Raw genomic sequence first — 57,671 nt, 5'->3', positions numbered from 1 at the left:
TCATCGCTAACGATTGCGCACGACAAAAAAGCGATCCGAAGATCGCTTTTGCTCAGGTTGAATTATTTCTGCGCTGTATTTTTGCTATAGCTTTGAATTAGGTTTTTATAGTCTGGAATATGCGCTGCAAAGAGTGAACCGAGGCCTTCAATATCATTACGCCAGTCGCGGTGTAATTCGCAAGCTGCACCAAACCATGACATTAGCTGTGCGCCTGCCTGAGACATGCGATCCCATGCTGCATCACGGGTGATGGGGTTAAAGGTTCCCGATGCATCGGTAATCACAAAGACATCAAACTCTTCTTCTAGTGCTGATAGTGCAGGGAAGGCCACACAGACTTCAGTTACTACACCCGCAATAATCAATTGTTTTTTACCTGTGGCTTTTACGGCTTGAACAAAGTCTTCATTTTCCCATGCATTGATTTGCCCTGGGCGTGCAATATAGGGTGCATCGGGGAACATTTCGACCAATTCAGGGACCAAAGGACCGTTTGGACCCTCTTCAAAACTGGTGGTCAGAATGGTGGGAAGATTAAAATATTTCGCGGCAGCAGCCAGTGCGAGTACGTTATTTTTAAATTTGTCAGGGTCAATGTCACGGACCAGTGAAAGGAGACCCGCTTGGTGGTCAACCAAAAGAACCGCTGCATTATCTTTATCTAAACGAATATAGGACTTACGCAGTATTATTTATAGATTCTCTGTGGTAGCAGATGATTTTTATCGAGAATAAAGTCATCAATGAAGTTTTTGATCATTGGTCTAAATAACTTCTTCTGCCAACGATATACATTTTCAAAGATCCGCTCAAACTGGTTCTTTTGTATCTCAACGTAGGCCATCAAGGCTGAAAAAATATGATTCGAAATCAGTTTAGATCGTCTTACTTGAAACTTTTCAATATGACAAACCTGTTTAATCACTCGGTGATATTGTTCTATTTTCCAATGACTTGAATGTAATTCATGAAAACCCTCAAAGGACAATAAATCATCTTCATCTTGATGCACAATATAAAACCTCTGCTGTTCTTTTAACTGAGTCTTAAATAATTGTACAAAGCCAAAATCTTTGAGCCAGACCACTTGACCCTGATGGAAATTCGGCAATAAACGCAGTTGAAACCATTGTCCTTTTTCTGGGGAAACCTTACGGTTACAGTCGATACCAAACATAAATCGAATACCATATTTTCTTATGGTTTTTAGATTTGCAGTCGATGAATACCAACTATCACCTGTAATAAATTGAATCTTTGCACCCCAACTGAGTACTTCACTTAACATATCCATAAAGTAATCATTCTTGGTTTTACTTTCAGATTTGTCATAAATTCGGAAATTAATTGGAATATTTTGACCATTTTGATCTGTCGCATACAAGGTAATGAGATTAATACCCTTGACGGATCGGTGGTGTTTGCCTGACCAAAAATAGCTAACCAAGTCCATATGCTGACTATACGGTTTATCTAAAACAGTATCATCAATACTGACTATAAGTTTATTATTATCAATATGTTGAATTGCTTCTTGATATAGGTCGTGAGGTGTGTAGTCTTCACGCTCTAGAAAGCGATTTACACTATCATGCGAGATGTTATAAGTCTCGGCAAGTTGTGTGCAGCTAATAGAGTTCGGTTCTGTCATGAGAAAGCCCATATAAATGGGTAGTGTACAAGTTGCTGTAGAAGCATTTTTAATTCGTCTGATCACAGATACTTTATAAAGTATTTTAATACTTTTTTGAATCCGTCAATGCGTAAGTCCTAGAATATAAGGTTTCGCCATTTTTCTGTCCTCGTTGTGATTATCAGTCGAGTCTCAAGGCAATCAGTAAGAAGGTTACGGCCTTGAGCTTGAACATCATCATAGGTAGGAAAATGAGACAATAAAATAAGCCAAACGAGATGCTTAATCTTAAAAATAGGAAAATTTGAGCAAAAATATGTCATAAAAATAAAGAATGGCTTTGTTTTTAAATTGGTTTTTATGTAGGTGAGATAATTTTAACGAGATTGTCCTATTCGTGTGATTGTGTGTACTAGCACAGTGCTATAAGACGGCTGAGGAAAGGGGTAGTATAGATTGCATATTCATCCTATCGATATAGGAGTTCCAAGATGAAAAAAGTAATCGGTGTTTATCGTAATCAAGACATGCATTGGGTGGGTGATGGTTTTCCTGTCAAAAACCTCTTTTTATATGACCGCTTAGGACAAGCGATTAGTCCGTTTCTACTTTTGGACTATGCTGCACCTTACAAATTTGATCCAACCACATCGCAACGTGGTGTGGGTTCACACCCGCATCGTGGCTTTGAAACAGTCACCATCGCCTATAGCGGTGAAGTGACACACAAAGACTCTAGCGGCGGCGGTGGTACCATTAATACTGGTGATGTACAGTGGATGACTGCGGGTTCTGGTGTGGTGCATGAAGAGTTTCATTCTCCAGCCTTTGCTGAGCATGGTGGCCTGTTTGAAATGGTACAACTTTGGGTGAATTTGCCAGCCAAAGACAAAATGACCACACCGCGTTATCAAGCCTTGACCGTGGCAGATATCCCGCGCATCGAAATGGATGATAATGTTGGACATATACGCGTGATTGCGGGTGAGTTTGGTGGTCATCATGGCCCTGCTCAAACGTATAGTCCCGTCAATGTTTGGGATGGTGAATTAAAAGCAGAGTATGAAACTTTTATCCATGTGCCCGTCACGCATAACACGATTGTGGTGGTGCTCAGTGGTGAAGTGCTGATTAATTGCACGCAAAAAGTGGTGGATAGTTCCATTGTGATGTTTGCTCAAGATGGCAAAGCTGCAATTCAACTACAAGCGCTGCAAGACACTAAATTCTTGGTGTTGACCGGTGAACCACTTAGTGAGCCAATTCAAGGTTATGGTCCATTTGTGATGAATAGCAAAGCGGAAATTGTGCAAGCTTTTGATGATTTTAATCGTGGCAAGTTTGGTGAAATCCCTGTTGCTGTGGTGGACTAAAATCTTGTCGCTAAAAAGAAGAAATCCCTACTCGGTCAAGGGTAGGGATTTTTTAGGCGCTGTAGTCTTCTTATTTTGCATAGTTGGTCATGAATTATTATGTGATGTAATTATCTTTTTTATGCGAGGCGCATATTAGCGCTTTTTCGCTGGTTTGTAAAACAGATGTTATAAAAATAGTTAATTTATATACTTTGTTTTTAAAGGGTTTATATTTTTTTTTAAAATAAAATGCATAAAAAACCTGTGTTTATTTAAGTGGCTTTTTAGTGTAATGAAATGTAATTTAAGCAAATATCGTTCTACCAGTGCGGCACATGAAAAAATGTGATTCTGGTATTTTTTAATAGCCCTATTTTTTCGACATTGGGTCATAATTTCAGTCAATATAAGTCAGACTGACGGATCATAATTTTGGATATTGCAGTTATTGGTAGCGGCATGGCCGGTCTTGCTACCGCAAGAATTCTAAAGGATGCTGGGCATAATATTACTATTTTCGAAGCACTGACTGGGCGAGGGATGGATAGCCACAGTACAGAGTTTGAAGGTGGTCTGATTGATGCTCCGTTACGTGTCATGAACCCACACTTATGGAAAAACACCTTAAGTCTTGCGACTTATTTAGGCATCAAAACGTATCCAGTACGCACCTACATGGCATGTAGTTGGTTGTTTGAAGACCGTACAGAAACATGGCTAACCACTACCCGTAGTCGCATTGGCAATTTCCCAATTATCAATAACCGTAAAGGCCTGCAGCAGTATGGATGGCGCTTGGTTAAAGGTATGTTGCAGCTTAAAACCGCGATTGCTAAATTCTTCAAATCTAAAGATCAAGACATTACCTTGGCTGAATTTATCAACCAGCATGACATTGAAGAAGTGTTTTGGCATGGCGCAGTGATGCCTGTGCTCTACACCATCTGTACCTGTAATCCAAAAACCATTGGCGAATGGCCAGCGAAACCGCTGTTGATCTTTTTACGTCAGTTGACGGATGGCGATGCTTTATTGCGTATACAAGGGGGAACACCTGCCTTGGTCGATAAATTGATTGAAAACATCAATATCCAAAGCGGATCGGCTATTAGCAAAGTCACTGAACAAGGTGACAAGGTTTTGGTTGAAAATAATAAGGGCGAACAGCAACTGTTTGACCGTGTGGTGGTGGCAACGCCAACCACAAAAATTGAAGAGTTTTTAGATCCTGTTCAGTTTGCAGATGATATTGCGCTGTTAAAGCAGTTCCGTTTTGAGCAAGGTCAGCTGGTGATCCATACTGATCCTTCCGTGATGCCGCCTAAGCGTAAAGACTGGTCGGTGCTGAGCTATATGATGGACCGTAAGTTTACCCGTCAACAGTTCACGGTTTGGCTCAATTCAGTCGAACCGAGTCTGGTTGGTAAAAATGCCGTGTTCCAAACGTGGCAGCCTGTGACCGAGATTGACCCGAAAAAAGTAATTTCAACTGTAACTTTGACCCGTGCGGTGGTGGACTCGCAAACGGTGGCTTTGAATAAAGAGTTACAACAACACCATAAGAGTGCAAACCGAAAAGTCTTCTTCTGTGGTTCATGGTCGTGCGATGGTCTGCCTATTTTAGAGTCTGCCGTCACTTCAGCAATGCATATTGCAGAAATTTTCGATGCACCATTGCCGTTTGTTGGATTAAAACCTAAAGTTGAGGTTGCCCCACAACTCGGCTACTAAAGCATGAAATGGCTCCAAACCTTACAGCGACATCTGTCCAAACATAAATATGCAATTGATGCAAAACAATTGGGAGATCACGCTGTATTGGCTTGGAGCAATCTTGGCTATTGGGATGATGCAAGGTTATCCTATCCTGAGGCTTGCCAAACACTGGCAACGCATCTTGCTGATCGATTACAGCTAAAATCAAATGACCGTGTTTTAGACTTGGGCTGTGGACAGGGCGCGAGTCTATTGCTGTGGCAGCAGCATTACCATGTTCAGCAACTTTGTGCGGTTGAGTTACAAGCCGAATGTGTTCAGCGTATACAACACACTTTAAATTCAAAGATACACATCATTCAAACGTCATTTTTAAATTTAAATTCAAAGCTATTTTCAGCACCTTTTGATGTGGTGTTTTGCCTCGATGCCGCTTATCACAGTGATTTAAATTCATTTCTAAGATCAACCCATTCTGTTTTAAATTCAAAAGGGCGGATTGGTTTTCACTATCTGATGTTGAGTGATGCATTTTTGAATTTAAACCGTTTTGAGAAGCTTCAACTGAAAATGCTGTTAAAAGCAGCCGATGTGAATTTGGAACATCTTCAGTTAGAAGCGAATTTGCAGCATTCGATAGAAGCACAAGGCTATCAGCAGGTTGCTATTGAAGATTTATCAGGTGCAGTTTTGGCGGGTTTTTCTCGTTATTATCATGTACATTTAGTCCAACAGGCCGCTCAAAATTTGGATCATTTCAAAATTAAAATGACCGCTAAGCTCTGCCAGAAATTATTTGAACAGGGCATCGTGCGCTATGTTCAAATTACGGCAATGAAAGACACTTAAAATGAAATAAAAAACTAAACGGCCAGAAACAACAAAGCCTCACTAAAAAGCGAGGCTAAGTATAAAATGGTGCCGGCACACGGATTCGAACTGTGGACCTACTGATTACAAGTCAGTTGCTCTACCAACTGAGCTATGCCGGCAACGTGGTGAGAATAATAGCGGATTTTCTTGAAAACGCAAGCCAAAAAGTGAGCGATTGAAATGCGCAAGATTTTTTGTGCAAACTTCACCCACCAAGGGGTGGGTGAAAGCTAAGAATAAAATTTGGGTGGCTGTGATGAAACTGTTTTTAAATAGGGTTAAGTGAAAACATGGAACTTATTTGCTCCTTAAAATTTGATCGAGGTCTTGGGCACATTCTTCCAATGTAAAAGCCATGTCGAGTTGCATTTGAGGTTTGAGTTCATTGGCCAGCGTTCTCCATTGTTCAATCAGACGAATTGCTTTTTGAATTTTATGTTTGTTGACATCCTTTGCAAGGGTTGGGGTATAACCGCCTCGTTTAGCGTTTTTAATTTGTTTGACATAATTGGTGCTGTTATTCATTCTGACTCCCGAATAGCAGTTTTATTGGTCAATTTTGTGTTTCGCTAGTTATATACCGCAAATGAATTGTGCTTCATAAACATTGCATCTAGATGATCATTGATGATTTATTTTAACCTCCCTTAGAAATTGTTTTAGCTCAAGTTTGAATCAGGTTCAAGCGTTTATTTTTGAATAAATATTTCACTTTGTGGTGCAAATTATCCTATTGGGTGAAGAGTCATTTTTATAAAGCAGACTTTGTACCAAGTCTAAATAAGAATGTTCAGTATAAAAAAAGACCTTAATCTTTCGATTAAGGTCTTTAAAATTTTGGCGGTGAGAGAGGGATTCGAACCCTCGATACGCGCAAACGTATACACACTTTCCAGGCGTGCTCCTTCAGCCACTCGGACACCTCACCATGGCGGAGGATAATATCGAAAAACATAGCCATCGACAAGGTGAAACAATTGATTTAGAGAAAAACTTTTAGCGTGATGATATGATTCGCAAAAATACTGTCTAAATTGAAGACACCCTATGCAAAGTACTGCAAAAAAAGCCGCATTGCCCGCAATCACCTTAGCCGCCCTTGGGGTCGTGTTTGGAGATATTGGAACCAGTCCACTTTATGCACTGCGCCAATGTTTTTTAACAGCCCATCTAGCGATATCAGAAGCGTCAGTTTTAGGCATTTTGTCCCTCATTTTTTGGTGCATGATGCTAACGGTGAGTTTTAAATACGTTACGATTATTATGCGAGCAGACAATAACGGTGAGGGCGGAATTATGTCCTTACTGGCACTAAATCTGCGAACCACCTTAATTAGTGATAACAAGAAAATTTATCTTATTGCTCTGGGGTTTATTGGTGCATCACTGTTTTTTGGTGATGGAATTATTACTCCTGCAATTTCGGTTCTTTCTGCAATAGAAGGTCTCAGTATTGCTACGCCTATTTTTAATCAGTGGTTAGAGCCCTTATCCATAGGAATTATCACTGGCTTATTTTTGGTACAGCGCCATGGGACAGGGACAATGGGGAAATTCTTTGGGCCATTAACCCTGCTGTGGTTCTTAGCGATCGGTGCTTTAGGGCTGTGGAGTATTTTTCAGACCCCTCATGTATTATTGATGGTTAATCCCTACTGGGCATTGAGTTTTGTCTTTAATCAACCCTATGTGGCTTTTCTGACTATGGGTGCCGTGATTTTGACTATGACGGGCGGTGAAGCACTTTACGCCGATATGGGACATTTTGGTCGTCTTCCGATTCGTTTAGCTTGGTTTATTATTGTATTACCATGTTTGTTATTGAATTATGCAGGGCAAGGAGCATTGTTATTGCGTGACGCGGATGCACTCGCGAATCCTTTTTATATGCTTATTCCAGAATGGGCACTATTTCCAATGATTGGTTTGGCGACAGCAGCAGCAGTTATCGCATCTCAGGCGGTTATTACGGGCGTATTTTCTATGGTTAATCAAGCCATTCAATTACGTTATTTACCTCGTTTGGCAGTGCGACATACTTCAGAGGTAGAGCGCGGTCAGATTTATTTGCCATTTATTAATTGGGCGCTGTATATCTCTGTACTGATCTTAATTTTATTGTTTGAGAATAGTGAGAATTTGGCTAGTGCTTATGGGGTTGCTGTCACCATGACTATGTTGTGTGGCACTATTTTAATCTCTATTTTGGCCTATGGGTTGTGGCGTTGGCCAATGTGGAAAGTTGCATTATTCGCCGTGCCATTTTTGTTACTTGATACAGTTTTTGTTGCCTCGACTTCGCTTAAAATTTTATCAGGTGGATGGGTTCCAATTTTAATTGGTGCAGTGCTGTATACTATTTTAATGACATGGAAAGATGGTCGTGCATTAGTGTTGAAGCGTCTTGAAAAGGATTCATTGCCAATAGACCTATTTATTAAAAGCATTAGTATGGGTAGTGAAACTAAGTTCGTTCCAGGTGATGCAGTCTTTTTAACTGGTACACCAAATATTGTGCCACACGCAATGCTTCACAATATTAAGCACAACAAAGTCCTGCATGAACGCAACATCATGGTAACGGTTATTACACGCGATATTCCTTTTGTTTCGTCACAAGAACGCAGTAGTGTTGAAAAACTGGATGTCCGTTTTTATCGTATTACTTTGTATTATGGTTTTAAAGATCAGCCAAATATTCCGCAAGCATTGGAAATGGCCTATGCTGAACTTGGTTTTGAATATGATCTAATGCAAATTAGTTTTTTCATCTCGCGTGAACGGATTATCAGTACTGTAGGGGATGGTATGGCGCCGTGGCGTGAAAAGCTCTTTATCTCAATGCAACGGAATACCAGTCCTGTGAGTGATTTTTATCAAATTCCAACCAATCGCGTGGTTGAGCTGGGTAGTCAGATCCAGATTTAAACTTCAATAAAAAACCAGCATATATGCTGGTTTTTTGGAGGATAAATCAGTTGAAGTCTTAGTTCATTGGATCATTTGCAGGTGCTTCAGGCATCGCTTGAGCAGGGGCATCTGGTGATGGCAGTGAATCAGGCTTAACCGCATTGACAGGTGCCTCTGCTGATGAATCTAATGGCGGTGCAGCAGCTGGGGCAGCATTCATGTCTGTATTTACCGTGGGTGCGACAGCATCATTTAATGCCGCTTCAGCTTGTTGTGCTGAGAGTTCTGCATTCGGTGCCAGTGGATGTTGCTCTGTTGGAGTCGCAGCGACTTGTTGTTGCACTGTGGTATCAGGTGCGGCCTGTTGAACAGGTGCTTCACTCTGTGGTGCGGTTGGCATCACTGCTTGGTCATTGGGTGCACCTCGGTCCGCTGGACTGATAGGTGCAGCATTTGGATCAAGTAATTTAATTTGCCCTGAGCTTACGAGTTCTTGAATAGAACCTGGTTGACCATTAACAGTAGTCGTGACTTTGGCTTGAGAGAGACTTTCTAAGGTGTCACCTGGCTGGATAGGTGGCTCGGCGAAGGCTGAAGCACTTATCACTGTGCCGATTAAACCAAGAGAAGCTAAAATCTTAGAATGCATAAGAACTCCGTAAATTGCATGTATTATTTCGTTCGATTCATTTTTACCTTGGCATATTTTTTGAAGCGACAGCAATCAAAGATACGCAATCGCATCACGTTGCCGTAGAAAAACTCTACAAAAAAGACATTTTGTTACATGCAAAATCATCTAAATATGGCGTTTTGTTTAATTGTTATGCGAATAGAACTCGAGCGATATACTTCGTATACGCTGATTGTTAAGCTCGTGAAAAACCGATCTTTATTGTAGTTGTTATGGCGAAGAAGAAAAGCAGTTCAGGTAAGTCAGTCTTTAACATGTTTAATCAAAATGGCCTGAGAGTGATTTTAGGATTGGTGGCAACGGGAAGTTTTGCGATAGCCTTTGGTCAAGAAAAAATTCAGCAATACGTGTCTTTAAGCCCAAGCTCAAATTCCGCCTGTTTAGAACAATTTTATCGGGAAATTCCGCCTTATTTACTCAAAGAAAGTTTAAGTAAACACAGCTATGCACTGTGCTTTAACGGTTTTAATGTGATGTATTCGGGCGTTTCGAAAACACCTCTCTGGGTTGCAGAGGCCCTGACTCCAAAGCGCCTGAGCCAAAAAATTCCACGTGAAGATAGTTTTCACGAAGAAAATAATGTTGCAAGCGAACATCGAGCGACATTGTCGGACTACCGTGGTTCAGGCTATGACCGTGGACATATGGCGCCGAATGCGGATATGCCCAACAAAGCCGCACAATTCGACAGTTTTTCTTTGGCCAACATGGTGCCACAGGCCCCTAAAAATAATCAGCAAGTGTGGCGTGAATTGGAAGAAGCCACACGGGCGCTTGTGACCAAGCAAAAGCTGGATGTTTTTGTGGTGACTGGGCCAGTATTTCAGGGCAAAAAACTCAAGACCATTGGTCAGGGAGTGATTGTTCCGAGTGCGGTTTACAAAGCGGTCTATATGCCAAAAACGGGTGCAATAGGCGCTTATTACGCACCGAATGATAATTCACAGCAGGTAAGAATTGTCAGTGTCTGCTATTTGGAAGAGCAGTTGGGTGTGAATTTATTTCCGCAACTGACAGAAGAGCAAAAACGTAATACCTATAAACTACCGTTGACAGCAACGGCGGTAAAAGCCAATACTGCAATTCAGTATTCACATTGGGATGCGGAAAGTCAGTGTGCAGAAGAGGTTTCATCCGAGCAGCTCAAAGCCTTACAAAAAAACTTTAAATCGGGCTCTACTCAGTCGAGTAGTGGTAGCACCGTCACAAAGGGCACGGGTATTGATGCGGCGGATCAAGATGTGATTGTGAAACAATTAGTCGACGCCTTATTGCAATATATTTTGCAGCTGTTACGTTAAAGTTCTAGGCAGTTGTATGTATAGACATTCGACTGCAGTGCCCAATGCCTGAAAAATAAATACGAGTAAAAATAAAATGTTTAAACCTTTTGTACAAGGCAACGAGTCTCATTCCATTCATGATTTGACCCTTGAAAATGACACAGACTGCGTCAGTATTTATGGCAATTTACAACTCACCAAAGACCAAGCTGGCCTAGCTGCGGCCAAAGCATTGCAGGCGTATCTGAATGCCATTGTGCAACAGCTTGAAAGTGAAGCTCAGCTTCCTGAGAAAATTGAACGTCCGCAGTCGGATGAAATTGACAATCCATTTTTATAACATAAGTCTATCTATGTTCCATGTGGAACAATAACAAACCCTACAGATTGTAGGCTTTGTTATTAATGGGGAGAAAAAAAATTAATCCTCGCCAGAGATATGTCTAAGTGCAAAAGGCACCCGTTAAAACGGTTAAACCAAAGGCAAGTGCAACGCCAAGAAAGCCGATGCGCAACTCGGGAAAAGCTGCTGCAAAAATGGCACTGCCACAGCCTCCGAAGACCAACCAAAACGTTCCGATGAATTCAGCAAGATATTTATTCATAATGCGCTTTTTGTAGTTATTGATGTTTTATTCGCATAGAACTTTATATCTAACGAGAAAATACTCGTTTTTCAATCAATTTAACAAAAAAAGCATGACATCCTGATAACGTGGATTAAACAGGTCAGATTTTAGTGAAAATGCTGAATACGCCACTGCTGAGGTGTGACTTGGGTCCAGTGTTTAAAGGCACGTTGAAAAGCACTTTGTTCAGAGTAACTTAGCAACAGTGCAATTTCCTGTAAGCTGAGGTGTGGATCTCTTAAGTATTGCTCCGCCAAGATGCGTCGGACTTCTTGCATCCGTTGTTGGTAGGTCGTGGCTTGTTGTTGTAAGTAACGTTGCAGCTGTCGGACTGAAAAATTTAGTTGCCGAGCAATATGTTCAATTTGATATTGGTTTTTTTGTAGTCCCGTTAAAATCGCATGCTGTAAGCGCTGGTCGATGTGAGTAGAGTTGGGAAGTTTTTCCAGTAAGGCTTCAGCTTGCTGTAAGAGCAATTTTTGCAGGGTTTGATCACCTTGCTGAAAGGGCATGGATAATTCGCTGAGAGGAATCATCATCATCGGGCGGCTTTGGGAAAAGCGGACTTTACAATTAAAGTACTGCTCATACAGTGCCGTATTTTTCGGTGCAGGATGAGTAAAATGAACCTCGCTGAGCTGGATGTCATCATGGGCGACAAAGTGTTTCATAAACTGAATGATCAGCGCCATTGCCACTTCATTGCTGAGTTGTGTAGTGAGTTCAATCGGCATCTCCACCCAACCAAAGCATAGATTTTCACCTTCAATTGCAACATATAGTGAACTGCCATCATAAATGAGGCGGTGAAAGTCATGATAACGGGTGAGCGCTTCGCCTAAATTTTCGCAGGACAGTGCAATATAGCCCAAAATGCCTAAATGTTTGGGCTGTACATACTTTGCAATCTCGAGTCCGAGCGCAGGGATGTGCAGATGGCTGTCAAGATCATTCAGTAACTCTAACCACAGGGCATAATCAAAACGTTCTAAGTTCTGTGCTTTTTCAAGCTGTTCAGAAATTGGGTAACCCACGGCTTGGCAATAGGCATAGAGTAAATGCCCCAGTCCACCGTAGACAGAACCTGTGTAGTCTTTGAAATGTTGCATTTATTGGCTCTATTGTTCTTGTCGTGATTTGTCAATGAATTTGAATACTAGGGTCAATATTTAGCATAGTTTCCATACTATATTCAATCTGAATATAGGAGGAATTTGCCATGTGGAAGGGTTTTGTCGCAGGACTGGTGGTTGCCAATGCGTTTGAGTGGGTTGCACATAAATATATCTTGCATGGAACACACCGTGCTGGAAAGCCACGCTATAGCCCCGTGCCTGACAGTATGAAATCGCATTGGGAGCATCACCGAGAAGTGCGGAAAACCACATTTCATGATCATGGTTATGTTGAAGGTTGGAGCAACTGGCGTACCAAAAATGAAATCGTGTCACTTGCTGTCGTGGCGGGTGTTTTTGGGACATTATTTTATCCTGTCTCCAAAGGCATGACGTTGTCTGTGTTGTACAGTGCAGGAAATTATTACTACATCCACCGCCGTGCGCACTTAGAGCCAGACTGGGCAATGCGTAAGATTCCTTGGCATTATGATCATCATATGAACTCTAATCAGGATGCCAACTGGTGTGTGACCAAGCCATGGTTTGATTATATTTTAGGAACGCGGGTCATTTCCTCGCTGGATTTGCAAGAGCAAAATCCGTTGGGTATTGCTTTACCTCAAGTGGTGTCGAAAAAGCTCACCCAGTGGGTCAATCAGGTCTTCCCTGCAAAATGGGTTAAGGCGCCTGAAGCAATTCCACTGAACTCAGCGCAGACGACTGAAACGGTTGCAGGATAACGGAATAGGTATTTTTGTCGTGATTTGTCAATAATATTGGTATGTATTGTCAATATTTCGTCATTTGAACATTCTATAGTAAAGCTGTTGATGAGGTGAAATCATCTCATGAGCACTAGTACGTCATTTTTCATTTTCCAGTTTAACAAGACAATGTTGTAGTTATTCTAGGTTTATAGGGAGTCGCAAGACTCCCTTTTTTTATCTCAAAAATTGTGAGCGTAAGTGCGATCAAGATCCAGCGAGCATTCTAAGCTTTAACATCTACTGCATAATAGAGGCACTGGCTGTGCCTGAGTACAGCATAATTGAGCCATTTAATTCGCCTGCTTTTTAAAGCCCGTTAAAATATAGCGATCCATTTCATCGGTATAGTCAGGGGAAAACTGAAAGCAAACATGCTCGTTGATGTTTAAGGTTTTGAGATCAGGGAAGCTTTGTCTGGCACGCGGACTATTGCTAAATAAAAAAGCTTGTCGATCACTCTGAAAGTAAAACACTTTTTCAGTACTGATGTTGTGCCGTCGATAATGAGTGACCTCTGACCATTGTGTAAAAATACCACAAGCCCGAATTTGATCAGGTGCAATCAGCGCTTTTTCATAATAGTGTTTAAACTGATATTTGCAGAAGCTGATATAGCTAAACAGGCATAAACCAAGCAGTAACAGTACAGCCAGCATACTGAAAGGGCGGTCAGCATATTTCTTCATCAAAAGGATGAAAACAAAACAGATCAATAGACCACAAATAAATAAGATTAGTTCTAAGTGATACATTTTTTCTCATCTTTAAAATGATAAAAAGAGTACTCGAAAGCACTCTTTTCATAGGTTTTACGGTTATGGTCTGTTTATAGACGCATTTCGATGCCTTGATCTGCAAGGTATTTCTTCGCTTCAGGAATGGTGTGTTGTCCAAAGTGGAAAATAGAAGCAGCCAGTACAGCGTCTGCGCCACCTTTTAAAATACCATCGGCCAAGTGTTGTAAGTTACCGACACCGCCCGAAGCAATGGTTGGAATTGTCACGCGGTCATTGATTTGACGCATCAGCTCAAGGTCATAACCTGCTTTAGTACCATCGGCATCCATCGAGGTAATCAGCAGTTCGCCTGCACCAAAGTCGGCCATCTTCACTGACCATTCAATTGCATCAATACCTGTTGGTTTACGGCCGCCATGGGTAAAAATTTCCCATTTGTTCTCACCTGTTTTTTTTGCATCAATGGCAACCACAATACACTGTGCGCCAAAGCGTTGCGATGCTTCTTGTACAAATTCTGGGTTAAACACCGCTGCTGAGTTAATGCTGACTTTGTCCGCGCCAGCATTGAGTAAGAGGCGAATGTCTTCAACTTTGCGAACGCCACCACCGACCGTTAAGGGAACAAAAACTGTTTCAGCCATACGTTCAACCGTACGATAAGTCGTGTCGCGACCATTCGAAGTTGCGGTAATGTCTAAGAAGGTAATTTCATCAGCACCTTGTTCGTTATATCGACGTGCTACTTCTACTGGGTCACCTGCATCACGAATATCAAGGAATTGAACACCTTTCACTACACGACCGTTGTCTACGTCGAGGCAAGGAATAATACGTTTAGCTAGCATAATTTTTTCCAAAAATAACAGCCGATTATGAAACTTCGCGACTTAGATGCTACACCTTAATAGTCGGAGCGGGTATTCTATCAAACTTATGTAAGTTTTTTTGCAGGTTTTATATGTCGGTTTATACCACTTTGACTTTACAGGAAGTTCAGGCGTTTGCAGCACCTTATGGACTTGAGGTAATCGATCTGATCCCAATTCAAGGCGGTATTCAAAATACGAACTATTTTATTGTATGTGAAAATGCTGTGCAGTATGTATTGACTGTATTTGAAGAAATGGATGAGCAGGGCGCAGGCGAGTTGGTTCCTGTACTTGAGCATTTAGGTCAGGCTGGTTTAGCGGTTCCTGTACCTTTAAGTCACTCAGGCAAAGCCATTCATAGTTTAAAAGATAAACCTGCCCAAATTGCCCCACGGATGATGGGCAAACATCCCATGCCTGCGACCCTTGAACAAGCCGAGGCGATTGCGGTTGCACAAGCGCAAATGCACGTGGCACTGCAAGACTTTCCACTGGAGCGTGCAGAATACCGTGACCATGACTACTGGCTCGCTGTAGCGTTACAGATGAAACCAACTTTAAGTGAGGCGGATCAGGCACTGCTCAGTAAGTTGTTGGGTTTATATGATGCATTATCGGCGGTTTATCCGAATCGTCCTAAGGGCTTTATCCACTCGGATTTATTCCGTGACAACACTTTGTTTGAGGGCAATCAGCTCAAAGGCATTTTAGACTTTTATGAACTGAATAAAGATGAGTTTTTGTTTGATATTGCGATTACCCTGAATGACTTCTGTACCGAATATCCAAGTGTGCATTTAAATGAAGACAAGGCCATCACATTTTTAAACGCCTATGAAAGCATTCGTCCTTTGACGACTGATGAAAAATCTTGCCTAGAGTTGTATCTGGCGATGGCTGCTGCGCGTTTTTGGATGATGCGTTTACAAGTGGCACAAAAAAATGCTGAACAAGGCCGTACGGGGGATGACATTTTGCAGAAAAATCCTGCCGAAATGCGTAATATGGTGATTGACCGCCTAAAATTTGTAACTGCTTAAATAGGAAAGAAAAATGCGTGACCAAGGACGACTCGTTGAATGGTTTGATGAAAAAGGCTATGGTTTTATTCAGCCCAACGATGACAGCAAAGATCGCGTGTTTTTACATATCAAGGACTTTGCTCGGCAAGGTCCTCGTCCTATTTTAGGCTGTGCGTTGGAATACAACGTGCTTGTGGATGCGCAAGGGCGTTATCGTGCACAGCAAGTTAGTTATTTAAAAGCATCACAAACCCAAAAGAGTCGTACCCAAAAAGCCTCCCCGAAAAAGACCGAACCACAACGCTGGAGTCCAATGCAAATTGCGTCGGTGGCATACATCGTGTTTTTGGCACTATTGGTATTGCTGGGGCGTTTGAGTGGATTGGTGCTGCTGTTGATTAGTGTGATGAATGCGGCCAGTTATTGGTTCTATGCACAAGACAAAGAAGCTGCGCAAAATGGACAGCGCCGTGTACCTGAAAATACACTACATCTCCTTTCATTTTTGGGCGGTTGGCCTGCAGCATGGTTAGCGCAGCAAAAGCTACGACATAAAACACAAAAACAACCCTTTAGAAAGATTTACTTTTGTACAATTCTATTCAATATACTTTTAATTTTATGGCTTATTTCTCCTTTCAATAGTTTGCCTATTTAAAGTTCAAGCCCACTTTATGAGGGACAATATGAATTATTCAGTCGATCAAGATCCGAATCGTAGTCTGACTTTTATTCTTTATATTTTGTATATCGTTGCGATTTTTTCCGCAGGGATTTTAGCCATCATTGCTTTAGTGATTAATTATGTGAAGCGTGGCTCTGTGCGAGGTTCCATTTTTGAGAGCCATTTTACTTGGCAGATTCGCACCTTTTGGTGGTATTTGATTTGGAACGTGATTGCCTTTGTGCCATTTATTTTCTTATTCTTTACGGGTGAAAATGCCACCGCTTTCGCAGGTGTCGCACTCGGTGCTTCAACCTTCTGCGTGTCTGTGATTGGGTTGTCGTGGGTGTGGATTGTGTATCGTGCCATTAAAGGCATTATTCGTTTAAACGACAATCAACCGATGTATCAATAAAAATAGGTTAACCCGAATTCAACATCAAAACATTCCTTTTGGTCGTGCACTGGCGCCGTTGGTAATTCCAATAGCCAAAAGCATGTATGGAATCGGAGCAATGATTAATCCGGGCAAGATGGTGTCATTCTAACCGCCTGACGATACTGCTGAATCCGTGGCCATTGATCACTCGATTCAGCCGTTTTTGCGTTTCGGAGATAGGCTAAAGCTGTTCGACGTTCTTTTTCGATTTCAACAGTTTCGGTTTCCATTCACTGATCATAATGCCAAACACCACCAAAAGCCCACCCAACAAAGCCAGTGGTGCTAAGCGTTCTCCTGCAAGGCGTCCAAATAGTGCTGCCCATACAGGCTCTCCTGCATAAATAATTGCCGCTTGAGATGGATTGACTGAGCGCTGTGCCCAATTCATTACATATTGAATCACGGCACTGGCAAGACCCAAGCCGAGTGCGATACTCAGTAAAGGCCATGAAAAGTCTGGAATGCGGTGTTCACCTGCCAATGGCATGGCTGCAAAGGCGAGCACAGAGGCAACCGCCAGTTGAATCACCGTCACTCGACCAATATCGACTGTTGGGGCAAAATAACCAATCAGGATAATTTCAATCGCTATAGCGATTGCACCGAGTAGGGTTAAGGTCTGGCCAAAATTCAGTGAAATTGAATTCAGACTATTGCCTGTGAGTAAGACTAAGCCAATAAACGCACAGAGCGCACCGATCCAAATCATAAAATGGGGCACTTTACGAAAGATCAGCCACAATAGTACGGGTACTAGGGGTACATACAATGCAGTTAAAAAGGCAGATTCACTGCTACTGACCGTTTGTAGTCCGACTGTTTGTGTGCCATAGCCAATAGTGACCATACAGCCAATGAGTGCACCTGCCCACAGGTCTTGTCGGGTAATGTGTTTTAAATGTTGATAGGAAAATAAGCCAATAATTGTCGCGGCGCAGGCGAAACGACAGCCCACAAAGAACATGGGGGAGCTGAAATTTAAGGCATATTTCACGGCCAAGAAGGTACCGCCCCAAATAAAGGTAATTAGAATCAGTGCAATGACAGGCGCTTTAGAACCGAGCTGAGTATTCAACATAAAAGAACTGGTGTGCAATATATTGCACATAGCTTGTCATGCTTTGTTTTTGTGTGCAATATATTGCTCAATGTTTTTTTTGATTGAACTTTATGAAGTCTCCTGCGGTACTACAACACGTCAGTCAAAATGTGCGTCATTATCGAAGCTTAAAAGGCTTGAGCCAGCAACAACTGGCGGATTTGGCTGGTTTAAGCCGTCGTATGGTGGCTGGAGTTGAATCAGGGCAGGACAATATTAGTTTGGCAAAACTCAGTTTGATTGCCGATGTGCTTGAGGTCGATTTTGTACAGATTATTGCCGCGCCTGAACAGCAAGGGCAAGCGGTGGTCAATGTTTTGGCTTGGCAGGGCACACAAGCCCACAGTGAAGCAAAATTAATGGCCTCGGCGGCAGCAACACAAAAAGTTGAATTGTGGACATGGGTACTTGCCCCAAATGAACACTATAGTGCAGAACCTGACCCAGAAGGTTGGCGTGAGATGCTCTATGTGATGGAGGGGGAGTTAACTTTGGATTTGGCGGGTGACATGAAAGTCTTGGGTGTAGGAGAGTCGATTGTTTTTTCCAGTGCCATCGAATACCAATATATCAACCGTGGAACTGTACCGTTAAAGTTTATTCGTAATGCGATTTATTAAATAAGATGCAGATCTTACACACTGATATTTAGCGCATAAAAAAGAGGTCAAAAGACCTCTTTTTTAACTTCTACAATTAGAGCGATTGTTCGTCTAACAGCAATTGTGCTTCACGTAGGTTTAAACTGCCTTCATAAATCGCACGACCAGTAATTGCACCTAAAATACCGGGTTGACCTTTGAGGTTACGTACGTCATCAAGGTTGGTCACACCACCTGATGCAATCACAGGTAGGCCAGAGTATTGTGCCAGTTGAACAGTTTGCTCAACGTTCACCCCTTGCATCATCCCGTCACGTGCAATGTCGGTATAGACAATGCTTGATACGCCCGCATCGGCAAAACGTTTGGCCAAATCGGTTGCTTTCACATCGGTCACATTGGCCCAACCATCGGTGGCCACCATGCCATTCATGGCATCGATGCCTACAATGATATGACCTGCAAATTTCTTACATGCTTCTTCAACAAATTCAGGATCTTGAACTGCTTTGGTGCCAATAATGACAAAAGACACACCCGCTTCTAAGTAGTGTTCAATGGTTTCTAGTGAGCGAATACCGCCGCCAATTTGAATTGGCAGTTCAGGTTGTGCTCGAGCAATGGCTTCAACCACAGGTTTATGAATTGGCGTACCAGCAAAAGCACCATTTAAATCGACCAAATGTAAGCGACGCGCGCCTTCATTTACCCAGTGCTGTGCAGTTGCAACAGGATCATCAGAAAAAACCGTATCGTCTTCCATACGACCTTGTTTTAAACGAACACATTTGCCATCTTTCAGGTCAATTGCAGGGATGATCAGCATGCTTTCGCTCCTAGCCAAATCTTAAATAAAATCAATGTCCGTCATCTTAGCAAAGTATTGGCAATTTTCTAAGCACCTGTTACAGCTTTTCATGACGAGGAGGTTTTATGATATTTTCCAGTTTTTGCAAAATATCTTTTGGGAGTCGCTCTAAACGCCGCAATTCTTCAAAAACCAACAGCGCCGCATAGGCATCCGCAGCGGCATAGTCAACTTGTTCAGGCGTGAGTATTTTCCTCGCCCAATTTGAAGTGCTGACTTTTTTGCTTTTGGGGAAGTTGAGTTGAAACAGCAGGGCGATGGCATTTTTAATGCCGACAGGGTTGGTCAAACCAAAGCTGGCAAAGCATTTTGACAGCTCAACCACACCCTTGAGTTCAAACCCCTTTTTGCGGAATAGATGGGCATCATTTTTTAAACCAAAGCCCACTTTGAGCTGGTCTGGATTCGCCAAAAATGGTGCAAGGAAGCTCCAAATGGGTGGACTCATTTGAAACAAATAAGCCTGCTCGACGCTGGCCAGTTGAATGAGATGCGGACCCGTGGAGACTTCTCCCACTTGAAAGGTCGGTTTGGACTCGCTGTCAAAACCGAAGATGGAAACCTGTTCTAGTTCAGCGCGGATTGCTTCACACTGTTCTAAGTTTTGAATGACATGAATTGCTTGTTTTGGCAAATTTTGAAAACGAGGAAATTTTTGAATTTCGACTTTGCTGGGAAGGATGTGTTGAAAAGAAGAATCCATCATGCTTTGACTATGCCACTGTTGCTTAAGCCTAAAGCTTTTGCGTTGATTTAGCAAAACAGCCGACCTAGGCAGGCTGTTTTGCACAGGTGATTTTAGGACATAAAACCAGCCGCAATACCGCCGATAATCGCTAAAACGAAAATCACGATGTAAATCCATGCCAAAACGGCTTCCCAGCCTGAGGTTGGGCGTGGTGAGCCATAGCTGTTGCTACGATCATCGCCTGGTGCGAAAATCAGGTAAAGCATTAGGATCACGTTGGCAAGAGGCACCAACATCAACAGTGATAACCATCCCGTATGGTTGCGGTCATGTAGGCGACGAATAGTAAATACAAACGTGAAGTACATCAGCGCAACATAGATCAGGATGATAAAAATCATGCCGCCACCGAAGTTGCCTGTTTCCAAGTTCACGAATGTATTAGGAAAGATGGCGAAGAAAATACCAAGAATAATTGACGCTACAATGGCAAGTAGACAGTTCCATGCTAGGTATGAAAAACGTCCGAAACGACCTGCGGCATTCAGCGCAGATTCTTGTGCATATTGAGTCATAGTGACTTACCTTATCGTTGTAAATTAAGTTTTTTATAAATAAAAATGTCTAAAAAGCAGGCAAAGCATAATCAAATTTGGTGACAATGAAAAGGTATTGTAATTATTTGGTGTGTAGTAGTGTACTGTAAAACAAAAACTTTCTATTAATATAGGACTTACGCATTGACGGATTCAAAAAAGTATTAAAATACTTTATAAAGTATCTGTGATCAGACGAATTAAACATGCTTCTACAGCAACTTGTACATTACCCATTTATATGGGCTTTCTCATGACAGAACCGAACTCTATTAGCTGCACACAACTTGCCGAGACTTATAACATCTCGCATGATAGTGTAAATCGCTTTCTAGAACGTGAAGACTACACACCTCACGACCTATATCAAGAAGCAATTCAACATATTGATAATAATAAACTTATAGTCAGTATTGATGATACTGTTTTAGATAAACCCTATAGTCAACATATGGACTTGGTTAGCTATTTTTGGTCAGGCAAACACCACCGATCCGTCAAGGGTATTAATCTCATTACCTTGTATGCGACAGATCAGAATGGTCAAAATATTCCAATTAATTTCCGAATTTATGACAAATCTGAAAGTAAAACCAAGAATGATTACTTTATGGATATGTTAAGTGAAGTACTCAGTTGGGGTGCAAAGATTCAATTTATTACAGGTGATAGTTGGTATTCATCGACTGGAAATCTAAAAACCATAAGAAAATATGGTATTCGATTTATGTTTGGTATCGACTGTAACCGTAAGGTTTCCCCAGAAAAAGGACAATGGTTTCAACTGCGTTTATTGCCAAATTTCCATCAGGGTCAAGTGGTCTGGCTCAAAGATTTTGGCTTTGTACAATTATTTAAGACTCAGTTAAAAGAACAGCAGAGGTTTTATATTGTGCATCAAGATGAAGATGATTTATTGTCCTTTGAGGGTTTTCATGAATTACATTCAAGTCATTGGAAAATAGAGCAATATCACCGGGTGATTAAACAGGTTTGTCATATTGAAAAGTTTCAAGTAAGACGATCTAAACTGATTTTGAATCATATTTTTTCAGCCTTGATGGCCTACGTCGAGATACAAAAGAACCAGTTTGAGCGGATCTTTGAAAATGTATATCGTTGGCAGAAGAAATTATTTAGACCAGTTATCAAAAACTTCATTGATGACTTTATTCTCGATAAAAATCATCTGCTACCACAGAGAATCTATAAATAATAGTGCGTAAGTCCTATAATATTAGATTAGAACATTGAATTAGTACCCGATCACTAGAATTCCTTTTAATGGAAGAATAATACGCTGTGAGGTGTAAAGCGTATCTAAAAATTGATAGACCTTTTGAAAATCATCTGATTGGCGGTAAGTATTTCGTACAGCTAAAACTAGATAGTCGATATTAACCATCATACTGGCTTGGAATATATCTTTTAAAAACTGGTTATTGACGACTGCACGTCCAGCTTCAACTTCAATAACGATTTTTTGCTCGAAGTGAATGGCATCGGCTAAGAAACTTTTAGAAGCTTGGTTGTTATAACCGAATAGGACTGGAACGGGGATTTTATCTTCGGCAGATTTACTTTTTTCAACTTTGAATCCAATTTTTTCAAGTCCATTTGCAATAGTAAGAAGAACTTCATTGCTGGAAAGTTGATGTGTTTGTGAACTTATACCAGTAATGTGCTGTTTAAAGACTTCAGTAATCTCTAAAAGTTTTGGTGCTGTTGGGTAAGAGCGAGGAAAGAATTGGAATTGGAGCATTTGTCATACATTTCTAAACTGTTATTGGTTGATAATAAGAGAAAAGCTCAACCGAAGTTGAGCTTTTTCAATCAAACAGAAGCTGGAATGAATTAAATTTTCCATTCCACAAAGTTTTTCAGCAGTTGCAAACCTGCGGTATGACTTTTTTCAGGGTGGAACTGGGTCGCAAACAAATTTTCTTGGTGAATGGCGGTACAGAACTCTAAACCATAGTCACAAGTTGCAGCCACAATGCCAGAGTTCTTCGGTTCAACATAAAAGCTGTGCACGAAGTAAAAACGTGCATCTTGCTCAATGTCTTTCCACATTGGATGACTCGGATCAGCCTGATGAACTTGGTTCCAACCCATATGTGGGACTTTCAAGCCGTCTACATCAGGAAAGCGTTTCACACTGCCTTCAAAAATACCGAGAGCATCGACTCCGCCATTTTCTTCAGAGCGTTGCATCAGCGCTTGCATACCCACACAAATCGCTAAGACAGGCTTATTAAATGCCGCATGGCGAACGACGTCATCAATCCCTGCTTCATGCATACCTTGCATACAGTCACGCATAGCACCTACGCCGGGGAATACAATTTTATCAGCTTGAGCTACTAATTTGGGGTCATTGGTTACATCGACTGTTGCACCAACATGCTCAAGCGCTTTTGCTGCTGAGTGTAGGTTACCCATACCATAGTCAAGAAGGGCAATACGGGTCATTACAAACTACCTTTGGTTGAAGCAATGGTGTTGGTTGCACGTGGGTCAATTTCACAGGCCATACGAAGTGCACGCGCAAATGCTTTGAACACACTTTCAATTTGGTGGTGGCTATTTTTACCTTTGAGGTTATCAATGTGTACCGTCATGAGCGCATGGTTCACAAAGCCTTGGAAAAACTCAGAGAAGAGATCCACATCAAAACGACCAATCATGGCGCGGGTAAATGGAATATCCATAAACAAACCCGGACGGCCTGATAAGTCCACCACAGCACGGCTTAAAGATTCATCTAACGGTGCATAAAAATGACCATAACGACGTAAACCTTTTTTGTCACCTAAAGCTTTGGCAAAAGCCTGTCCAAGCGTGATACCACAGTCTTCAACCGTGTGGTGATCATCAATTTCCAAGTCACCATCACATTCAATATCAATATCAAATAAGCCATGTCGCTTGATTTGATCAATCATATGATCTAAAAAGGGAATACCTGTGTTGAGCGTGCCTTGACCCGTACCATCGAGGTTTACACGAACTCGAATTTTGGTTTCGTTGGTATTTCTTACCACTTCACTGATACGTTCTGTCATAGACACGTTCCTCAAAGACGTCAAATAATTGATGTAAAATGTTTCGCCGTAACGAAGTCACCGCATATTAGATTGCTCAGGAGGGTTTATCAATGCCTATTACCGTACACGCTTATACTTCACTGGAAAAAGAAGAGTTGCGAAGCCAGCTAGAGCGACTGTACGACACCAGTCCTGAATTTGGCGATGGGCATGATGCCGTAGAACAACTTGAGCAAAATCTAGCTCAGTATACCTTACTTTACACCGCAGAATTTAATACTAAAGTCATTGGTGCCATTTGGTGTAGTGGGCAGGGTGAAAATAAAACCTTAGAATACATCGTAGTACATCCTGCAAACCGTGGAAGAGGGGTTGCGGAGCGGCTGGTTGAAGAAGTCTGTCGTATGGAAGAGGCCAAAGGTGTGAAAGTGTTCGAGCCAGGCTGCGGTGCGATTCACCGTTGCTTAGAGCACATTGGTAAAATTTAAGCTTTTTTCAAGCAGTTTATACACTGCTTTTTTTCATGAATAGTGATGGTGACGCGCTTTAAGTGCAAAGAATGACTCGAAAAATGTACGAAGGGTGCTGGGTTTGCTGTAAAAGTAAACACTCAAATGATTTTTTTGAAAACGGACTTGACGCTGCTTCGCTTAAACTGTTTAATACGCGACATCGGCGTGATAGCTCAGTAGGTAGAGCAACGGATTGAAAATCCGTGTGTCCCCAGTTCGATCCTGGGTCTCGCCACCATATTCAAAATCTTATTTAAAAGATTTCAATCCCTGATCCCATCAGGGATTTTTTTTGCCTGAAATTTATCCGATCAAATAAAAAAGTGATGATTTTTATTGACTATTCATCCGAGATACGGCTTAATACACGGCATCGGCGTGATAGCTCAGTAGGTAGAGCAACGGATTGAAAATCCGTGTGTCCCCAGTTCGATCCTGGGTCTCGCCACCATATTCAAAAAAGCCTCAAACAATGTTTGGGGCTTTTTTTTGTCCCATGAAAAGTGCGATTGTGTAAGATGTTGGACAACATCATGCTTTAGTTAATGGAAAATGTGCTAATTTTGAGTCAAAAATAAGACTGAGAATAGCTTATGAAAGACCGCTTTTCGTCAGGAAGTCAGCTTTATCAACTCGCACGTCCAAGTTATCCAGCAAGTTTGATTCAAGAAATACTCAAGCATGTGGCGACTCCTCAATTTGCATGGGACTGTGGCGCAGGGTCGGGGCAATTGACTCAATTGTTGGCGCCGCATTTTGATGCCGTGGTGGCGACAGATATCAGTGCTCATCAGTTACAACATGCACCTTATTTTGAAAATGTCAGTTATCAAGTTCAGTCTGCAGAGCACACCAGTTTTGCCGCGCAGAGTTTTGATTTAATCACGGTGGCTCAAGCCATTCATTGGTTTGATTTTGATGGTTTTTATGCAGAAGTGCGGCGGACTTTACGTCCTGATGGTGTTTTGGCAGTCATTGGCTATGGTTTAATTCATCCGCAGCAACCTGAGTTACAGGGTTGTATTGAGCGACTTTATTTTAAGACTTTGAAAGGCTATTGGGATGCCGAACGTCGTTATATCGACGAGGCCTATCAAACCATTCCTTTTCCCTTTGAGGAAATAGCGACGCCTGAATTGTCGATGTCGTTTCAATGGTCTGCTGCTCAATTGTTGGATTATTTAAATACATGGTCTGCACTGAAACATTATCGAGCGAAAAATTCAGATGACCCCTTATATGAGTTCAAAGCATTCTTTGCCGTTGATGATTATGCGAACCAAGTCTTTGCGCTTAAATTTCCAATTTTTTTAAGATTGGGCCGTCTAGCTGTATCGGCGCATTGAGTGTCTGAGCTTAATCGGCAATCAGACGTTTACCAAAGCACACGACTTCGATTTCCTCATAGCCTAGCTGCTCATAGAAGCTTTGCACGTCGATATTTTCTTTACGTACAAGCAGTTGTAGTTTGGGGCAACCTAACGCAATCAGGCGCTTCTCGAGCTGCTGTATGAGTGCAGTTGCGACTCCATTGCGTTGAAAGTGTGGATGTACTGCCAAATAATTAATCCAGCCGCGATGGCCATCATAACCACCCATCAATGTGGCGATGAGCTGTTCATCTTTAACGGCCAATAAAAATAAACCATCTTTTTGTGCGGTTTTTCTAAAAATATCAATTTCAGGGTTGTTCCAAGGGCGAGTGAGGTCGCATACCTCCCAAAGTGCAATGACGTCTTCTAAATCTGTTTCGAGATAGGGGCGAATAATGAACATGAGCTTGGCATTTTTATTTTTTGGATGCCTTTAGATTAATTGAGTTTTTTTATTTTGATAAGTGTTTTATTGCACTTTTCATCAGACATAAAAAAACGCCCAAGAGGGCGTTTTTTTTAAACTTTAAATTAAGCAGATTTTGCTTCTGCTTGAACAGGAAGCATGTGGCCTGTTTCTTCAAAGTTAGAATGCCAAGACAACGCTTCACGTAGAAGGTGAGGTGTATGACCACCTTTTGCACATGAACGATCGAAGTAGTCGTTTAATGCATCACGATACAGTGGGTGTGCACAGTTGTCGATAATCGCACGAGCACGTTCACGCGGTGCTAAACCACGCAGGTCAGCCAAACCTTGTTCAGTCACAAGAATGTCAACATCGTGTTCAGCATGGTCGATGTGCGACGCAAACGGTACGATTGAAGAGATGTCGCCACCTTTCGCAATTGATTTGGTCACGAAGATCGCAAGGTGTGCATTACGTGCGAAGTCACCTGAACCACCGATACCATTCATCATTTTTGTACCACAAACGTGAGTTGAGTTTACGTTACCGTAAATATCAAATTCAAGCGCAGTGTTGATGCCGATAATACCTAAACGACGAACCAATTCAGGATGATTCGAAATTTCTTGCGGACGTAAAACCAATTTATCTTTGTAGGCTTCAAGGTTATTAAATACTTTCTCGCCATATTTTGCAGAAAGGGTAATAGAAGAACCTGAAGCAAATTTCATTTTACCTGCATCAATCAATTCAAAGGTACAGTCTTGCAGGACTTCTGAGTACATGACAAGGTCTTCGAAGTTCGAGTCTTTAAGGCCTGTAAGTACAGCATTGGCAATTGAGCCAATCCCTGCTTGTAATGGGCCTAAGTTTTTCGGTAGACGCTCTTCAGCCACTTCTTTTTCAAAGAAAGCAATTAAGTGGTCTGCAATCCCTTGAGTTTCATCATCTGGTGCAGTGACCGTTGATGGAGAGTCGTGCAAGTCGTTGTTGATGACGATACCCACGATTTTTGCAGGATCGATATTGATCGCGTGCGTACCAATACGCTCATCCACTTGAGTTAATGGAATCGGTTGACGGGTCGGACGGTAAGTTGGGATGTAAATATCGTGTAAGCCTTCAAATGCAGGGCTTAAGTTGGTGTTGATTTCAACAATCACTTTTTCTGCGAAAATTGCGAAGCTTGCTGAGTTGCCTACCGACGTTGTTGGAATGATGCCGCCATCTTCAGTGATCGCAACCGCTTCAATGATCGCTACATCTGGCTTTTTCAACTGGAGGTTACGCATTTGCTCAACAGTTTCAGACAAGTGTTGGTCAATGAACATCACTTCGCCATTGTTGATGGCTTTACGTAAAGTGTTGTCCACTTGGAACGGTAAACGACGTGCCAATACACCCGCTTCAGTCAATTGCTTGTCTAGGTCATTACCTAAAGAAGCACCAGTAATTAATGTGATTTTTAAAGGATTTGTGTGTGCACGTTTAACCAATGCCAAAGGTACAGCTTTCGCTTCGCCAGCACGAGTGAAGCCACTCATACCTACAGTCATGCCATCTTCAATAAAAGCAGACGCTTCTTCTGCACTAATGACTTTATCGTGAAGTGAAGCTAAACGGATACGATCTAAAGACATGGTTTACTCTCGTTAATATTCTGGATCTGGCACCGATTGTACCGATCAAGAACGACATTGTGCATACCTGTTAGGCTAAGGTCTAATTTTTTGAAAAAATGTGGGTATAAGGGATTCTGATGATTTGTAAGTAGTTGAAATATATTTGGTAAAATTAAATTGTTGAATAGTTGAACAAAATCGTTTGATCAACTATTGTACAAAGTTTAAAAATGCTCAACCAAGGTTTGCTTTAATTTTTCGAGTGGGTTGTTGCTGGAAATTTCAACATCTTGATTGTGATGAAGAGGCAGCGAAATAATTGCTTCAAGTCCGCCTTGTTCACGATTATGAATGGCCAATTGACCTTGGTGAATATCAACAATGCGCTTCACAATGGCGAGACCTAAACCGCTGCCTTGAACTGTTCTGGCTTCATTGCCACGAACAAAAGGTTGCATGAGTTCTTCAATTTGATCGTCAGGAATGCCTTCACCATGGTCTGCTACGCTAATTAAAATATGTTCATTTTCCACTGTTGCGGAAAGTTCAATCGGCTCAGCACCGTAGCGTTTTGAATTATTAATCAAGTTACCAATCAGGCGTTTAAGAGACAGACTACGTGCCTGAATAATCGGTAATTCAGCAGGTTCAAAACGAATATCCAACGGTTTGAATTGCACCACCAATTCTTGTAACAGCATATTTAAATCGGTGTCTTGGATTTCCTCATCCGAACCATCACGCATATAGGAAATGAACTGATTTAAGATCGCGTCCATATCTTCAACGTCATAAATCAGCCCTTCTTTTAAAAAATCATCATCGGGCATCATTTCCGCACTGAGTCGAATACGGGTCAGTGGGGTGCGTAAGTCATGTGAAATCCCCGCCAACATAATCCGGCGGTCACGTTCAGTCTGATCTAGGGTGTAGATCATGTGATTAAACGCTTGGTTGACCTCACGAATTTCTTGAGGGCCGTGATTGGTCTCTAAATACGGTGCTGTGCCTGTTTTACTATAACTGTTGGCTGCATTTTGCAGACGACGCAGCGGGCGATTGAGCTGACGAACCAAGGTTAAAATAATGGCTGCTGCAATCAAGGGGACGCCGAGTAACCAGCCGAAAATTAGCTCAGGGCTGTAGTTGGCATAGGTTTTCAGTGGTTCCCGGACCCAGTTGCCGTTCATTTCAGGGGTTTGAATCCAAATGCGCGGGCTAGGTTTAAACTGGAAATATACTGTGGCATGCTCGACTTTTAATTCTTTGGCCAGCTTAGCTTCAATTTGGTTGGTAAAGAATTCGGCGATGACTTTATCTTTGACATTGGGATATTCTTTGGGATCGGTGACGTATTCAATGCCAACACGGCTTCTTAACCAGTCATCGACATCGACTTCAGTATTTTGATGATAAATCCGTAAATCGGGGTTGTTGAGAATTTCTATTTCAACAGCAAGGTAACGAGCATGTTGTTGGATTTCTGGAAGATATAGAGTTCGCCAAAAGAACCACAAGGACATAAATAAACTGAAAAATACAATGAAGAGTACCAGTACGGTGGTGCGCATGGCAGCAGAACGCGGCTTGATTTTATCTAAAAAGCGTTCCCAACGTGTGCGTTTCCGTTCTGAATACGCTTCGTAATCGGTAAATTTTTGAGGGTCGATGGGTTCGAGTTTCACGTGATTTCCTGTTTCTATGTAAGTGACATAGTTCAATGGTGACAGGTATGCGATACGCGAAAAGTCATCTGCAATTGTTCGAGGCAGGAGGTCTGGGTGTTATAAAGTTTCTGCGAGCATGATGTTGAAATGCAGAAATATGCCGAGTTTTGCAGATGACAATGGTTTTGCTTACTTTTGTCGAAACAAAAGTAAGGCGAACCGCAGGTTAATCGATAAAGTTGAGCTTAATTTTAGGACTCCGTCGTGCTGATTATTGCTACTCAGTTTAAAAAGACCGAAGCCGTAATTTTAGTTTTGAATTATTCCGCGCCATCTGGAACGAACACATAACCTACACCCCAAACCGTTTGGATATAACGTGCACGAGCAGGGTTTTCTTCCACAAGGCGACGTAGACGCGATACTTGAACATCAATCGAACGTTCCATTGCGCCCCATTCACGGCCACGCGCAAGGTTCATCAATTTGTCGCGAGTCAAAGGCTCACGTGGATGTTGTACCAAGGCTTTCAGGACCGCAAACTCACCTGTAGTTAAGGTTACAACTTGACCTTCACGCGTTAAGGTACGTGTTGATAAATCAAGTGACCATGGCCCAAAGCTGACCACTTCCATTTGTTGGCTTGGTGCGCCTGGAACTTCACGCACTTGGCGGCGCAGTACAGCGCGAATACGTGCTAACAACTCATTTGGATTAAATGGTTTCGGTAAATAGTCATCTGCACCTGCTTCTAGACCTGCAATACGGTCTGAGTCACTGCCACGTGCAGTGAGCATAATAATAGGCGTATCAATATTGGATTGGCGTAGACGACGGCAGATACTTAAACCATCTTCAACAGGGAGCATGAAGTCGAGCACAATCAGTGAAAACAGTTCGCGCTGTAAGAGACGATCCATTTGGGTTGCGTCATGCGCTGTTTTCACCACAAAGCCTTTATCTTCTAAAAAGCGTTGGAGTAGCGTACGTAAACGCACATCGTCATCTACCACTAAAATGCGTTCAACGCGATCTGCATCGCTATGTACAGCATCTGTTTTTTCAGCAGGTACAACTAAACTCATTGAAGTGCTCCTTTATTCTTTATTGTCATCGTAAACAAAAGTCGGGATAGTCTTGAGTATACGACTCATTTGTATGTCTTTACTATGCTCTAAAGCAACAAATATTGCAGGTAAAATCAAGACATAGATACCAAATGTATACATCTTAGCCCATAGAAAAAAATGGCAAAGAATACCTAAAAATAAGATTTAACACTGAAAATGAGATGGATTTATGAAATTTGCCTGAAATATGTCACATTTAAGCCATTAAATTAATAAAAACAGTTGTGGATTTTATAGTCTTGGTCTTTATAATCATGGCTTTTAGTACATATCCTTGTGGGATCACATACGATGACTGACTTAGTTCAGCAGTTGGCAAAAGAAATTGCCGTACGTCCAAATCAAATCGAGGCTGCCATCAAGTTGATTGATGAAGGTGCTAGCGTTCCATTTATTGCGCGTTACCGTAAAGAAGTCACGCAAGGCTTAGATGATGCGCAGTTACGTCAGCTCGATACACGTTTGGCTTATTTACGTGACTTATTTGAACGTCGCGACAAGGTAATCGAATCATTAAAAGAACAAGACAAATTGTCTGATGATTTATTGGCACGTGTAAATGCTGCTGAAACTAAAAATGCCTTAGAAGAAATTTACGCACCGTACCGTCCAAAACGGACCAGTAAATCATTTAAAGCCAAAGAAGCAGGTTTAGGCCCGATTGCAGAGAAAATCTTTGCAGAAGCGGTTGATCCAGCTGAAGCCTTGGCAGGCTTTAGCCATGAAGATTATCCAGATTTAGAAAGTCAGTTGGATGCGATTCAACATATTTTAATTGATGACTGGGCGCAGAACATTGCACTGACAACTGAACTTAAGGCAACGTTTGCAAAAACAGCCACTTTAAAAAGTTTAGTGGCAAGTGATGAGAAAAAAGAAGTTGGCAAAAAATTCCGCGATTACTTCGACTTTTCTGAAAATTTAAATAAAGTCCCGTCACACCGCTTATTGGCTATGTTACGTGGTCGTCAAGAAAATGTTTTAGGTTTAAAAGTGGATGGCGAAGATGATGCATCATTGGCGCGTATTGAAACTGAATACAGCCTTGAAACTGCACAGCCGCAAGCACGTCAAGACTATTTAAAACAAACGGCTAAATTGTTCTGGTTAGGCAAGGTTCGTCCAAGTATCGAACATTCGTTGCTCACCGAAAAACGTCTTGCAGCTGAATCTGAAGCAATGGATGTTTTTGCTGAAAACTTACGTCATTTGTTGTTGTCTGCACCTGCGGGCGCACGTACAACCTTAGGGGTAGACCCTGGCATCCGTACAGGAGTGAAATTGGCTGTGGTGAATGCATCAGGTGATGTACTTGCACATAGCACGATTTATCCATTTGCACCCAAAGATGATAAAGCGGGTTCAATTGCAGAACTTGCCCGTTTATGCCGCGAGTTCAATGTTGACCTGATTGCCATTGGCAATGGTACAGCAAGCCGTGAAACAGAAAGCGTTGTGGCTGAAATGATGGCTGCAAACAGCGATTTAAAACTGACACGTGTTTCTGTATCAGAAGCGGGTGCATCGGTTTATTCCGCATCTGAATTGGCATCTGCGGAGTTACCAGAGTTAGATGTCTCGATTCGTGGTGCAGTATCGATTGCACGTCGTTTACAAGACCCATTGGCTGAACTGGTGAAAATCGATCCAAAATCGATTGGTGTAGGTCAGTACCAGCATGATGTGAACCAAACGGGCTTAGCGAAAACCCTTGAAGCGGTCGTGGAAGACTGTGTGAACTCGGTAGGTGTGGATGTTAATACTGCATCATCTGCTATCTTGGGTTATATCGCAGGTTTGAATAAGTCGATTGCGCAGCAAATTGTCGATTTTCGTAAAGAAAATGGCCGTTTTGACAACCGCCAAGATTTGAAAAAAGTGCCACGTTTAGGCGAACGTACTTTTGAACAAGCGGCTGGTTTCTTACGTATTCAAGATGGTTCAGAGCCACTAGATGCTTCTGCTGTTCACCCAGAGTCTTATGCGCTGGTCGGTAAAATTGTTGAAGCGAAAGCGACGACAGTGAAAGACATCATTGGTAACTCGGAAATCATTCGCCAAGTGAATGCTGAAGAATTTGCAGATGAGAAATTTGGTTTACCAACCATTCAAGATGTACTGTCTGAACTGGAAAAACCAGGTCGTGATCCACGTCCAGAGTTCCGTACAGCAAAATTCCGTGAAGACATTACGGAAGTTGCGCAACTGACTGAAGGCATGCAGCTTGAAGGTGTCGTGACCAATGTGACGAACTTCGGTGCTTTTGTGGATGTGGGTGTACACCAAGATGGTTTAGTTCATATTTCAGAGTTGGCCAATGAATTCGTTGCAGATCCGCATAAAGTGGTGAAGCCAGGGCAAATTGTGCAAGTACGTGTACTCACAGTAGATGCTGAGCGTAATCGTGTGAATTTGTCGATGCGTCCTGAAGGTGCTGAAGCGGCTAAAGCTCCGCGTCAACCACGTCGTGAAAATACAGAGCGTAGTGAACGTAAACCACAAGGTAAACGTCCACAACAAACACGTCCTCAAGGTGAGCGCGCTCAAACAAATAAGAAGCCGCAAACGGCTAAACCTCAAGAAAATAAAATTGGTGGTTTAGGTGCATTGTTACTTCAAGCGGGCATTAAAGGTTCGAAATAATCTTTAAGATTTGAATAAAAAAAACCTCCCAAGTGGGAGGTTTTTTTATGGTTACTTTTATCCGTTGATGATGGGCACGATCCAACTGGTGATAATCAACATAATGCCAAAGTGCCCAAGCTTTCGGCAAACTTTGACAAAAGTTGGAGCGGGTTGTTCCAGTCGAGTAGCATAATCTTTGAGGCTTATGGCTTGTGTACTACGGCTATGCCACAGGAAAACAGCAAGATCGATACAGATTAGAATCGTCCCGACATTGGCCACGATATCCATCATCACATAATCTTGTAAATACAGGCTACTGCCTACTCGGTAGCAGAGATAAATCGCAAAAGCGATACACACATATTGCAGTACGAAAGTAAAAGCGCGCATAAATTCACAAAATAAAAAAAGACGGCTGTTTATAACACAAAAAGTAGAAGGGTCGCGTCGTCTTTATCTTTTGTCCACAAAAAAGGGTATGTGCCTTAACTGATTAGGCTTTGTCCAATCAGGCTGGAAAAAATGGAGATTAAACCTATTTTTGAAAAAATATTGCTATACATGCTTGGGGGTTGTGAAGTTGGTCCAGTTTCTGTTTCTAGTGAGCGTATTTCACTCGTTAGTGGGGTAGTCTGTTGTGGTGCGCGTTGGCTCTTAAAGCCAAATTCGAGCAAGATCATCAGCAAACCGCCATGAATCAGCACTTGCCAGATTGAAATATGAGAGAGGGTGAGTTCTGTATATAGATTAAAAGTGGTAATTGCAGCAAAGATGAAGCAAAAAAGCTTGAATAAATAAAGTGCCTGCATTTCTTTTCCCCTTTTATTGTTGCTCTTATGGTGGACTTTTTTTCTTAAGCGAATATTAAGGGCTATAAAAGAGTGGTGAAAAATTGAGTTACCCAACCTTTAATCAAAGGTTGGGTAAATTGTAAGAAAACTTACCAGTGTTCACCTGGGAACAAACGTGCATACGCTTTTTGTACCCAGTTGAGTTTTTGCTGTTCGCCCACAGACGCGGTAGAACTTGGGAATAAGTTATAACCAATCGACATGAGCTTATTGTTGATGTCTGGTGCAATTGAATGAGTGATTGATGCCAAACGCCCTAAGTTAGTTGCCACTTTCTTCGGACGCTTCACAATCGCATAAGCAACCAGATCTGCTGCTTGTTCAGGTGAAAGAGTTGGGACGTATTTATAAATTTTCGTCGGCGCAATCATCGGGGTGCGTACCAAAGGCATATACACCGAAGTAATCGCAATTTTATGTGAATGCACTTCGGCAGAAAGACAGCGACTGAATGCATCTAATGCGGCTTTAGACGCCACATAAGCCGAGAAACGAGTGGCATTTGCTAATACGCCAATCGAGCTAATGTTAATAATATGCCCATCACGACGAATCATCATTTGTGGCAGGATGTTCATGACTAAACGTACCGCACCAAAGTAGTTAAGCTGCATGGTGCGTTCAAAGTCGTGGAAGCGTTCCGCTGACTCATGTACAGCACGGCGGATTGAACGACCTGCGTTATTAATTAAAATATCAATATGATCGACTGAAGCTAAAATCTGCTTAGAAACTTTATCAATCGAGTCTAAATCATTTAGGTCACATGGAAAAACAGAAGCTGAACCGCCTTTGGCTTCGATTTCTGCTTTAACTTCTTCTAATGTTTCTTTGGTGCGCGAAACTAAAAGGACGTGTGCTCCTGCGTCAGCCAGTTTGTGCGCAACGGTTAAACCAATACCACTTGAAGCGCCTGTAATTAAGACGGTTTTTCCATTTACACGTTCTTTAAAAAGTCTATCCATTCTTGAATTCACGTTATCATTCCTGATCTAAGTCAAATATTTGAGGGTTATGGCTATTTTTATATTCGATTATTAAGGCTGCATTTTCTGAGAAATGTAGCGGCTTTCCTTCACGGTATAATACCTAAACTGCTTAAAAATATCACGGCATAAGTTATTGAAATAATAAATAATTTTAGAGCAAAAGCTCTATTTTATTTGTTCTAATTACTTGTTTTTACCACGAATTCAATCAAAGTGAAAGGGCTATAAATATAAAAGACAAGTGTATAAAAAACCTCAATCATGTGATTGAGGTTTTAAGTTTAGCACTCTGTATTTTAGACTTGAGCCAAGGCCTGCTCTAAATCTGCAATCAAATCATCAATATGTTCAATGCCTACAGATAAACGCACCATATCAATACTCACTCCAGCAGACTTTAATTCTGCTTCATTCAGTTGGCGATGTGTGGTGGTGGCAGGGTGGCAGGCCAGGCTTTTGGCATCGCCAATATTGACCAAGCGAGTGAAGAGTTGCAGAGCATCAATAAAGCGGGTGCCACCTTCACGGCCATCTTGTACCCCAAAGGATAAAATTGCCGAAGGTTTTCCTTTGACATATTTTTGCGCCAAGCCATGCTGAGGGTGATCTTTCAGGCCAGCATAGTTGACCCATTTCACTTTGGGGTGGGCTTGTAAATATTCTGCGACTTTCTGCGCATTTTCAGTATGACGTTCCATACGCAGGTTTAGCGTTTCTAAGCCTTGTAGAATCAAGAACACGCTTAAAGGGCTAATCGCAGCGCCAGTATTACGTAGTGGTACCACGCGGGCACGCGCGATATAAGCTGCTTCGCCTAAAGCTTCGACATAGTTCACGCCGTGATAGCTTGGGTCTGGCGTATTCAGCACTTTAAAGCGCTCAGGATACTTGCCCCAAGGGAATTTACCGCTGTCGACAATCGCTCCACCAATCGAGTTACCATGCCCGCCAATATATTTGGTCAAGGAATGCACCACAATATCTGCCCCATATTCAAAAGGTTTCAGCAGCGCAGGAGTTGCGACAGTATTATCGACCACCACAGGCACGCCACATTCATGCGCGATTTTGGCAATCGCTTCTAGGTCAATGATGTTGCCGAGTGGATTGCCAATCGATTCAACAAAGACCAACTTGGTTTTTGCATCAATTAAACCGCGTAGGGCTTCTGGATCTTGATAATCAAAGAAACGGACTTCAATACCTTGTTTCGGTAGAGTGTGGGCAAACAGGTTATAAGTGCCACCGTACAAGGTCGATACTGAAGCAATGTTGTCCCCTGCTTCGGTAATGGTTTGAATGGCGTAAGTAATGGCTGCCATACCAGAAGCCAAGGCTAACGCGCCAATGCCTCCTTCGAGTGCAGCCAAACGTTGTTCTAGCACCGCAGTGGTCGGGTTCATAATTCGGGTATAAATATTGCCTTGGACTTTAAGGTCAAATAAATCCGCACCATGTTGCGTATTATCAAAGGCATAAGACGTGGTTTGATAAATTGGTACGGCCACTGCTTTGGTGGTGGCTTCGGGGCTATAACCAGCATGGATAGCCAAAGTTTCATCTTTATAGGTCATGGGACTTCATCTGCGTGAGTTAAATATTGCACAGTCTACCATCAATGAATATGAGTGAAAGTGTGAAAATAATGAATATTTATCTAAAAAATTCATAAAGATGAGCTGCGATCAGCTCCTCGTCTGCGGAAAAGTGAGATAAAGAGAGAGTTTAAAAAACAACCGTGCTGAAAGTTGTAACATTGCATTGAAGATCGGTTTCATGCCTTATTTTTTCAACGTATTCATCGTATAATGCCCGCAAATATTTTTTCGCTTCTTGCGATTTTTTGGTTTTTCTATTGAGGAGTCCTACGTGGCCCAATATATTTATACGATGAACCGAGTGTCTAAGATGGTTCCGCCTAAGCGCGAAATCTTAAAAGACATCTCTTTGTCATTTTTCCCAGGTGCAAAAATTGGTGTACTTGGTTTAAACGGTGCAGGTAAATCGACCTTGCTTCGTATTATGGCGGGCGTAGACAAAGATTTCTCTGGTGAAGCGCGTGCGCAACCGGGTATCAAAATTGGTTACCTAGAACAAGAACCGCCACTTGATCCAAATAAAGATGTCCGTGGAAACGTAGAAGATGGTTTACGTGAACCATTGGATGCTTTGGCGCGTTTGGACGAAGTATTTGCTGAATATGCAGCAGAAGATGCAGACTTTGATGCATTGGCAAAAGAGCAAGAAAAACTTGAAGCGATTATCCATTCATGGGATGCGCATAACCTGAGCAACCAAATGGATCAAGCTGCAGCTGCCTTGAACCTACCAGCTTGGGATGCAGATGTGACCCTACTTTCAGGTGGTGAGCGTCGTCGTGTTGCATTGTGTCGTTTGCTTTTATCTAAACCAGACATGTTACTTCTAGACGAACCGACGAACCACTTAGATGCAGAATCTGTGTCTTGGTTAGAGCGTTTCTTGAAAGACTTTGCCGGCACCATCGTGGCGATTACGCACGACCGTTATTTCTTGGATAACGTAGCGGAATGGATTCTTGAGCTTGACCGCGGTATGGGTATTCCATATCAAGGCAACTATTCTTCTTGGTTAGAGCAAAAGAATGCGCGTCTAGAGCAAGAGAACAAGCAAGAAGAATCTTTTGCTAAAGCATTGAAGAAAGAACTTGAATGGGTTCGTTCAAATGCGAAAGGTCAGCAAAAGAAAAACAAAGCGCGTATGGAGCGTTTTGAAGAGCTTAACTCACGCGAATTCCAACAGCGTAACGAAACTTCTGAAATCTATATTCCACCTGGCCCACGTCTAGGCAATAAAGTCGTAGAAGTGGAAGGCATCAGCAAATCATTTGATGGTCGCGTACTGTACGAAAACCTAAGCTTTACCGTACCGCCTACAGCAATTGTGGGTATCGTGGGTCCAAACGGTGCGGGTAAAACCACACTGTTCCGTATGATGACTGGTGAACAACAGCCAGATACAGGTACGGTGACTTTGGGTGAGTCGGTTAAAGTAGCGTATGTGGGTCAGATTCGTGACACCTTAGATAACAACAAAACCGTTTGGGAAGAAGTTTCTGGCGGTTTGGATATCTTAAGAATTGGCGATTATGAAATTGCATCACGTGCTTATATCGGTCGCTTTAACTTCAAAGGTCAAGACCAGCAGAAGCGTGTAGGTGAGTTGTCAGGTGGTGAGCGTAACCGTTTACAACTTGCGAAAATCCTGCAAATGGGCGCAAACGTGATCTTACTGGATGAGCCATCGAACGACTTGGATATCGAAACCTTACGTGCACTTGAGGATGCAATTCTTGTATTCCCAGGTACGGTAATGGTAGTGTCGCACGACCGTTGGTTCCTTGACCGTATTGCAACGCACATTTTGTCATTTGAAAACGAACAGCCTGAATTCTACGAAGGTAACTATGCTGAGTATGAAGCCTATCGTTTAGCGCGTTTGGGTGATGCTGCAGTTCAAAAACGGACCAAATACAAGAAAATTGGCGGTTAATTTCCCCGCATAAAAAAACCAGCCTTCGGGCTGGTTTTTTATGCTTAGCAATTGCCGCTTAAGGCGTTTTAGGGGTATTCACTTGTAAGCTGATAATGGTGTAATACTGATTTTTAGGTTTTGCTTTGGCATCGACTTTTTCGCTCACTTCAATTAGGTATTGCCCAGCTTGTGCAAAAGTGAGTGTGGCATGGCCTTGTGCATCCACAGGTGTGCTTTTTGCTTGCTGCTCAAGCTCACCTTGAGCACGAACCATGAGTTCTGCGTGTGCAAGAGCTTTGCCTGCTTGAGTAATTTGTAGTTGTACAGGCTGTTGCACCGTGATTTGGTTTGGATGGGTTTTAAAGTTGACTTGAATTGGGGCTGGCGTTATAGCAACAGGTGAGGTGCTGTCTTTGCTCACATAGCTTTGAATGCTCCATTCGCGAACCGTAGAGACCTTACTTGGCACTTTGCCTTTAAAGTCACTTGGTATGACATAGTCACGCTCGCTTAGGGCAGGGACTTTGTCTGCTGCGACATCGGCAAAGATTTTCCATTGACGATTATGTTGTACATATTCAATTGGATATGAAGTCTTGGCAAAAATGGTATAGGTGCCTTTTTCCGGTAGCTTAAGATCAAATGCAGTTGCAGATTCTAAGTGCTTCTGTGCTTGAATCGTAGTCTGTGTTTGGTTGGGTTGGAAAACGCTGAATGAAATATCTTTTAGGGCATATTCAGGATGAAAGGCTTGTTCCGCATAGGCGCTCAATACAGGGACTTGGGTATTTTCAGTGTGATACGCCAGTGGAGCGACATAGGGTTCATGCGCTTGAGCCACTGAACAGAACAAGAGTGTGCAGAGTAGAGCGTTTTTCATAGAGACTAGGCCTAAAAATATTTCGTAAGATGAGGTTTTTGATTATATCGAGAAAAACTAACAGGTGATAATAATTATTATTTATTCTTTGAGTAGATAAAAAGGGAGTGCATAGACTCCCCCTTTTGGATGCGGGTTCTAAGTTAAGGCTTAGATTTCCCACTCATGGTCGCATTCACGGCATTTCCATTTTTTCTGAGACTGCATGAAGCCTTGCATTGAAATCTTAAAATCAGGAAGGTCGCGGTAAAATAGGAAGCCTGCAATTACACACACGATGAAAACCACAACCGTTGTAATTTGTAATGTTGAACCAGCGCCATCCCCGAATAGCCACATTGCGATGCTAATGAGCACCAAAAGTAATAATACAAAAATGGCTGGAACTAAAAAAACCAGACTTTTAGGCACGACAGGGCGTGTTGCTGGAGCTCCTGCTTGAGCAACTGGCATAATTTTTGGGCTTTGACATTGAGGACAACGATATTGCATTACAACTCCAAAATTCGAATCTATGCTGTATTCTAATCGGATTGGAGCGGAAAGCCAAAAAAGTGCGGTAATGAAGTGCTGATAAATTTGAGGTAATAAAAAACCCAAGTCATAATGCTTGGGTTTTTTACCAGATGTTGCCATCTTAAATATGGCGTCCCTACGGGGATTCGAACCCCGGTTACCGCCGTGAAAGGGCGATGTCCTAGGCCTCTAGACGATAGGGACTTATTGAGGCATCACGTTGAGTGGTTAACACCGTCTCTCTGTGTGAGCGCTATATTAGGGATATAACGCCCATGCGTCAACTAAAAAATCAATTAAGCTTCATCAACTGCGTCATTTTTCGGCAATTTTAGGCTTTCATTGAGTTTTTCCCAAACTTTTGCTTCTTTTTTGCTAGGACCACCCACAATTTCAAGGGCATGACGTAAGCGCGCGAAGGTTAAGTCAGGGCCAATGGTGACCATGGTTTGCATCACTGGAGTCGAAGCGGTTGAACCGGCAATCGCAATAAAGAACGCTGGCATAAAGTCACGGAGCTTAATTTCCATTTGGCTGGCTAAGTCCATCAAGGTTTGACTTACGGTGTCATTGTTCCATGTGAACATGCTTTCCAAACGCCAAATCGCAAATTGAAGACTTTGACGAACTTGTTCTTCGCTCAGTTTCTTGCTTTCAAACTGTTCTTTGGTCAAGCTTGGGAACTGGTTAAAGTAGTGTGCAGACCAGTTCACCGCTTCTGAAAGTAAGTTGATACGAGGTTGAATCGCTGCAGCGATGTCTTCGAGCATCTTACGATCTGCTTTCCATGCCAATAAGGTATCTAACAGTTCAGCAGGGCTTAAGCCTTTGATCCATTGACCATTGAGCCAATTCAGTTTTTCCACATCAAAAATTGGACCACCGAGGGATACACGTTGAATATCAAAGTGTTCAATCATCTCGGCCAATGTGAATTTTTCGCGTTCATCTGGCATCGACCAGCCCATGCGGCCTAAGTAGTTCAACAAGGCTTCAGGCAAGACACCAATATTTTTGTAGTAATTAATAGAAGTGGGATTCTTACGTTTCGACAGTTTTGATTTGTCTGGGTTACGTAATAATGGCATATGACCCAGTACAGGCATTTCCCAACCAAAGTATTGATACAGCAACTGATGTTTAGGTGCAGAAGGCAGCCATTCTTCGCCACGGAAAACGTGGGTGATTTGCATCAAATGGTCATCGACAACATTGGCAAGGTGATAGGTCGGTAAACCATCTGTTTTAAGCAAGACTTGCATGTCCACTTGTGCCCAAGGGATTTCTACTTCCCCGCGCAGTAAGTCATTGACTGTACAAATGCCTTCTTCTGGCACTTTCATACGAATCACGTGTGGCTCACCTGCAGCAAGGCGGCTTTGGATTTCTTCAGCAGATAATTTTAAACCACGACCATCGTACTTTGGTGTTTCACCACGTGCCTGTTGTTCTGCACGCATTTGATCCAACTCTTCGCTCGTTGCAAAGCAGTAGAACGCATGACCTTTTTCAACCAAATCCAGTGCATATTGTTTATAAATATGCATGCGTTCAGACTGGCGATACGGTGCATGTGGCCCGCCAATGTCTGGACCTTCAGACCAATTCAATCCTAACCAACGCAATGAATCTAAAATCATTTTTTCAGATTCAGGAGTCGAACGAAGTTGGTCGGTATCTTCAATCCGCAGAATAAATTCACCACCATGTTGCTTGGCATAGCATAAGTTAAATAACGCAATATACGCTGTGCCCACATGCGGGAAGCCAGTTGGAGAGGGTGCAATACGAGTACGAACAGTCATAGCCAATTATGATTCAGAATGTAAATTGAGGTCTATTATAACGAAAAAGCCCGACCACTTAATGCTTAATTCAACATTCAGTGATCAGGCTTTTATGTGCAAATGTCATAACTTGAGAGAGGTTATGACGCTGTTGCTTATTTTTAATTTAGAGGAACAATGATTGCACAAAACGGCTAAAGCGCTGGTTTTGTGTAGCAAAGAAATTTTGTGTCGGCGCAACTTTGATTGAGGTCATGATTTTTAAATCAGTATCCGTCATCGTAGTTCTATCACTGCCTTTTTGTTGGCTGAGTGCTTTTTCAATCAACGATGTTTTTTCAGTGGGCATCATCGCTTTATCATTGCTTTGAATGGCTGCACTATGTCCAAGTTGGCTAAAACAAGCCAAGCCGATACTCAACGTAACGGTATGTAAAAATGTTGCTTTCATGTCCTTTTCCCCCTCTCAACATGGTATTGGAACAGATTTTTATTAAAGTCATTGGTAATCTAGTTTCAATTTAACCGATTTCACAAATAAAAAAGTAGAACTGTGTCACACAATTTACAAAATTATAAACAAATTTGGGCTAAATTGACATTTAAACATCAAATATAAATCATTTGGCTTTTTGTACCAAATAACTGTGGAGATAGCATGGAGATTTTGAGCTTGATCTGTGGAGGATGGATATGGGCTTATCCTTAAAGTGCACAAAATAGTCCTTTTAGAGATATCTTTTTATCAGATATAAAAACCTTAATTAATTGTAAATAGATGATTGTGTTGACTTTTTGTTGTTTATATAGTGAGCAAAATCAGTTCGAGTATAAAGCAATGAAAAAAATATTAGCGACATCTATTTTAGTATTACTTGGGGGCTTTGCAGCCAGTGCTTATGCAGCAAAAGATTTTTTAAATGTGTCCTATGACCCAACACGTGAGTTTTATCAATAATATAACCAAGTCTTTGGACAGTATTGGAAAAGTAAAACTGGGCAGGAGGTCAACTTTAAGCAGTCTCATGGTGGATCGGGCAAGCAAGCACGTGCCGTTGCAACGGGTCTACAAGCAGATGTGGTGACCTTGGCCTTGGCCAATGATATTGATGAAATTGTGAATACTGGACAAATTTAGGACTTACGCACTATCATTTATAGATTCTCTGTGGTAGCAGATGATTTTTATCGAGAATAAAGTCATCAATGAAGTCTTTGATGATTGGTCTAAATAATTTCTTCTGCCAACGATATACATTTTCAAAGATCCGCTCAAACTGGTTCTTTTGTATCTCGACGTAGGCCATCAAGGCTGAAAAAATATGATTCAAAATCAGTTTAGATCGTCTTACTTGAAACTTTTCAATATGACAAACCTGTTTAATCACTCGGTGATATTGTTCTATTTTCCAATGACTTGAATGTAATTCATGAAAACCCTCAAAGGACAATAAATCATCTTCATCTTGATGCACAATATAAAACCTCTGCTGTTCTTTTAACTGAGTCTTAAATAATTGTACAAAGCCAAAATCTTTGAGCCAGACCACTTGACCCTGATGGAAATTTGGCAATAAACGCAGTTGAAACCATTGTCCTTTTTCTGGGGAAACCTTACGGTTACAGTCGATACCAAACATAAATCGAATACCATATTTTCTTATGGTTTTTAGATTTCCAGTCGATGAATACCAACTATCACCTGTAATAAATTGAATCTTTGCACCCCAACTGAGTACTTCACTTAACATATCCATAAAGTAATCATTCTTGGTTTTACTTTCAGATTTGTCATAAATTCGGAAATTAATTGGAATATTTTGACCATTTTGATCTGTCGCATACAAGGTAATGAGATTAATACCCTTGACGGATCGGTGGTGTTTGCCTGACCAAAAATAGCTAACTAAGTCCATATGTTGACTATATGGTTTATCTAAAACAGTATCATCAATACTGACTATAAGTTTATTATTATCAATATGTTGAATTGCTTCTTGATATAGGTCGTGAGGTGTGTAGTCTTCACGCTCTAGAAAGCGATTTACACTATCATGCGAGATATTATAAGTCTCGGCAAGTTGTGTGCAGCTAATAGAGTTCGGTTCTGTCATGAGAAAGCCCATATAAATGGGTAGAGTACAAGTTGCTGTAGAAGCATTTTTAATTCGTCTGATCACAGATACTTTATAAAGTATTTTAATACTTTTTTGAATCCGTCAATGCGTAAGTCCTAAAATTGATAAAAACTGGCAAAAAGAGTTTCCAAATAATTCTGCACCTTATACTTCAACCATTGTTTTTTTAGTGCGTAAGGGTAATCCCAAACAAATTAAAGACTGGAATGATTTAACCAAGCCGGGGGTTGAGATCATTACCCCAAATCCAAAAACAGGCGGTGCGCCGCGTTGGATCTATTTATCGGCTTGGGGGTATGCATTAAAACAACCGGGAGGTAATGATACTAAAGCCAAAGAATTGGTGAAAAAACTTTATCAAAATGTCAAAGTCCTTGATTCTGGTGCACGAGGTTCATTGACCACGTTTGCTGAACGAGGCATAGGTGATGTGTTGTTGTCTTGGGAAAATGAAGCTTTACTGGCAACCCAAGGCCTCGGTAAAGACAAATACGATATTGTTTATCCGTCTATTTCGATTTTAGCGGAACCGTCAGTTGCGATTGTGGACAAAACCGTCGACAAAAACGGCAATCGAAATTTGGCCAAGGGCTATTTAAATTATCTGTATTCGCCAAAAGGGCAGGAGTTGGCGGCGAAGCATTTCTTCCGTCCACGAAATAAACAAGTGGCGAACAAATACCTTGCGCAATTTCCAAAGCAAAAAACCTTTAATATTAATGATGTCTTTGGAGGGTGGGCCAAAGCGCAGAAAACTCACTTTGTAAATGGTGCGATCTTTGATCAAATTTATACTGAAAAATAAACGTGCTGCGGTTTAATGAGATCACGTTCGGACATAAAAGTGGATATACGCATATAGAGGTGGTCCCACTTGTTTGAACAACTAAAAGCTTATTTATAAGTGATATTCTGCTCTAGTTAAGCTACCTTATTTTGTTGTGGTAGCTGGTCATAGTAAAACTCATCTGGAGTCATTTTGTCCAGACTCGAATGAGGTCGTTTCAAATTATAAAATTCAAAATATGCGTTTAATTGCTTTTTCGCATCGGTGACACTGCTATAAGCTTTGAGATACACCTCTTCATATTTAACGCTTCTCCATAACCGTTCAACCATCACATTATCAATCCATCGACCTTTACCATCCATACTGATTTGAATGCCATTTGATTTCAATACATCAATAAATGCATCACTGGTGAACTGACTGCCCTGGTCTGTATTAAATATTTCAGGTGATCCATATTTTTCAATCGCTTCATTTAAAGCCGAAATACAAAAATCCACCTCCATACTAATCGATACCCTATGCGCAAGTACCTTGCGGCTATGCCAATCAATCACAGCACATAAATAAACAAAGCCTTTTGCCATAGGGATATACGTTATATCCGTAGACCACACTTGATTACTGCGCTGAATAGCCAATCCTTTGAGCAGATATGGATATTTACGGTGAGCTTGATTGGCCTGACTTAGATTTGGTTTACGATATAACGCATTAATGCCCATTTTCTTCATTAAAGTACGTGTATGACGTCGTCCTATATGATGTCCTTGACGATTCAATAAATCACGCATCATCCGGCTACCTGCAAAAGGGTATTGCATATGTAACTCATCCATACAGCGCATCAGCTTCAGATCTGATTCACTCACAGGTTTTGGGCGATAGTAATAACAACCACGGGAGACTTTCAGCAGCTTAGCTTGCTTAGATACTGAAATCTGAAGTGAGTCATCGATTAACTTTTGTGGTTGAAGCGGCCCAGTTTCTTCAACACACCTTCTAAAAAATCAATTTCTAATGCCTGCTCACCGATTTTTGCATGTAACTTTTTAAGATCAATGGGGGGTTCTGATGGAGCTTTTGATTGATCGAAAGCTTGCGAGGAAGCTGAGATCAATTGATTTTTCCAGTCAATAATTTGGTTTTGATGAACATCAAATTCAGCACTCAATTCAGCAAGTGTTTTTTCTGCTTTAATCGCAGCAAGTGCTACCTTAGCTTTAAAGTCATTTGAATGATTTCTTCTTGGTCTACGTGTCATAAAATACTCCATATATTGATGTTTATAACATCATTTGGGGAGCAAAATATCACTTATAAGTGTTGTTCAAATTTCCTGATCCACCTCTCATATATTTAGCATAATTCTTGATATTTAATTTAATACGCTATGAAAACGCATTTGAAATCTCTCTGGGCTGCTGCCATAGTGGCAACAGGTCTGACATTCAGTATGACATCAGCTCAAGCAGCTGACCGTACTATGCTCAATGTCTCCTATGATGCAACACGTGAATTTTACGATGAGTTCAATAAATCCTTTGGTGCTTATTGGCAAAGTCGTACAGGACAAACGGTTGACTTTAAACAGTCACACGGGGGTTCAGGTAAACAAGCCCGTTCGGTCGTGGATGGTCTAAAAGGGGATGTGGTGACCTTGGCCTTAGCCAATGACATTGAAGAAATTGTCAAATCAGGTCAAATTCAGCCGGGTTGGCAAAAAGAGTTCCCAAATAACTCTGCACCTTATACATCGACCATTGTGTTCATGGTACGCAAAGGCAACCCGAAAAAAATTAAGGACTGGTCTGATTTAACCAAACCGGGTGTACAAATTATTACGCCTAATCCTAAAACAGGTGGTCTACCACGTTGGGTGTATCTGTCTGCTTGGGGTTACGCACTGAAACAACCTGGTGGCAATGAGGCCAAAGCCAAAGAGTTCGTAGGTAAAATGTACCATAACGTGAAAGTCATGGACTCTGCGGCACGGGCGTCTATGACCACCTTTGCAGAACGTCGCATTGGTGATGTGTTATTGACTTGGGAAAATGAAGCCTTAGTGACACAAAAAACTTTAGGTAAAAATCAGTTCGATATTGTTTATCCATCGATCTCGATTTTAACCGAGCCTTCGGTGGCAATCGTGGATAAGACCGTGGCGAAAAATGGCAACAAGTGGTTAGCACAGGGTTATATCAACTATTTATATTCACCACTGGGTCAGGAAATGGCGGCGAAACACTTCTATCGTCCACGTAATGCTGCGGTTTTAGAAAAATATAAAGCGCAATTTCCACCGTTAAAAACCTTCACCATTGATGAAGTGTTTGGTGGTTGGGCCAATGCTCAAAAGACCCACTTTGTGAATGGGGCGACTTTCGACCAAATCTATAATAGCCGTAAATAATCCAGTTAATTATTTCAGCTGCTGCTTACAAAGCCTCCCTTGGGAGGCTTTTTTGATAATGAATGCCGTTTAAAAACGGTTTTGTCTATGAAAAGTAATATTTCCCTACAAAAAGTCGTTTGGAGCTTTGTTAAAACAAGGTAATAATGTGCAGTTACATTTTTCCTTCCGATCATATTGAGTCTTTATGTCGCATATTTCTGTATTACTTCACGAAACTGTTGATGCTTTGGTAGCAGATCGCAATACAGGGATTTTCATTGACGGGACGTTTGGTCGTGGCGGACATACGCGTTTGCTGTTGTCTAAGCTAGATGAAAATGCACGTGTCTATGGTTTTGATAAAGACCCGCAAGCACTGGAAACAGCCGCGATTTTAGAACAAGAAGATCCACGTTTTAAAATTATTCATGCCAGCTTTGCTGACCTTAAACATGAGTTAGAAGTACGCGGCATTGGCTTGGTCGATGGGGTTATGGCCGATCTGGGCGTGTCTTCACCGCAGCTTGATCAGGCGGAGCGTGGTTTTAGTTTTATGAAAGATGGACCACTGGATATGCGTATGGACAATTCAAAAGGTCCAACCGCAGCGCAGTGGTTGGTTAATATTGAGGAAGAGGCGTTAGCCAATATTATTTTTCAATATGGTGAAGAGCGTTATAGCCGTCGTATTGCCAAAGCGATTAAAGCGGCCGGATTGATTGAAACCACAGCGCAGTTGGCTGAAATTGTGAAAGTAGCGCACCCGAAATGGGAAAAAAATAAACATGCCGCAACACGAACTTTCCAAGCAATTCGTATTGCCATTAATAAAGAATTAGAAGATATTGAAGTTTTCCTACCGCAAGCGGTAGACGTATTAAAACCGAATGGTCGCTTGGCTGTGATTAGCTTCCATTCCTTAGAAGATCGATTAATTAAACAATTTATTCAAAAAGAGTCGACACTTGAGGAAGATATGGGTTGGGGTATGCCACAACAACGACCAGATACGCGTCGTTTAAAGAAAGTATCACGTGTGAAAGCAAGTGATGCAGAGGTTAAAGCTAATCCACGTTCACGTAGTGCATGGCTTAGAGTTGCAGAGCGCTTAGCACTTAAAGGCGAATAATGAAAACTGAAGTCGTTGAAAAAATTCCAACAAAGTTAAAGTTTAAGAAGCTGATTGCCTATGTCATTTTATTGGTGCTGGTGTTTATCAGTGCCATGATGGTGGTGTTCCAAGTGTTTGAATACCGTCATGACTATCGCGAAATGAGCTCTTTTATGCGCGAGCGTGATGACTTAAATGCAGAGTGGGGCCGTTTGCTGATTGAACAGCAAACTTTTGGTGCAACTGCACAAATTGGAACACGCGCAGTGACGCAACTGCGGATGTATTCACCACCTGCGGCGCAAACCGTAGTGATTTCTTTACCCACGACTTCAGAAGACAAAAAATAAGGCCGCTGTAACATGGTAGAAAAGCGTAAACCCACTCGTAAAAAACAGCAAGCGGTGACTGAAAAATCGGCTCTACAGGTTGAAATGTGGCGCTTTTATCTCATGTGGGCTGTGGTTTTAGCCTGCTTTATTGCTTTGGTTGGACGTGCTTTTTACGTACAGGTTATTAATACTGAGTTTTTGCAAAATAAAGCCAATGCCAATATTTTAAGAACAGAAAAAATTAAAGCCATGCGTGGTGTGATTTATGATCGTCATGGTGTGCCTTTGGCGATCAGTACGCCGATTATGAAAGTGGTGATTGACCCGCGTGATTATTTTGATAATAAAAAACTGTTTGATGAAATTACCGCTGAATTAGCCAAAGATCCACACAATCGTAAATTGAAGCGTCAATTACCAGACAAAAACCTAAATCTGGATGAACTGGCTGATGCCGTGGGCATGGATCGTGCGGAACTGAAGCGCAAACTGAATGAACGTCCGCGTTCGCGCTACTTGGTCTTAAAAAAAGAAGTGCCACCTCAGCAAGCTGAACTGATTGCGAAACGTGAGTTCCAAGGGGTGTATACCGAAAAGAACTACAAGCGTTACTATCCGCAGCCACAACCGAATGCGCAAATTATTGGTTTGACCAACAGTGAAGGTTCGGGCATTGAAGGTTTAGAAATGCAGCTGAATCAACGCCTGTCGGGTATTGATGGTGAGCAGCAAATTGTTCGAGATAAAAAGGGCAATCGTTTTAAAGATGCTGAAGTGGTTAAAGAAGTTGAGCCGGGTGAAAATATTACGCTCAGTATTGACTCGCGCCTTCAGTACATTATGTACCGTGAACTGACCGCTGCTGGTGTAGCCAATAATGCTCGTTCTGCAACAGCGATTGCGGTCGATGTGAAAACGGGTGAAATTTTAGCGATGGCGTCGTGGCCGTCGTATAACCCGAACGATAAAAACAGTTTGTCCAATAAAGACGCCATGCGTAACCGTGGTGCGGTTGACTCTTTCGAGCCGGGTTCAACCATGAAGCCTTTGACCATTTCAATGGCCTTGGAAAGCGGCAAATATATGCCGAATACTGTGGTCAATACCACTCCGGGTTCAATGCGGGTCGGTAACCACACCATTCGAGATACGCATAACTACGGTCCACTGACTTTGGGCGGGATTATTCAAAAATCGTCTAACGTGGGTGTGGCTAAAATTGCTTTGTCTCTCCCTTATGCAACTTTACCGACTTTTTATAAACGTCTCGGTTTTGGTCAGCGTTCAGCTGTTAAATTCCCGGGTGAAAGTGGTGGTTTAATTCTTCCACCAAGTAAATGGAATGTATCGGAAGTGGCGACCATGGCGTATGGCTATGGCTTAAATGCGACTGTGCTGCAAATGGTGGATGCTTATGCCATGTTGGCTAACAAAGGTGTGAAAATGCCTTTGAGTTTGTATAAGTTAGATGCGCCTCCCCGTGGTGAACAAATGATTGATCCAAAAATTGCGGATCAAGTTTTGTTGATGATGGAAACGGCAACCTTACCGGGTGGTACCGCGACTCGTGCAACCATTCCGGGTTACCGTGTAGGTGGTAAAACAGGAACCGCGCATAAGTTACGTGCTGACCGTAAAGGCTACTCAACCAATGAATATCGTGCACTTTTTGCCGGTGTTGCACCAGTCAGCGACCCGCGTTTAGCGATGGTGGTTGTGGTCGAAAACCCGCAAGGGACCTACTATGGTGGTACGGTGTCTGCGCCTGTATTTGCCCGTGTTATGCAAGAATCCTTACGTTTAATGAACGTGCCTTTAGATAAACCTTTAGATGCTCCTGTAATCAAGAGATAGGTGATGAATGTCCATTACATTTCAACAACTCTACACCGCTAACTTAAGCGCTGAATGGATGGCACAGCCATTTCAAGGTTTTGTTCTTGATAGTCGTAAAGTACAGGCAGGGCAAATTTTTATTGCGCTGACATCACTTTCACAACCTGAGAAAACAGAGCAGTTTGCGCAAATAGCCTTGGACAAAGGGGCTTTAGCAGTGGTGAGTGAAACTGAGCTTGCACTTGCAAACAGTATTGTGGTGCCGAATGTGCGTCACTTGATGGGAGGCTGGCAAAAGCAATTTTTGTTGGCCACTAGCCAAGTACAGCCTGCTCGTATTTTAGCGGTGACAGGAACCAATGGTAAAACCACCATTTCTCGTTTAGTCGCAGAACTGTTGATGCTACAAGGCAAATCATGTGCGGTAATGGGCACGACAGGTAATGGCATTTTGCCCAATTTAGAAGCATCGTCGCATACCACCTTGGATGCGCTGCATCTACAAAATGCACTACATAGCTATGCCAAGCAAGGTGCTGAATTTGCATCGATTGAAGCCTCTTCACATGGTTTGGAACAAGGCCGTTTAGCGGGCAGTGAAATTGAAATTGCTGCATATAGCAACTTAAGTCGCGACCATTTGGACTACCATGGCACGCTTGAGGTCTATGCCGAAGCTAAATCTCGCTTATTTCAATTTCCATCATTGAAAGTTGCAGTCATCAATCTGGATGATGAGCATGCTGGAGTCATGATTCAAGCGGCACAAAATAATCCAGCCCAACCGAAAATTTTAACTTATTCAACCACGCAGCCTGCAGACTATCTGGTAAAGAATATTCAATATAGCCTGACGGATGCAAACTTTAGCTTGTGTACGGCACAGGCCGAATATCAGGTACAGAACCCATTATTGGGTCATTTTAATATTGAAAATTTGGTCGCCAGTTTAATTATGGTTGAACAAGCGGGTTTTGATTTAGCCGATGTGGTTGCTACAACAGCACAGCTCAAGGGTGCGCCAGGTCGTATGCAAGTGATTCGTGATGATGCGCGTTTGTTTGTGGTTGATTATGCGCATACGCCTGATGCTCTGGTGCAAGTCTTAAGTACGTTGAAGCGCCATGTGGAACAGCAACTCTGGGCAGTATTTGGCTGTGGTGGAGACCGCGACCGTGGCAAACGGCCACTCATGACCCAAGCAGCATTAAACGGAGCAGATGTGGTGTTGTTGACTTCAGATAACCCACGTACAGAAAATCCTGAGCAAATTTTTGCCGATATGAAAGCGGGGATTGATTTCTCAAACCGTGTGGTTCATGAAATCCATGATCGTCGTGAAGCGATTAAATTTGCCGTTCAACAGGCCCAAGCGGGTGATATTGTCGTGATTGCAGGCAAAGGTCATGAAAACTATCAAGAAATAGAGGGTGTTCGGCATTGGTTTGACGATGTCGTCGAAGTGCAATCCGCGATTGATACACAGCACCACACTACTGATTCTGCTTATCCTGCACACTAAGGAAGTCGTATGCATACCTCAACAACAAGCACAGTGCCTTTAGTGTCATGGACCGCCGCACAGTTGCTCGAAGCTACCCAAGGTTATTGGCTAAATGATCAAGCGCCAAATACTGAAATTAAACGCATTTTGACGGATTCACGTGATGCAGAAGCAGGAGATGCTTTCTTAGCACTCAAAGGCGAACGTTTTGATGCACATGCTTTTATTACGCAAGTTGCTGAACAAGGTTGCCAAGTGGCCATTGTGAGTCAGCCTATAGATGCAGAGGTTTGTCAGTTGGTGGTGCCCGATACACGTTTGGCATTGGGACAACTGGGGGCTTATCGCCGTGCACAAAACCCACAGCTAAAAGTGATTGCGCTGACGGGTAGTAGTGGTAAAACCACCACCAAAGAAATGTTAGGCAGTATTTTGTCACGTATAGCACCAACGTTGGTGACCCGTGGCAATCTGAATAATGACTTGGGTGTGCCAGTCATGTTATTGGAATTACATCCAGAGCATCAATATGCAGTGATGGAGTTGGGTGCAAGCCATCAAGGTGAAATTGACTATACTTCGAATTTGGTCCAGCCCTTGGTTGCAGGCATTATCAATATTGGTACAGCACACTTGGGTGAGTTTGGTGGACGCGATGGCATCTGCCGTGCTAAGTCTGAGATTTATGCGCATATTGCTCCAAATGGCACATCAATTGTTCCTGCAGCCGATGATTTTGCCGATAGCATTCGCCAAGCAGTGCAAACTGAACAGGTGCTCAGCTTTGGTGCGGGTGGTGAAATCTTTGCCACTGAGATTGAGTTACAGGCACAATCTGCAACGTTTAAGCTAAATACCCCGCAAGGCGTGCGTCAGGTGAATTTACCATTTGCTGGGGAGCATAATGTTCAAAATGCAACTGCTGCGGCAGCTTTTGCTTTAGCGATTGGTATTAGCTTGGATGATATTGTGCTTGGCCTTGAGCAAGCGGTCGGTGCAAAAGGGCGTTTGAACTTTATTCAACAAGGCCGTCATTTGTTGATTGATGATACCTACAATGCCAACCCAACCTCTATGCGTGCCGCTGCTGAAGTGCTTGCACAGCAAGAGGGGGTTCGAGTGATGGTGATGGGTGATATCGGTGAGCTAGGTAGCTCTGCTGCACAGCAGCACTATATGCTGGGGCGCGATTTGGTCTCAGTGAAAGGGCTGAACTTCGTGGTGGCTGTCGGTGAATTTGCACCTGCGGCACAAGAAGGTGCACGCAGCACCCAATATGGCAAAAAAATGCAGGCTTTTTTAACTCAAGAGCAGGCTTTGCCGTTCTTACTCAGTTTAATTGAAACACATCAACCCCAGTCTATGAGTTTCCTGTTTAAAGGTTCTCGTTATACCCATATGGAAACGTTGATGGCTGATTTGATGGAGAAACTCTAAATGTTGTTATGGTTGTTTGAACAACTGGCGGGCTACCATAGTTCGTTTCAGGTGGTTCGTTATTTAACATTGCGTTCTTTGCTCAGTGTTTTAACCGCACTGACCATTGGTCTAGTGCTCGGTCCTGTGATGATTCGCAAGTTGCAAGCACTCAAATATGGTCAAGCCGTGAGTTCATATGCTCCTGAAAATCATGCCAAAAAAATGGGCACACCAACCATGGGTGGTGTGTTGATCTTACTCTCAATTGGTATCTCCACACTGTTGTGGGCAGATTTATCCAACCCTTATGTATGGATTGTCTTGGCAGTGATGGTGATTTTTGGTGCAGTGGGTTGGGCCGATGACTGGATCAAGATTCGCTATAAAGACAATGCAGGCTTACCTGCCCGTAAAAAGTTCTTTTGGACGTCGCTTGCATCATTGGGCGCAGGTATTGCGCTATATGTAATTGCGCAACAACAGAGCAATCCTGTGCATACCGCAAATATGCTGGATCTGCTGATTCCATTTTTTAAAGATTTAAGTATTCCTTTGTCGGTGATTCCGTTGGGTATTGGTTTTATCATTTTCACCTATTTGGTAATTAATGGTGCATCAAATGCCGTGAACCTGACCGATGGTTTGGACGGTTTAGCGATTATGCCTGTAGTGCTTGTTGCAGCGGGTTTAGGTGTATTTGCATATTTGGCTGGTGATGTCCGTTTTGCCAATTATTTACATATTCCTTATGTGCGCTTTGCTTCTGAGTTGGTGGTGATTTGTGCAGCCATGATTGGCGCGGGTCTAGCCTTCCTCTGGTTTAATGCACACCCTGCACAGGTTTTTATGGGCGATGTGGGCGCATTATCATTGGGTGCAATGCTCGGTACAATTGCGGTCATGGTTCGTCAGGAAATTGTCTTTGCCATTATGGCTGGTGTGTTTTTGGTCGAAGCGATTTCAGTCTTCTTGCAAATTGGTTCCCTCAGAATGCGCAATAAACGGGTATTCCTGATGGCACCATTACACCACCATTATGAGAAAAAAGGCTGGCGTGAAACCCAAGTGGTGATTCGTTTTTGGATTATCACAATTATGCTGGTAGTTTTAGGTCTAATGACCTTAAAATTGCGTTAAGCAAAAGTATGAAAAGAGTCGGTATTTGCCGGCTTTTTTTATGCCTGAGGTAAGGTCTTGGAGAAAATAATGAATCTGCTCATGTGTCCTGTGTGTCGTGAGGCTTTAACTTTAAACGAAAGAACATGGCGCTGTGCGAATTCACATAGTTATGATGTGGCGAAACAAGGCTACGTCAATTTGCATGTCGTTCAACACAAGCACAGCAAAAATCCGGGGGATACGCGTGAGTCGGTACAAGCCCGCCGTGCCTTCTTAAGTGCAGGTCATTACGCGCCTTTACAGCAAGCAGTGATCAATAAGGTACGTGAGTTACGTATTGAAAATTTACTCGATATTGGTTGTGGTGAAGGCTATTACACCGATGCAATGCAGTCGGAGGTACTGCAATGTGTCGGTGTAGATATTGCAAAAAATGCAGTGCAAGTGGCTGCGAAAATCAATAAAAATATCACGTGGGTAGTGGGTACAGGAGCAACTTTACCCGTGTTGGATCAATCGATTGATTTATGTAGTAGTTTGTTTAGCCCGATTCCAATACAAGAGATTTTAAGGGTACTCAAACCGCAAGGATATTTGTTGGTGGTGACGCCTGCGCCTCAGCATTTATATGCCATGCGTGAGGCTTTGTTCGAAGAGGTGAAGCCGCATGAACCGAGCAAATTTGTAGAGCAGTTGAGTGATGCGTTTGATTTGGTGAGTGATGATGTTGTTGATGCTGATCTTAAGCTTAATCAGCAGGACTTAAAAAACCTGATTGCCATGACACCTTATGCCTATAAGGCGAAACAAGAGCGCCGTGAAGCTTTAGAGGCTCAAACAGCTTTTGAACTACAGGCACAGTATCAAATTTTACTGTTTCAGAAAAAAGCATAAGTATAAAAAAGCCCGCAGATGCGGGCTTTTATTATTGGACTTGATCAATCAAATGATCGAGCGCATCCGATTTAGGTTTTGGTTGTTCTTTGGGTGCTTGCATGGTGGGTGGGGTGCTGTTCTTTGGAACCAGCGTTTCCTCTTCACCCGGCAAATCATCAAAGTCATGCTCAGGAGCACGTGGAACTACCACCGGTGCAGGGCGATACAACGGCTGCGCCAAAGGTGGGGTTGGGCCTAAGTTACTCTGAGGTGTTTCTTTCTGATGGCGTTGAATCGGTGCTTTGGCTTTGGCATCGAGTTGAACCCACGCCGAAGGCGTGCCTTGTAAGGCTTTGCCCATGAAGTCCGTCCAAATTGGAAGCGCAGCCACACCGCCGTATTCGCGGCGTCCTAAAGTTGTTGGTTGGTCGAAACCAACCCACGCTACAGTGACCAATTTGCCATTAAAGCCGGCAAACCAAGCATCTTTTGCATCATTGGTGGTTCCTGTTTTACCGCCCAAGTCATCTCGTCCAATACGCAGCGCAGCACGGCCTGTACCATGTTGAATCACGTCTTTTAAAATATTCGCCATATCATAAGCAGAGCTAGATTTTAAAATACGTTGCGCTTGACGATAGTCACTGTTGATCTCAACAGGATTTGCCGATTTTTCAGCAGGGTTCAGCTCTTGGTTGGTGACTTCAATTACTTCATCATCAGGCGTGATGGTGTCAGCAGACTGAGGCTTTGATTCTTGTTGAGAGATACAACTGATACATGCATATTCAGGGTTGTTCTGATAAATGATCTTGCCATAGGCATCTTCAATACGATTAATGAAGTGCGGTTGAATACGATAACCGCCATTGGCAAAGGCTGAGTATCCAGTAGCCATTTGAATTGGTAAAACCTGAGGTGTTCCGAGTGCAATCGTGTAGTTGCGTGGAATCTGTTCATCAGTTAAGCCGAAGTCCATGAACAATTGGCGTGTACGTTCAATGCCCACGGTTTGCAGGAGTCGAACTGACACGGTGTTACGCGATAAATAGAGTGCACGACGCAGGGGAATCATGCCTAAATAGCGGCCATCGGCATTGCGTGGTGACCATTTCCCAATCGTGATTGGGCTGTCATTGACCATGCTATACGGTGTCATACCGCGCTCTAAAGCGAGTGCATAGACAAAGGGTTTAATAATTGAACCTGGTTGGCGCCAGCCTTGGGTGGTTCGGTTAAATTTAGATTGATAAAAATTATAACCACCAACCAGTGCTTCTACAGCGCCATTGTTTGGGTTAAGTGCAATCAGTTGGCCCTGAACTTTAGGCAGTTGCACCAAAGCCCATGAGGTTTTGTTGTCATTGGGGCGCAGACGTACGATGTCTTTCACTTTAACAATTTGAGATGCTCTTGATGGTGTACCGCCTACGGCATTCGCGTTGCGATAAGGACGTGTCCAAGACATGCCAGACCATGGCACGGTTACTGTTGAGCCATCTTGCATTAAGGCATCAAAACTATTTTGATTCACACGGGTGACTTCGGCAGGGAAGGTATTGGCAAAAGCACTAAAGCTACTTAAGGGTTTGTCATGGGCTTCCGCACCACGCCAACCATGACGACGGTCATAGGCTTCTAAACCATCTTGTACCGCTTGTTCGGCATAGGCTTGGCGTTCGCTGTTGATGGTGGTGTAAACCTTATAACCAGAGTCAATCGCGTGCTCGCCGAACTTTTCAATCAGTTCGCTACGGACCATTTCACCGATGTAGGGAAATCGGTTGCTTACCCCGCGGTCAGGCATATCGAGGTTAATTGGTTCTGCAATGCCTTTTTCATATTGGCTTTGGTTAATGTAGCCTAGCTGGAGCATACGACCCAAAATCCAGTTACGACGTTCTAAAGCACGTTCGGGGTTGACCACTGGATTGTATTTAGACGGCGCTTTAGGCAGACCTGCAATCATTGCCATTTGCGCAATGCTGAGTTCATCTAAGCTTTTGTTGTAGTAGATTTTAGCTGCCGCTGCGATACCGTAGGCATTTTTACCTAAGAAAATCTTATTGACATAGAGGGTTAAGATTTCCTCTTTCGTCAAATTTTGTTCAATTTTTCGGGCTAGAAAAACCTCAGTCAATTTACGTTTTAATGTACGCTCGGGACTGAGATAATAGTTTTTTGCCACTTGCATGGTGATGGTCGAGCCACCCGTTTGGACATTTGAGCCAGTAATACTTTCACTGACTGCACGTCCTAAACCTTTAAAACTGATACCACTATGCTCAAAAAAAGAAGAATCTTCCGCCGCTAAGAAGGCATGAATAAAACTTCGTGGGATCTGATCGTAATCTACGGGTACAGATAGCTTGCCACCGTATTCCGAAATGAGTTGGTTATCCGCACTATAAACTTGTAAAGGTTTTAGTAATGGCGCCTTTTTTAGAGTTGTCATTTGCGGCAAAGATGGGGCAATATAGAGATACATGCCATAAAAACCCATTGGAATTGAGACCAACATTATAATAATGATCAAAAAAAATGGATGAACACGGCCCGAACAAGATAGCTTTTTCATAACAAGTAAGTTTTAATAAGAGCTAATGGCAAACTAATTAGCGGTCAGTATATCCTGTACACATACGGAATGTTAGAT

General features: G+C 42.3%; 53 protein-coding genes, 5 tRNA genes and 4 pseudogenes. 29 read left to right on the top strand and 33 right to left on the bottom strand.

The window, feature by feature from the left end:
• Window positions 1–62 precede the first annotated feature (62 nt).
• Both ycaC and AC4CUX_RS05930 read right to left on the bottom strand, forming a co-directional pair.
• Window positions 63–689 (bottom strand): isochorismate family cysteine hydrolase YcaC, encoded by a 627-nt coding sequence (gene ycaC, locus AC4CUX_RS05935; RefSeq protein WP_490792619.1) that lies wholly within the window; start codon window positions 687–689, stop codon window positions 63–65.
• A gap of 2 nt (window positions 690–691) precedes the next feature.
• The gene (locus tag AC4CUX_RS05930; RefSeq protein ID WP_176536921.1) at window positions 692–1,720 is read right to left on the bottom strand and encodes an IS701 family transposase; all 1,029 of its coding nucleotides are present in this window, start codon (window positions 1,718–1,720) and stop codon (window positions 692–694) included.
• Window positions 1,721–2,127: 407 nt separating this feature from the next.
• Here AC4CUX_RS05930 and AC4CUX_RS05925 point away from each other — a divergent pair, with 407 nt between their 5' ends.
• From AC4CUX_RS05925 to AC4CUX_RS05915, 3 genes are all read left to right on the top strand, one after another.
• A complete protein-coding gene (locus tag AC4CUX_RS05925) occupies window positions 2,128–3,009 on the top strand; it encodes a pirin family protein (RefSeq protein ID WP_490792233.1) in 882 nt (293 codons plus the stop codon).
• A 414-nt stretch (window positions 3,010–3,423) separates the two neighbouring features.
• Window positions 3,424–4,722, top strand: coding sequence for an FAD-dependent oxidoreductase (locus tag AC4CUX_RS05920; protein WP_279692220.1), 1,299 nt, complete (start codon window positions 3,424–3,426; stop codon window positions 4,720–4,722).
• A gap of 3 nt (window positions 4,723–4,725) precedes the next feature.
• Window positions 4,726–5,556, top strand: a complete 831-nt coding sequence (locus AC4CUX_RS05915) for an SAM-dependent methyltransferase (protein WP_279692218.1) — start codon at window positions 4,726–4,728, stop codon at window positions 5,554–5,556.
• A gap of 67 nt (window positions 5,557–5,623) precedes the next feature.
• Here AC4CUX_RS05915 and AC4CUX_RS05910 read toward each other — a convergent pair.
• From AC4CUX_RS05910 to AC4CUX_RS05900, 3 genes are all read right to left on the bottom strand, one after another.
• Window positions 5,624–5,699, bottom strand: a tRNA-Thr gene (locus tag AC4CUX_RS05910).
• Between the two features lie 178 nt (window positions 5,700–5,877).
• The gene (locus tag AC4CUX_RS05905) at window positions 5,878–6,105 is read right to left on the bottom strand and encodes a hypothetical protein (RefSeq protein ID WP_004691623.1); all 228 of its coding nucleotides are present in this window, start codon (window positions 6,103–6,105) and stop codon (window positions 5,878–5,880) included.
• A 313-nt stretch (window positions 6,106–6,418) separates the two neighbouring features.
• Window positions 6,419–6,508: transfer RNA gene (locus AC4CUX_RS05900), tRNA-Ser, on the bottom strand.
• A 119-nt stretch (window positions 6,509–6,627) separates the two neighbouring features.
• Here AC4CUX_RS05900 and AC4CUX_RS05895 point away from each other — a divergent pair.
• Window positions 6,628–8,508 (top strand): potassium transporter Kup, encoded by a 1,881-nt coding sequence (locus AC4CUX_RS05895; RefSeq protein ID WP_062032068.1) that lies wholly within the window; start codon window positions 6,628–6,630, stop codon window positions 8,506–8,508.
• Between the two features lie 58 nt (window positions 8,509–8,566).
• Here the strand turns inward: AC4CUX_RS05895 and AC4CUX_RS05890 are convergent, their stop codons facing one another.
• Window positions 8,567–9,139, bottom strand: a complete 573-nt coding sequence (locus AC4CUX_RS05890; protein ID WP_490792232.1) for a hypothetical protein — start codon at window positions 9,137–9,139, stop codon at window positions 8,567–8,569.
• 257 nt (window positions 9,140–9,396) lie between these two features.
• On the opposite strand from AC4CUX_RS05890, the gene AC4CUX_RS05885 reads away from it, so the two are divergent.
• Together AC4CUX_RS05885 and AC4CUX_RS05880 are read left to right on the top strand one after the other, a co-directional pair.
• Entirely contained in the window at window positions 9,397–10,485 is a 1,089-nt protein-coding gene (locus AC4CUX_RS05885; RefSeq protein ID WP_490792231.1) for a DNA/RNA non-specific endonuclease, read from the top strand.
• A 76-nt stretch (window positions 10,486–10,561) separates the two neighbouring features.
• Complete coding sequence (locus AC4CUX_RS05880) at window positions 10,562–10,807, top strand: hypothetical protein (RefSeq protein WP_490792230.1); 246 nt, start codon at window positions 10,562–10,564, stop codon at window positions 10,805–10,807.
• A 90-nt stretch (window positions 10,808–10,897) separates the two neighbouring features.
• Here the strand turns inward: AC4CUX_RS05880 and AC4CUX_RS05875 are convergent.
• Both AC4CUX_RS05875 and AC4CUX_RS05870 read right to left on the bottom strand, forming a co-directional pair.
• A pseudogene (locus tag AC4CUX_RS05875) lies at window positions 10,898–11,072 on the bottom strand (aquaporin); the annotation flags it as partial.
• A 131-nt stretch (window positions 11,073–11,203) separates the two neighbouring features.
• Entirely contained in the window at window positions 11,204–12,205 is a 1,002-nt protein-coding gene (locus AC4CUX_RS05870) for an AraC family transcriptional regulator ligand-binding domain-containing protein (protein ID WP_490792229.1), read from the bottom strand.
• A gap of 110 nt (window positions 12,206–12,315) precedes the next feature.
• On the opposite strand from AC4CUX_RS05870, the gene AC4CUX_RS05865 reads away from it, so the two are divergent.
• Window positions 12,316–12,954 carry a hypothetical protein gene (locus tag AC4CUX_RS05865; protein ID WP_183174177.1) on the top strand — a complete coding sequence of 213 codons (639 nt, stop codon included), beginning with the start codon at window positions 12,316–12,318 and terminating at the stop codon, window positions 12,952–12,954.
• Window positions 12,955–13,271: 317 nt separating this feature from the next.
• Here the strand turns inward: AC4CUX_RS05865 and AC4CUX_RS05860 are convergent, their stop codons facing one another.
• Both AC4CUX_RS05860 and hisF read right to left on the bottom strand, forming a co-directional pair.
• A complete protein-coding gene (locus AC4CUX_RS05860) occupies window positions 13,272–13,733 on the bottom strand; it encodes a hypothetical protein (protein ID WP_234964951.1) in 462 nt (153 codons plus the stop codon).
• A 74-nt stretch (window positions 13,734–13,807) separates the two neighbouring features.
• A complete protein-coding gene (gene hisF, locus AC4CUX_RS05855; RefSeq protein WP_010327680.1) occupies window positions 13,808–14,566 on the bottom strand; it encodes an imidazole glycerol phosphate synthase subunit HisF in 759 nt (252 codons plus the stop codon).
• Window positions 14,567–14,679: 113 nt separating this feature from the next.
• Here hisF and AC4CUX_RS05850 point away from each other — a divergent pair, with 113 nt between their 5' ends.
• The 4 genes and pseudogenes from AC4CUX_RS05850 to AC4CUX_RS05835 form a co-directional block, all read left to right on the top strand.
• Entirely contained in the window at window positions 14,680–15,630 is a 951-nt protein-coding gene (locus AC4CUX_RS05850) for a homoserine kinase (RefSeq protein ID WP_201952727.1), read from the top strand.
• Window positions 15,631–15,643: 13 nt separating this feature from the next.
• On the top strand, window positions 15,644–16,270 hold the full coding sequence (locus AC4CUX_RS05845; protein ID WP_058870450.1) for a DUF1294 domain-containing protein: 627 nt from the start codon (window positions 15,644–15,646) through the stop codon (window positions 16,268–16,270).
• A gap of 28 nt (window positions 16,271–16,298) precedes the next feature.
• Window positions 16,299–16,691: a DUF4870 family protein gene (locus AC4CUX_RS05840; protein ID WP_004691561.1), complete on the top strand. Its 393-nt coding sequence runs from the start codon at window positions 16,299–16,301 to the stop codon at window positions 16,689–16,691.
• A 7-nt stretch (window positions 16,692–16,698) separates the two neighbouring features.
• Window positions 16,699–16,824 (top strand): annotated as a pseudogene (locus AC4CUX_RS05835) (hypothetical protein); the annotation flags it as partial.
• 72 nt (window positions 16,825–16,896) lie between these two features.
• On the opposite strand, the gene AC4CUX_RS05830 reads toward AC4CUX_RS05835, so the two are convergent.
• A complete protein-coding gene (locus tag AC4CUX_RS05830) occupies window positions 16,897–17,796 on the bottom strand; it encodes a DMT family transporter (protein WP_201952722.1) in 900 nt (299 codons plus the stop codon).
• 92 nt (window positions 17,797–17,888) lie between these two features.
• Here AC4CUX_RS05830 and AC4CUX_RS05825 point away from each other — a divergent pair, with 92 nt between their 5' ends.
• On the top strand, window positions 17,889–18,437 hold the full coding sequence (locus tag AC4CUX_RS05825; protein WP_094148590.1) for a helix-turn-helix domain-containing protein: 549 nt from the start codon (window positions 17,889–17,891) through the stop codon (window positions 18,435–18,437).
• Window positions 18,438–18,513: 76 nt separating this feature from the next.
• On the opposite strand, the gene hisA is transcribed toward AC4CUX_RS05825, so the two are convergent.
• From hisA to AC4CUX_RS05810, 3 genes are all read right to left on the bottom strand, one after another.
• Window positions 18,514–19,245, bottom strand: coding sequence for a 1-(5-phosphoribosyl)-5-[(5-phosphoribosylamino)methylideneamino]imidazole-4-carboxamide isomerase (gene hisA / locus AC4CUX_RS05820; RefSeq protein ID WP_004691558.1), 732 nt, complete (start codon window positions 19,243–19,245; stop codon window positions 18,514–18,516).
• Window positions 19,246–19,324: 79 nt separating this feature from the next.
• Entirely contained in the window at window positions 19,325–19,993 is a 669-nt protein-coding gene (locus AC4CUX_RS05815; RefSeq protein WP_201952719.1) for a 3'-5' exonuclease, read from the bottom strand.
• Between the two features lie 92 nt (window positions 19,994–20,085).
• The gene (locus AC4CUX_RS05810) at window positions 20,086–20,550 is read right to left on the bottom strand and encodes a DUF805 domain-containing protein (RefSeq protein ID WP_201952716.1); all 465 of its coding nucleotides are present in this window, start codon (window positions 20,548–20,550) and stop codon (window positions 20,086–20,088) included.
• A 208-nt stretch (window positions 20,551–20,758) separates the two neighbouring features.
• Between AC4CUX_RS05810 and AC4CUX_RS05805 the strand changes: the two genes are divergently transcribed.
• Window positions 20,759–21,787 carry an IS701 family transposase gene (locus tag AC4CUX_RS05805; RefSeq protein WP_007116247.1) on the top strand — a complete coding sequence of 343 codons (1,029 nt, stop codon included), beginning with the start codon at window positions 20,759–20,761 and terminating at the stop codon, window positions 21,785–21,787.
• Between the two features lie 39 nt (window positions 21,788–21,826).
• On the opposite strand, the gene AC4CUX_RS05800 is transcribed toward AC4CUX_RS05805, so the two are convergent.
• From AC4CUX_RS05800 to hisB, 3 genes are all read right to left on the bottom strand, one after another.
• A complete protein-coding gene (locus AC4CUX_RS05800) occupies window positions 21,827–22,333 on the bottom strand; it encodes a hypothetical protein (protein ID WP_148825367.1) in 507 nt (168 codons plus the stop codon).
• A 92-nt stretch (window positions 22,334–22,425) separates the two neighbouring features.
• Complete coding sequence (gene hisH / locus AC4CUX_RS05795) at window positions 22,426–23,043, bottom strand: imidazole glycerol phosphate synthase subunit HisH (RefSeq protein WP_201952713.1); 618 nt, start codon at window positions 23,041–23,043, stop codon at window positions 22,426–22,428.
• Complete coding sequence (hisB, locus tag AC4CUX_RS05790) at window positions 23,043–23,636, bottom strand: imidazoleglycerol-phosphate dehydratase HisB (protein WP_004691554.1); 594 nt, start codon at window positions 23,634–23,636, stop codon at window positions 23,043–23,045. Before hisB ends, hisH begins: the two co-directional genes overlap by 1 nt.
• 92 nt (window positions 23,637–23,728) lie before the next feature.
• On the opposite strand from hisB, the gene AC4CUX_RS05785 reads away from it, so the two are divergent.
• The 4 genes from AC4CUX_RS05785 (at window position 23,729) to AC4CUX_RS05770 (ending at window position 25,476) form a co-directional block, all read left to right on the top strand.
• The gene (locus AC4CUX_RS05785; protein ID WP_004691552.1) at window positions 23,729–24,106 is read left to right on the top strand and encodes a GNAT family N-acetyltransferase; all 378 of its coding nucleotides are present in this window, start codon (window positions 23,729–23,731) and stop codon (window positions 24,104–24,106) included.
• Window positions 24,107–24,292: 186 nt separating this feature from the next.
• Window positions 24,293–24,368 (top strand) — tRNA-Phe (locus tag AC4CUX_RS05780).
• A gap of 137 nt (window positions 24,369–24,505) precedes the next feature.
• A tRNA-Phe gene (locus AC4CUX_RS05775) sits at window positions 24,506–24,581 on the top strand.
• A gap of 142 nt (window positions 24,582–24,723) precedes the next feature.
• Window positions 24,724–25,476 carry a class I SAM-dependent methyltransferase gene (locus tag AC4CUX_RS05770; RefSeq protein WP_201952710.1) on the top strand — a complete coding sequence of 251 codons (753 nt, stop codon included), beginning with the start codon at window positions 24,724–24,726 and terminating at the stop codon, window positions 25,474–25,476.
• 10 nt (window positions 25,477–25,486) lie between these two features.
• On the opposite strand, the gene AC4CUX_RS05765 is transcribed toward AC4CUX_RS05770, so the two are convergent.
• The 4 genes from AC4CUX_RS05765 to ompR form a co-directional block, all read right to left on the bottom strand.
• The gene (locus tag AC4CUX_RS05765) at window positions 25,487–25,906 is read right to left on the bottom strand and encodes a GNAT family acetyltransferase (protein ID WP_004691549.1); all 420 of its coding nucleotides are present in this window, start codon (window positions 25,904–25,906) and stop codon (window positions 25,487–25,489) included.
• 128 nt (window positions 25,907–26,034) lie between these two features.
• Window positions 26,035–27,552: a succinyl-CoA:acetate CoA-transferase ScpC gene (gene scpC / locus AC4CUX_RS05760; RefSeq protein WP_004978127.1), complete on the bottom strand. Its 1,518-nt coding sequence runs from the start codon at window positions 27,550–27,552 to the stop codon at window positions 26,035–26,037.
• A gap of 206 nt (window positions 27,553–27,758) precedes the next feature.
• Window positions 27,759–29,219, bottom strand: a complete 1,461-nt coding sequence (locus AC4CUX_RS05755; RefSeq protein WP_201952707.1) for an ATP-binding protein — start codon at window positions 29,217–29,219, stop codon at window positions 27,759–27,761.
• A 302-nt stretch (window positions 29,220–29,521) separates the two neighbouring features.
• Window positions 29,522–30,286, bottom strand: a complete 765-nt coding sequence (gene ompR, locus AC4CUX_RS05750; protein WP_004691545.1) for an osmolarity response regulator transcription factor OmpR — start codon at window positions 30,284–30,286, stop codon at window positions 29,522–29,524.
• Between the two features lie 336 nt (window positions 30,287–30,622).
• Here ompR and AC4CUX_RS05745 point away from each other — a divergent pair, with 336 nt between their 5' ends.
• Window positions 30,623–32,974, top strand: coding sequence for a Tex family protein (locus AC4CUX_RS05745; protein WP_201952704.1), 2,352 nt, complete (start codon window positions 30,623–30,625; stop codon window positions 32,972–32,974).
• A gap of 57 nt (window positions 32,975–33,031) precedes the next feature.
• On the opposite strand, the gene AC4CUX_RS05740 is transcribed toward AC4CUX_RS05745, so the two are convergent.
• From AC4CUX_RS05740 to AC4CUX_RS05725, 4 genes are all read right to left on the bottom strand, one after another.
• A complete protein-coding gene (locus tag AC4CUX_RS05740; RefSeq protein WP_004691542.1) occupies window positions 33,032–33,349 on the bottom strand; it encodes a hypothetical protein in 318 nt (105 codons plus the stop codon).
• A 95-nt stretch (window positions 33,350–33,444) separates the two neighbouring features.
• Window positions 33,445–33,768, bottom strand: coding sequence for a hypothetical protein (locus AC4CUX_RS05735; RefSeq protein WP_224216387.1), 324 nt, complete (start codon window positions 33,766–33,768; stop codon window positions 33,445–33,447).
• 131 nt (window positions 33,769–33,899) lie between these two features.
• Window positions 33,900–34,775, bottom strand: coding sequence for an SDR family NAD(P)-dependent oxidoreductase (locus tag AC4CUX_RS05730; RefSeq protein ID WP_017396913.1), 876 nt, complete (start codon window positions 34,773–34,775; stop codon window positions 33,900–33,902).
• 320 nt (window positions 34,776–35,095) lie between these two features.
• Window positions 35,096–36,373, bottom strand: coding sequence for an O-acetylhomoserine aminocarboxypropyltransferase/cysteine synthase family protein (locus tag AC4CUX_RS05725; protein WP_201952695.1), 1,278 nt, complete (start codon window positions 36,371–36,373; stop codon window positions 35,096–35,098).
• Between the two features lie 295 nt (window positions 36,374–36,668).
• Here AC4CUX_RS05725 and ettA point away from each other — a divergent pair, with 295 nt between their 5' ends.
• The gene (gene ettA, locus AC4CUX_RS05720; RefSeq protein WP_004691537.1) at window positions 36,669–38,330 is read left to right on the top strand and encodes an energy-dependent translational throttle protein EttA; all 1,662 of its coding nucleotides are present in this window, start codon (window positions 36,669–36,671) and stop codon (window positions 38,328–38,330) included.
• Window positions 38,331–38,388: 58 nt separating this feature from the next.
• Here the strand turns inward: ettA and AC4CUX_RS05715 are convergent, their stop codons facing one another.
• The 5 genes from AC4CUX_RS05715 to AC4CUX_RS05695 form a co-directional block, all read right to left on the bottom strand.
• Window positions 38,389–39,192, bottom strand: a complete 804-nt coding sequence (locus tag AC4CUX_RS05715) for a DUF4198 domain-containing protein (protein ID WP_201952692.1) — start codon at window positions 39,190–39,192, stop codon at window positions 38,389–38,391.
• Window positions 39,193–39,342: 150 nt separating this feature from the next.
• On the bottom strand, window positions 39,343–39,684 hold the full coding sequence (locus AC4CUX_RS05710) for a hypothetical protein (RefSeq protein ID WP_178895771.1): 342 nt from the start codon (window positions 39,682–39,684) through the stop codon (window positions 39,343–39,345).
• Window positions 39,685–39,836: 152 nt separating this feature from the next.
• A tRNA-Glu gene (locus AC4CUX_RS05705) sits at window positions 39,837–39,912 on the bottom strand.
• 92 nt (window positions 39,913–40,004) lie between these two features.
• Entirely contained in the window at window positions 40,005–41,513 is a 1,509-nt protein-coding gene (gene gltX / locus AC4CUX_RS05700; RefSeq protein ID WP_062032187.1) for a glutamate--tRNA ligase, read from the bottom strand.
• A gap of 148 nt (window positions 41,514–41,661) precedes the next feature.
• Complete coding sequence (locus tag AC4CUX_RS05695; RefSeq protein WP_058870430.1) at window positions 41,662–41,946, bottom strand: hypothetical protein; 285 nt, start codon at window positions 41,944–41,946, stop codon at window positions 41,662–41,664.
• Window positions 41,947–42,333: 387 nt separating this feature from the next.
• On the opposite strand from AC4CUX_RS05695, the pseudogene AC4CUX_RS05690 reads away from it, so the two are divergent.
• A pseudogene (locus tag AC4CUX_RS05690) lies at window positions 42,334–42,630 on the top strand (substrate-binding domain-containing protein); the annotation flags it as partial.
• A 16-nt stretch (window positions 42,631–42,646) separates the two neighbouring features.
• Here the strand turns inward: AC4CUX_RS05690 and AC4CUX_RS05685 are convergent.
• Window positions 42,647–43,675: an IS701-like element ISAba11 family transposase gene (locus AC4CUX_RS05685; RefSeq protein ID WP_490738355.1), complete on the bottom strand. Its 1,029-nt coding sequence runs from the start codon at window positions 43,673–43,675 to the stop codon at window positions 42,647–42,649.
• Between the two features lie 58 nt (window positions 43,676–43,733).
• On the opposite strand from AC4CUX_RS05685, the pseudogene AC4CUX_RS05680 reads away from it, so the two are divergent.
• Window positions 43,734–44,438: pseudogene (locus AC4CUX_RS05680) on the top strand (sulfate ABC transporter substrate-binding protein); the annotation flags it as partial.
• A 116-nt stretch (window positions 44,439–44,554) separates the two neighbouring features.
• Here AC4CUX_RS05680 and AC4CUX_RS05675 read toward each other — a convergent pair.
• Window positions 44,555–45,687 (bottom strand): IS3 family transposase gene (locus AC4CUX_RS05675; protein WP_490792228.1). Its coding sequence is split into 2 segments (ribosomal slippage): window positions 44,555–45,435 and window positions 45,435–45,687, totalling 1,134 coding nucleotides; the frame shifts between segments, so codons are not numbered across the junction.
• Between the two features lie 129 nt (window positions 45,688–45,816).
• Here AC4CUX_RS05675 and AC4CUX_RS05670 point away from each other — a divergent pair.
• From AC4CUX_RS05670 to AC4CUX_RS05635, 8 genes are all read left to right on the top strand, one after another.
• A complete protein-coding gene (locus AC4CUX_RS05670; RefSeq protein WP_490792227.1) occupies window positions 45,817–46,836 on the top strand; it encodes a sulfate ABC transporter substrate-binding protein in 1,020 nt (339 codons plus the stop codon).
• A 187-nt stretch (window positions 46,837–47,023) separates the two neighbouring features.
• A complete protein-coding gene (rsmH, locus tag AC4CUX_RS05665; RefSeq protein WP_058951622.1) occupies window positions 47,024–47,947 on the top strand; it encodes a 16S rRNA (cytosine(1402)-N(4))-methyltransferase RsmH in 924 nt (307 codons plus the stop codon).
• Window positions 47,947–48,279: a cell division protein FtsL gene (ftsL, locus tag AC4CUX_RS05660; protein WP_004691506.1), complete on the top strand. Its 333-nt coding sequence runs from the start codon at window positions 47,947–47,949 to the stop codon at window positions 48,277–48,279. The genes rsmH and ftsL overlap by 1 nt, the downstream gene beginning before the upstream one ends.
• A gap of 12 nt (window positions 48,280–48,291) precedes the next feature.
• The gene (ftsI, locus tag AC4CUX_RS05655; protein ID WP_010327652.1) at window positions 48,292–50,115 is read left to right on the top strand and encodes a penicillin-binding protein PBP3; all 1,824 of its coding nucleotides are present in this window, start codon (window positions 48,292–48,294) and stop codon (window positions 50,113–50,115) included.
• A gap of 7 nt (window positions 50,116–50,122) precedes the next feature.
• On the top strand, window positions 50,123–51,619 hold the full coding sequence (locus AC4CUX_RS05650; protein WP_490792226.1) for a UDP-N-acetylmuramoyl-L-alanyl-D-glutamate--2,6-diaminopimelate ligase: 1,497 nt from the start codon (window positions 50,123–50,125) through the stop codon (window positions 51,617–51,619).
• Window positions 51,620–51,628: 9 nt separating this feature from the next.
• A complete protein-coding gene (locus AC4CUX_RS05645; protein ID WP_005401358.1) occupies window positions 51,629–53,038 on the top strand; it encodes a UDP-N-acetylmuramoyl-tripeptide--D-alanyl-D-alanine ligase in 1,410 nt (469 codons plus the stop codon).
• Window positions 53,039–54,157, top strand: a complete 1,119-nt coding sequence (gene mraY, locus AC4CUX_RS05640) for a phospho-N-acetylmuramoyl-pentapeptide-transferase (protein ID WP_004691502.1) — start codon at window positions 53,039–53,041, stop codon at window positions 54,155–54,157. It begins immediately after the preceding gene.
• A gap of 69 nt (window positions 54,158–54,226) precedes the next feature.
• Complete coding sequence (locus AC4CUX_RS05635; RefSeq protein WP_039890567.1) at window positions 54,227–55,033, top strand: putative RNA methyltransferase; 807 nt, start codon at window positions 54,227–54,229, stop codon at window positions 55,031–55,033.
• Between the two features lie 31 nt (window positions 55,034–55,064).
• On the opposite strand, the gene ponA is transcribed toward AC4CUX_RS05635, so the two are convergent.
• On the bottom strand, window positions 55,065–57,593 hold the full coding sequence (gene ponA, locus AC4CUX_RS05630) for a penicillin-binding protein PBP1a (RefSeq protein WP_005401356.1): 2,529 nt from the start codon (window positions 57,591–57,593) through the stop codon (window positions 55,065–55,067).
• Between the last annotated feature and the right edge of the window lie 78 nt (window positions 57,594–57,671).

It is taken from the genome of Acinetobacter sp. 231_lipA (assembly GCF_058243005.1).
This window is presented reverse-complemented; position numbering and strand designations above follow the sequence as displayed.

Bases quoted from the DNA above. Each gene is read 5' to 3' on its own strand.
- ftsL (WP_004691506.1), top strand. From the start codon at position 47,947: ATGAAAACTGAAGTCGTTGAAAAAATTCCAACAAAGTTAAAGTTTAAG.
- AC4CUX_RS05745 (WP_201952704.1), top strand. From the start codon at position 30,623: ATGACTGACTTAGTTCAGCAGTTGGCAAAAGAAATTGCCGTACGTCCA.
- AC4CUX_RS05890 (WP_490792232.1), bottom strand. From the start codon at position 9,139: ATGCATTCTAAGATTTTAGCTTCTCTTGGTTTAATCGGCACAGTGATA.
- gltX (WP_062032187.1), bottom strand. From the start codon at position 41,513: ATGACTGTTCGTACTCGTATTGCACCCTCTCCAACTGGCTTCCCGCAT.
- AC4CUX_RS05765 (WP_004691549.1), bottom strand. From the start codon at position 25,906: ATGTTCATTATTCGCCCCTATCTCGAAACAGATTTAGAAGACGTCATT.
- rsmH (WP_058951622.1), top strand. From the start codon at position 47,024: ATGTCGCATATTTCTGTATTACTTCACGAAACTGTTGATGCTTTGGTA.
- AC4CUX_RS05845 (WP_058870450.1), top strand. From the start codon at position 15,644: ATGCGTGACCAAGGACGACTCGTTGAATGGTTTGATGAAAAAGGCTAT.
- AC4CUX_RS05740 (WP_004691542.1), bottom strand. From the start codon at position 33,349: ATGCGCGCTTTTACTTTCGTACTGCAATATGTGTGTATCGCTTTTGCG.
- AC4CUX_RS05635 (WP_039890567.1), top strand. From the start codon at position 54,227: ATGAATCTGCTCATGTGTCCTGTGTGTCGTGAGGCTTTAACTTTAAAC.
- AC4CUX_RS05880 (WP_490792230.1), top strand. From the start codon at position 10,562: ATGTTTAAACCTTTTGTACAAGGCAACGAGTCTCATTCCATTCATGAT.
- scpC (WP_004978127.1), bottom strand. From the start codon at position 27,552: ATGTCTTTAGATCGTATCCGTTTAGCTTCACTTCACGATAAAGTCATT.
- AC4CUX_RS05650 (WP_490792226.1), top strand. From the start codon at position 50,123: ATGTCCATTACATTTCAACAACTCTACACCGCTAACTTAAGCGCTGAA.
- ftsI (WP_010327652.1), top strand. From the start codon at position 48,292: ATGGTAGAAAAGCGTAAACCCACTCGTAAAAAACAGCAAGCGGTGACT.
- hisA (WP_004691558.1), bottom strand. From the start codon at position 19,245: ATGCTGATCATCCCTGCAATTGACCTGAAAGATGGCAAATGTGTTCGT.
- AC4CUX_RS05865 (WP_183174177.1), top strand. From the start codon at position 12,316: ATGTGGAAGGGTTTTGTCGCAGGACTGGTGGTTGCCAATGCGTTTGAG.
- AC4CUX_RS05895 (WP_062032068.1), top strand. From the start codon at position 6,628: ATGCAAAGTACTGCAAAAAAAGCCGCATTGCCCGCAATCACCTTAGCC.
- AC4CUX_RS05695 (WP_058870430.1), bottom strand. From the start codon at position 41,946: ATGAAAGCAACATTTTTACATACCGTTACGTTGAGTATCGGCTTGGCT.
- AC4CUX_RS05830 (WP_201952722.1), bottom strand. From the start codon at position 17,796: ATGTTGAATACTCAGCTCGGTTCTAAAGCGCCTGTCATTGCACTGATT.
- AC4CUX_RS05645 (WP_005401358.1), top strand. From the start codon at position 51,629: ATGCATACCTCAACAACAAGCACAGTGCCTTTAGTGTCATGGACCGCC.
- AC4CUX_RS05915 (WP_279692218.1), top strand. From the start codon at position 4,726: ATGAAATGGCTCCAAACCTTACAGCGACATCTGTCCAAACATAAATAT.
- AC4CUX_RS05670 (WP_490792227.1), top strand. From the start codon at position 45,817: ATGAAAACGCATTTGAAATCTCTCTGGGCTGCTGCCATAGTGGCAACA.
- hisF (WP_010327680.1), bottom strand. From the start codon at position 14,566: ATGCTAGCTAAACGTATTATTCCTTGCCTCGACGTAGACAACGGTCGT.
- AC4CUX_RS05785 (WP_004691552.1), top strand. From the start codon at position 23,729: ATGCCTATTACCGTACACGCTTATACTTCACTGGAAAAAGAAGAGTTG.
- AC4CUX_RS05870 (WP_490792229.1), bottom strand. From the start codon at position 12,205: ATGCAACATTTCAAAGACTACACAGGTTCTGTCTACGGTGGACTGGGG.
- AC4CUX_RS05800 (WP_148825367.1), bottom strand. From the start codon at position 22,333: ATGCTCCAATTCCAATTCTTTCCTCGCTCTTACCCAACAGCACCAAAA.
- ompR (WP_004691545.1), bottom strand. From the start codon at position 30,286: ATGAGTTTAGTTGTACCTGCTGAAAAAACAGATGCTGTACATAGCGAT.
- AC4CUX_RS05825 (WP_094148590.1), top strand. From the start codon at position 17,889: ATGAAGTCTCCTGCGGTACTACAACACGTCAGTCAAAATGTGCGTCAT.
- AC4CUX_RS05840 (WP_004691561.1), top strand. From the start codon at position 16,299: ATGAATTATTCAGTCGATCAAGATCCGAATCGTAGTCTGACTTTTATT.
- hisH (WP_201952713.1), bottom strand. From the start codon at position 23,043: ATGACCCGTATTGCCCTTCTTGACTATGGTATGGGTAACCTACACTCA.
- AC4CUX_RS05715 (WP_201952692.1), bottom strand. From the start codon at position 39,192: ATGAAAAACGCTCTACTCTGCACACTCTTGTTCTGTTCAGTGGCTCAA.
- AC4CUX_RS05885 (WP_490792231.1), top strand. From the start codon at position 9,397: ATGGCGAAGAAGAAAAGCAGTTCAGGTAAGTCAGTCTTTAACATGTTT.
- AC4CUX_RS05735 (WP_224216387.1), bottom strand. From the start codon at position 33,768: ATGCAGGCACTTTATTTATTCAAGCTTTTTTGCTTCATCTTTGCTGCA.
- AC4CUX_RS05925 (WP_490792233.1), top strand. From the start codon at position 2,128: ATGAAAAAAGTAATCGGTGTTTATCGTAATCAAGACATGCATTGGGTG.
- AC4CUX_RS05710 (WP_178895771.1), bottom strand. From the start codon at position 39,684: ATGCAATATCGTTGTCCTCAATGTCAAAGCCCAAAAATTATGCCAGTT.
- AC4CUX_RS05810 (WP_201952716.1), bottom strand. From the start codon at position 20,550: ATGACTCAATATGCACAAGAATCTGCGCTGAATGCCGCAGGTCGTTTC.
- AC4CUX_RS05725 (WP_201952695.1), bottom strand. From the start codon at position 36,373: ATGACCTATAAAGATGAAACTTTGGCTATCCATGCTGGTTATAGCCCC.
- mraY (WP_004691502.1), top strand. From the start codon at position 53,039: ATGTTGTTATGGTTGTTTGAACAACTGGCGGGCTACCATAGTTCGTTT.
- hisB (WP_004691554.1), bottom strand. From the start codon at position 23,636: ATGACAGAACGTATCAGTGAAGTGGTAAGAAATACCAACGAAACCAAA.
- ponA (WP_005401356.1), bottom strand. From the start codon at position 57,593: ATGAAAAAGCTATCTTGTTCGGGCCGTGTTCATCCATTTTTTTTGATC.
- AC4CUX_RS05860 (WP_234964951.1), bottom strand. From the start codon at position 13,733: ATGTATCACTTAGAACTAATCTTATTTATTTGTGGTCTATTGATCTGT.
- AC4CUX_RS05770 (WP_201952710.1), top strand. From the start codon at position 24,724: ATGAAAGACCGCTTTTCGTCAGGAAGTCAGCTTTATCAACTCGCACGT.
- AC4CUX_RS05730 (WP_017396913.1), bottom strand. From the start codon at position 34,775: ATGGATAGACTTTTTAAAGAACGTGTAAATGGAAAAACCGTCTTAATT.
- AC4CUX_RS05850 (WP_201952727.1), top strand. From the start codon at position 14,680: ATGTCGGTTTATACCACTTTGACTTTACAGGAAGTTCAGGCGTTTGCA.
- AC4CUX_RS05815 (WP_201952719.1), bottom strand. From the start codon at position 19,993: ATGATGGATTCTTCTTTTCAACACATCCTTCCCAGCAAAGTCGAAATT.
- AC4CUX_RS05905 (WP_004691623.1), bottom strand. From the start codon at position 6,105: ATGAATAACAGCACCAATTATGTCAAACAAATTAAAAACGCTAAACGA.